This is a genomic window from Streptomyces seoulensis, assembly GCF_004328625.1.
GTDB lineage: Bacteria > Actinomycetota > Actinomycetes > Streptomycetales > Streptomycetaceae > Streptomyces > Streptomyces seoulensis.
Genome location: NZ_CP032229.1, coordinates 6238874 through 6294408 on the forward strand (window position 1 = coordinate 6238874; position 55535 = coordinate 6294408).

Annotated in this window: 55 protein-coding genes (2 of these 55 running past the window's edge); 28 read left to right on the forward strand and 27 right to left on the reverse strand. The window is 73.0% G+C overall.

The features are described 5' to 3' along the window. Positions 1–218 carry the 5' portion of an AfsR/SARP family transcriptional regulator gene (locus D0Z67_RS28550; RefSeq protein WP_107059504.1) on the reverse strand. 871 nt of this gene lie to the left of the window's left edge, so the window shows 218 of its 1089 coding nt (coding positions 1–218); the start codon lies at positions 216–218; its stop codon lies beyond the left edge, outside the window. A gap of 269 nt (positions 219–487) precedes the next feature. Between D0Z67_RS28550 and D0Z67_RS28555 the strand changes: the two genes are divergently transcribed. Then, positions 488–685, forward strand: coding sequence for a hypothetical protein (locus D0Z67_RS28555; protein WP_031179499.1), 198 nt, complete (start codon positions 488–490; stop codon positions 683–685). Between the two features lie 21 nt (positions 686–706). On the opposite strand, the gene D0Z67_RS28560 is transcribed toward D0Z67_RS28555, so the two are convergent. Beyond that, positions 707–1684, reverse strand: a complete 978-nt coding sequence (locus tag D0Z67_RS28560) for a DUF5996 family protein (RefSeq protein ID WP_031179500.1) — start codon at positions 1682–1684, stop codon at positions 707–709. A gap of 298 nt (positions 1685–1982) precedes the next feature. Between D0Z67_RS28560 and D0Z67_RS28565 the strand changes: the two genes are divergently transcribed. The 4 genes from D0Z67_RS28565 to D0Z67_RS28580 all read left to right on the forward strand — a co-directional run bounded on the left by D0Z67_RS28565 (position 1983) and on the right by D0Z67_RS28580 (position 6667). Next, positions 1983–3089, forward strand: a complete 1107-nt coding sequence (locus D0Z67_RS28565) for an LLM class flavin-dependent oxidoreductase (RefSeq protein WP_031179501.1) — start codon at positions 1983–1985, stop codon at positions 3087–3089. After that, a complete protein-coding gene (locus D0Z67_RS28570) occupies positions 3086–3691 on the forward strand; it encodes a CE1759 family FMN reductase (RefSeq protein ID WP_037774330.1) in 606 nt (201 codons plus the stop codon). The genes D0Z67_RS28565 and D0Z67_RS28570 overlap by 4 nt, the downstream gene beginning before the upstream one ends. Positions 3692–3867: 176 nt before the next feature. Continuing rightward, complete coding sequence (locus D0Z67_RS28575) at positions 3868–5727, forward strand: arabinofuranosidase catalytic domain-containing protein (RefSeq protein ID WP_051887471.1); 1860 nt, start codon at positions 3868–3870, stop codon at positions 5725–5727. A gap of 145 nt (positions 5728–5872) precedes the next feature. Then, positions 5873–6667: an SDR family NAD(P)-dependent oxidoreductase gene (locus D0Z67_RS28580; protein WP_031179504.1), complete on the forward strand. Its 795-nt coding sequence runs from the start codon at positions 5873–5875 to the stop codon at positions 6665–6667. Here the strand turns inward: D0Z67_RS28580 and D0Z67_RS28585 are convergent. Continuing rightward, complete coding sequence (locus D0Z67_RS28585; protein ID WP_031179505.1) at positions 6664–7197, reverse strand: GNAT family N-acetyltransferase; 534 nt, start codon at positions 7195–7197, stop codon at positions 6664–6666. The two genes, D0Z67_RS28580 and D0Z67_RS28585, sit on opposite strands and share 4 nt — an antisense overlap. Before the next feature lie 197 nt (positions 7198–7394). On the opposite strand from D0Z67_RS28585, the gene pgm reads away from it, so the two are divergent. Further along, a complete protein-coding gene (gene pgm / locus D0Z67_RS28590; RefSeq protein ID WP_031179506.1) occupies positions 7395–9035 on the forward strand; it encodes a phosphoglucomutase (alpha-D-glucose-1,6-bisphosphate-dependent) in 1641 nt (546 codons plus the stop codon). A gap of 22 nt (positions 9036–9057) precedes the next feature. On the opposite strand, the gene D0Z67_RS28595 is transcribed toward pgm, so the two are convergent. After that, positions 9058–9957 (reverse strand): SGNH/GDSL hydrolase family protein, encoded by a 900-nt coding sequence (locus D0Z67_RS28595; RefSeq protein WP_031179507.1) that lies wholly within the window; start codon positions 9955–9957, stop codon positions 9058–9060. 197 nt (positions 9958–10154) lie between these two features. Here D0Z67_RS28595 and D0Z67_RS28600 point away from each other — a divergent pair, with 197 nt between their 5' ends. The 3 genes from D0Z67_RS28600 (at position 10155) to D0Z67_RS28610 (ending at position 13848) form a co-directional block, all read left to right on the forward strand. After that, positions 10155–10811, forward strand: coding sequence for a maltokinase N-terminal cap-like domain-containing protein (locus D0Z67_RS28600; RefSeq protein WP_031179508.1), 657 nt, complete (start codon positions 10155–10157; stop codon positions 10809–10811). Between the two features lie 215 nt (positions 10812–11026). Continuing rightward, entirely contained in the window at positions 11027–12880 is a 1854-nt protein-coding gene (locus tag D0Z67_RS28605; RefSeq protein WP_031179509.1) for a M1 family aminopeptidase, read from the forward strand. Between the two features lie 116 nt (positions 12881–12996). After that, positions 12997–13848: a lysozyme gene (locus tag D0Z67_RS28610; protein WP_078873060.1), complete on the forward strand. Its 852-nt coding sequence runs from the start codon at positions 12997–12999 to the stop codon at positions 13846–13848. Between the two features lie 55 nt (positions 13849–13903). Here the strand turns inward: D0Z67_RS28610 and D0Z67_RS28615 are convergent, their stop codons facing one another. Beyond that, complete coding sequence (locus D0Z67_RS28615; protein ID WP_131589724.1) at positions 13904–14257, reverse strand: hypothetical protein; 354 nt, start codon at positions 14255–14257, stop codon at positions 13904–13906. 170 nt (positions 14258–14427) lie between these two features. On the opposite strand from D0Z67_RS28615, the gene D0Z67_RS28620 reads away from it, so the two are divergent. After that, a complete protein-coding gene (locus D0Z67_RS28620) occupies positions 14428–15027 on the forward strand; it encodes a hypothetical protein (protein WP_131589725.1) in 600 nt (199 codons plus the stop codon). Here D0Z67_RS28620 and D0Z67_RS28625 read toward each other — a convergent pair. Together D0Z67_RS28625 and D0Z67_RS28630 are read right to left on the reverse strand one after the other, a co-directional pair. After that, positions 15024–16202, reverse strand: coding sequence for an AI-2E family transporter (locus D0Z67_RS28625; RefSeq protein WP_382850542.1), 1179 nt, complete (start codon positions 16200–16202; stop codon positions 15024–15026). The genes D0Z67_RS28620 and D0Z67_RS28625 overlap by 4 nt on opposite strands. A 111-nt stretch (positions 16203–16313) precedes the next feature. Further along, positions 16314–17738 (reverse strand): carotenoid oxygenase family protein, encoded by a 1425-nt coding sequence (locus D0Z67_RS28630; protein ID WP_031179514.1) that lies wholly within the window; start codon positions 17736–17738, stop codon positions 16314–16316. Between the two features lie 212 nt (positions 17739–17950). Between D0Z67_RS28630 and D0Z67_RS28635 the strand changes: the two genes are divergently transcribed. The 7 genes from D0Z67_RS28635 (at position 17951) to hypE (ending at position 25951) form a co-directional block, all read left to right on the forward strand. Further along, positions 17951–19660 (forward strand): hydrogenase maturation protein, encoded by a 1710-nt coding sequence (locus tag D0Z67_RS28635; protein WP_031179515.1) that lies wholly within the window; start codon positions 17951–17953, stop codon positions 19658–19660. Next, the gene (locus tag D0Z67_RS28640; RefSeq protein ID WP_031179516.1) at positions 19657–20244 is read left to right on the forward strand and encodes a hydrogenase maturation protease; all 588 of its coding nucleotides are present in this window, start codon (positions 19657–19659) and stop codon (positions 20242–20244) included. The genes D0Z67_RS28635 and D0Z67_RS28640 overlap by 4 nt, the downstream gene beginning before the upstream one ends. A 59-nt stretch (positions 20245–20303) precedes the next feature. Continuing rightward, entirely contained in the window at positions 20304–21074 is a 771-nt protein-coding gene (gene hypB / locus D0Z67_RS28645) for a hydrogenase nickel incorporation protein HypB (protein ID WP_037774333.1), read from the forward strand. Beyond that, positions 21071–23449, forward strand: a complete 2379-nt coding sequence (gene hypF / locus D0Z67_RS28650) for a carbamoyltransferase HypF (protein ID WP_051887472.1) — start codon at positions 21071–21073, stop codon at positions 23447–23449. Before hypB ends, hypF begins: the two co-directional genes overlap by 4 nt. A gap of 3 nt (positions 23450–23452) precedes the next feature. Further along, positions 23453–23743, forward strand: a complete 291-nt coding sequence (locus D0Z67_RS28655) for a HypC/HybG/HupF family hydrogenase formation chaperone (protein ID WP_031179519.1) — start codon at positions 23453–23455, stop codon at positions 23741–23743. Next, a complete protein-coding gene (gene hypD / locus D0Z67_RS28660) occupies positions 23740–24885 on the forward strand; it encodes a hydrogenase formation protein HypD (protein WP_031179520.1) in 1146 nt (381 codons plus the stop codon). Before D0Z67_RS28655 ends, hypD begins: the two co-directional genes overlap by 4 nt. Positions 24886–24961: 76 nt before the next feature. Further along, on the forward strand, positions 24962–25951 hold the full coding sequence (hypE, locus tag D0Z67_RS28665; RefSeq protein ID WP_234312625.1) for a hydrogenase expression/formation protein HypE: 990 nt from the start codon (positions 24962–24964) through the stop codon (positions 25949–25951). A gap of 56 nt (positions 25952–26007) precedes the next feature. Here the strand turns inward: hypE and hypA are convergent, their stop codons facing one another. The 9 genes from hypA to D0Z67_RS28710 form a co-directional block, all read right to left on the reverse strand. After that, on the reverse strand, positions 26008–26355 hold the full coding sequence (hypA, locus tag D0Z67_RS28670; RefSeq protein WP_031179522.1) for a hydrogenase maturation nickel metallochaperone HypA: 348 nt from the start codon (positions 26353–26355) through the stop codon (positions 26008–26010). 7 nt (positions 26356–26362) lie between these two features. Beyond that, entirely contained in the window at positions 26363–26563 is a 201-nt protein-coding gene (locus D0Z67_RS28675; protein ID WP_031179523.1) for a hypothetical protein, read from the reverse strand. A 20-nt stretch (positions 26564–26583) separates the two neighbouring features. Continuing rightward, on the reverse strand, positions 26584–26790 hold the full coding sequence (locus D0Z67_RS28680) for a hypothetical protein (RefSeq protein WP_031179524.1): 207 nt from the start codon (positions 26788–26790) through the stop codon (positions 26584–26586). Between the two features lie 37 nt (positions 26791–26827). Beyond that, complete coding sequence (locus D0Z67_RS28685) at positions 26828–27412, reverse strand: DUF5947 family protein (RefSeq protein WP_031179525.1); 585 nt, start codon at positions 27410–27412, stop codon at positions 26828–26830. Then, positions 27409–27981: a NifU family protein gene (locus D0Z67_RS28690; RefSeq protein ID WP_031179526.1), complete on the reverse strand. Its 573-nt coding sequence runs from the start codon at positions 27979–27981 to the stop codon at positions 27409–27411. Before D0Z67_RS28690 ends, D0Z67_RS28685 begins: the two co-directional genes overlap by 4 nt. After that, positions 27974–29767 carry a nickel-dependent hydrogenase large subunit gene (locus D0Z67_RS28695; protein ID WP_031179527.1) on the reverse strand — a complete coding sequence of 598 codons (1794 nt, stop codon included), beginning with the start codon at positions 29765–29767 and terminating at the stop codon, positions 27974–27976. Before D0Z67_RS28695 ends, D0Z67_RS28690 begins: the two co-directional genes overlap by 8 nt. Before the next feature lie 72 nt (positions 29768–29839). Next, a complete protein-coding gene (locus D0Z67_RS28700) occupies positions 29840–30931 on the reverse strand; it encodes an NADH-quinone oxidoreductase subunit B family protein (protein WP_031179528.1) in 1092 nt (363 codons plus the stop codon). A gap of 85 nt (positions 30932–31016) precedes the next feature. Beyond that, positions 31017–32483: a hypothetical protein gene (locus tag D0Z67_RS28705; protein WP_031179529.1), complete on the reverse strand. Its 1467-nt coding sequence runs from the start codon at positions 32481–32483 to the stop codon at positions 31017–31019. Positions 32484–32611: 128 nt separating this feature from the next. Further along, positions 32612–33277: a DedA family protein gene (locus D0Z67_RS28710; RefSeq protein ID WP_031179530.1), complete on the reverse strand. Its 666-nt coding sequence runs from the start codon at positions 33275–33277 to the stop codon at positions 32612–32614. Positions 33278–33441: 164 nt separating this feature from the next. On the opposite strand from D0Z67_RS28710, the gene D0Z67_RS28715 reads away from it, so the two are divergent. Continuing rightward, complete coding sequence (locus D0Z67_RS28715; protein WP_031179531.1) at positions 33442–35001, forward strand: tetratricopeptide repeat protein; 1560 nt, start codon at positions 33442–33444, stop codon at positions 34999–35001. On the opposite strand, the gene D0Z67_RS28720 is transcribed toward D0Z67_RS28715, so the two are convergent. Continuing rightward, on the reverse strand, positions 34968–35996 hold the full coding sequence (locus tag D0Z67_RS28720; protein WP_051887473.1) for a LysR family transcriptional regulator: 1029 nt from the start codon (positions 35994–35996) through the stop codon (positions 34968–34970). The two genes, D0Z67_RS28715 and D0Z67_RS28720, sit on opposite strands and share 34 nt — an antisense overlap. 208 nt (positions 35997–36204) lie before the next feature. Between D0Z67_RS28720 and snpA (D0Z67_RS28725) the strand changes: the two genes are divergently transcribed. Both snpA (D0Z67_RS28725) and snpA (D0Z67_RS28730) read left to right on the forward strand, forming a co-directional pair. After that, positions 36205–36873: a snapalysin gene (gene snpA / locus D0Z67_RS28725; RefSeq protein ID WP_037774336.1), complete on the forward strand. Its 669-nt coding sequence runs from the start codon at positions 36205–36207 to the stop codon at positions 36871–36873. Between the two features lie 223 nt (positions 36874–37096). Then, a complete protein-coding gene (snpA, locus tag D0Z67_RS28730) occupies positions 37097–37768 on the forward strand; it encodes a snapalysin (RefSeq protein ID WP_031179534.1) in 672 nt (223 codons plus the stop codon). Positions 37769–37832: 64 nt separating this feature from the next. On the opposite strand, the gene D0Z67_RS28735 is transcribed toward snpA (D0Z67_RS28730), so the two are convergent. Then, on the reverse strand, positions 37833–38702 hold the full coding sequence (locus D0Z67_RS28735) for a DMT family transporter (protein WP_031179535.1): 870 nt from the start codon (positions 38700–38702) through the stop codon (positions 37833–37835). A gap of 198 nt (positions 38703–38900) precedes the next feature. Between D0Z67_RS28735 and D0Z67_RS28740 the strand changes: the two genes are divergently transcribed. Beyond that, positions 38901–39665 (forward strand): LamG domain-containing protein, encoded by a 765-nt coding sequence (locus tag D0Z67_RS28740; protein WP_107059505.1) that lies wholly within the window; start codon positions 38901–38903, stop codon positions 39663–39665. A gap of 96 nt (positions 39666–39761) precedes the next feature. Beyond that, entirely contained in the window at positions 39762–40892 is a 1131-nt protein-coding gene (locus D0Z67_RS28745) for a winged helix DNA-binding domain-containing protein (protein ID WP_031179537.1), read from the forward strand. Between the two features lie 95 nt (positions 40893–40987). On the opposite strand, the gene D0Z67_RS28750 is transcribed toward D0Z67_RS28745, so the two are convergent. The 8 genes from D0Z67_RS28750 to D0Z67_RS28785 form a co-directional block, all read right to left on the reverse strand. Continuing rightward, positions 40988–41683 (reverse strand): DUF4232 domain-containing protein, encoded by a 696-nt coding sequence (locus D0Z67_RS28750; RefSeq protein WP_031179538.1) that lies wholly within the window; start codon positions 41681–41683, stop codon positions 40988–40990. A 72-nt stretch (positions 41684–41755) separates the two neighbouring features. Continuing rightward, positions 41756–43234, reverse strand: a complete 1479-nt coding sequence (locus D0Z67_RS28755) for a glutamate-cysteine ligase family protein (protein ID WP_031179539.1) — start codon at positions 43232–43234, stop codon at positions 41756–41758. Positions 43235–43322: 88 nt separating this feature from the next. Further along, positions 43323–45395 (reverse strand): SpoIIE family protein phosphatase, encoded by a 2073-nt coding sequence (locus D0Z67_RS28760; protein ID WP_031179540.1) that lies wholly within the window; start codon positions 45393–45395, stop codon positions 43323–43325. A gap of 91 nt (positions 45396–45486) precedes the next feature. Beyond that, positions 45487–46308: a hypothetical protein gene (locus tag D0Z67_RS28765; RefSeq protein ID WP_031179541.1), complete on the reverse strand. Its 822-nt coding sequence runs from the start codon at positions 46306–46308 to the stop codon at positions 45487–45489. Beyond that, positions 46305–46853, reverse strand: coding sequence for a DUF488 domain-containing protein (locus tag D0Z67_RS28770; protein WP_031179542.1), 549 nt, complete (start codon positions 46851–46853; stop codon positions 46305–46307). Before D0Z67_RS28770 ends, D0Z67_RS28765 begins: the two co-directional genes overlap by 4 nt. Before the next feature lie 29 nt (positions 46854–46882). Further along, entirely contained in the window at positions 46883–47743 is an 861-nt protein-coding gene (locus tag D0Z67_RS28775; RefSeq protein ID WP_031179543.1) for a Rieske (2Fe-2S) protein, read from the reverse strand. Positions 47744–47896: 153 nt separating this feature from the next. Next, a complete protein-coding gene (locus D0Z67_RS28780; RefSeq protein ID WP_031179544.1) occupies positions 47897–48121 on the reverse strand; it encodes a hypothetical protein in 225 nt (74 codons plus the stop codon). Between the two features lie 62 nt (positions 48122–48183). Next, positions 48184–48426 carry a hypothetical protein gene (locus tag D0Z67_RS28785; RefSeq protein ID WP_031179545.1) on the reverse strand — a complete coding sequence of 81 codons (243 nt, stop codon included), beginning with the start codon at positions 48424–48426 and terminating at the stop codon, positions 48184–48186. Positions 48427–48820: 394 nt separating this feature from the next. On the opposite strand from D0Z67_RS28785, the gene D0Z67_RS28790 reads away from it, so the two are divergent. The 6 genes from D0Z67_RS28790 (at position 48821) to D0Z67_RS28815 (ending at position 54938) form a co-directional block, all read left to right on the forward strand. Then, positions 48821–49471: a fasciclin domain-containing protein gene (locus D0Z67_RS28790; RefSeq protein WP_244942375.1), complete on the forward strand. Its 651-nt coding sequence runs from the start codon at positions 48821–48823 to the stop codon at positions 49469–49471. A gap of 98 nt (positions 49472–49569) precedes the next feature. Beyond that, the gene (locus D0Z67_RS28795) at positions 49570–50826 is read left to right on the forward strand and encodes an NAD(P)/FAD-dependent oxidoreductase (RefSeq protein ID WP_031179547.1); all 1257 of its coding nucleotides are present in this window, start codon (positions 49570–49572) and stop codon (positions 50824–50826) included. Further along, entirely contained in the window at positions 50820–51551 is a 732-nt protein-coding gene (locus D0Z67_RS28800; RefSeq protein WP_031179581.1) for a DUF1365 domain-containing protein, read from the forward strand. Before D0Z67_RS28795 ends, D0Z67_RS28800 begins: the two co-directional genes overlap by 7 nt. Beyond that, on the forward strand, positions 51548–52828 hold the full coding sequence (locus D0Z67_RS28805) for an SAM-dependent methyltransferase (protein ID WP_031179548.1): 1281 nt from the start codon (positions 51548–51550) through the stop codon (positions 52826–52828). The genes D0Z67_RS28800 and D0Z67_RS28805 overlap by 4 nt, the downstream gene beginning before the upstream one ends. Then, complete coding sequence (locus D0Z67_RS28810; RefSeq protein WP_031179549.1) at positions 52825–54138, forward strand: SAM-dependent methyltransferase; 1314 nt, start codon at positions 52825–52827, stop codon at positions 54136–54138. The genes D0Z67_RS28805 and D0Z67_RS28810 overlap by 4 nt, the downstream gene beginning before the upstream one ends. Then, complete coding sequence (locus D0Z67_RS28815) at positions 54135–54938, forward strand: DUF1295 domain-containing protein (protein ID WP_031179550.1); 804 nt, start codon at positions 54135–54137, stop codon at positions 54936–54938. Before D0Z67_RS28810 ends, D0Z67_RS28815 begins: the two co-directional genes overlap by 4 nt. 65 nt (positions 54939–55003) lie before the next feature. Here D0Z67_RS28815 and D0Z67_RS28820 read toward each other — a convergent pair whose 3' ends face one another. After that, positions 55004–55535: the 3' portion of an anti-sigma factor gene (locus D0Z67_RS28820; RefSeq protein WP_031179551.1), read on the reverse strand. The gene runs 212 nt beyond the window's last position; only the last 532 of its 744 coding nucleotides appear in the window; its start codon lies beyond the right edge, outside the window; the stop codon is at positions 55004–55006.

Genomic DNA, 55535 nt, shown 5'->3' on the forward strand with positions numbered 1-55535 from the left:
AGCTCGCCGGAGACCACGGCACCGGGGTGCAGCAGGAGGGCTGCCAGCAGTGAGGTCGGTTTGGAGGGCTGGAGGACGACGGTCTCGTGACCGTCGGTGATGGCGAGCAGGCCGAGGACCTGGAAGCGGGGGCGGCCCGGATGCGCCGCGGTGGCCTGCTGATCAGGAAGGGCGCCATGGGGCGCGGGAAGTCCGGTCTTCACCACAGCCTTTCGCATCGCACGGTGAGTGATGCAGCAACTGCCTGGCATGACAGGGCACTTGTTCACACCTGGGGTGGAGGACGTGAACAAGTGATCTGCTGAGACGGGAACTTAGAAGCGAACCGGCCGGTCCGTCCAGTGGTTGGCGCGAAACACCTGATGACGAGCGGGGAACACGGAGGCTTTTGCGCCGAGCGGTGTTGGCGAGCGCCCTGCCAGGGCATACCCTCCCGGTGAAGTGGCGCGGCGCCCTCCCGAGGCGGCCGCGCAGGGGAGGAACAACCATGCCGTGGTGGGCGCTGATCCCGGTCGTCTCGATGATTACCGGACCGGTCGTGCTGTATGTCCTGAGCCGCCGCAAGCGTGACTCCGACGACCCCGATGCCGAGGCACGGTACGAGGAGCTGTCCCACAAGTACGACGAGCTGCTGGCGGAGAACCGGCGGCTCGAACCGCCGGCGGCCGGGGACCAGCGCGGCTGATCCCCGGCGCGCCCGGTCCGCTCAGCCCTGCCGCCCCACGTGCTCGGCGTGTTCGGACGGCTGGTGCTCACTCATGTACCAGCCGTCGACCCGCGGCCCGACCAGATCCGTCGGCCAGCCCGAGGTCCGCACGGCCGCCTCGTACACGGCGTCGCCGAACCTGACGATCGCCCCGTGCGGGTCCGGCAGCCGGCGCAGGTTCTGCCACGGCAGCAGCGCGAGACCCAGGTCCGGGTGCCAGTCGGCGCCCTCGACCCCCCAGGAACGGCCCTCCAGGCCGTCCGGCTGCGGCCAGATGTAGGCGTACATCCCGATGTCCAGCGGGCTGGTGCCGTCGCCGTGGGTGTTGTCGAAGGAGAACCCCACCGACACGTACTCGTGCAGCTGCGCGTTGCGCATGAACGGCGGCCCCTTCGGCCCGGGGTCCGTACGCTTCGGGCGCCAGCGGGTCGCCGACAGGTCGAACCCGCCCCACATCACACCGACGCGCGGCCGGTGCCCGAGGAACGGTGCCTGCCACGCCTCCAGGCCGCCCGCCGCGAGGTCGAACGCCTCCCACATCAGCCGCGCCGAGTGCGCGTCCCACACCCGCTCGGTCCGGTCGTCCTCGAAGTTCGGCGGGGCGGCGGGGATCTCGCAGATCAGCGCGCTGCGCGGGTGCGGGATGCCCAGCTTGGCCGCGGCCTCGCAGAACGCCGTGTAGAAGTCGGCGACCGAGGTCCGCCCCAGCGACAGCGTCCGCGAGGCGCCGTCGGCCTCGATCACCACGACACCGTCGAGCAGCCGGTAGTGCACCGCGAAGGTCACCCCGTTCCGCCGGAACACCGGTGTGCGCAGCCCGCGCGGGGACACCTCCAGCACGATGTTGCCCCAGCCGACCTCGAAGGGGTCGTCCAGCGAATACTTGCCCGCGACCTGAACCACCCGGTTCACGTACTCGATCATGGGGCCCAGTTCCGCGTGGTCCAGCACCGGCCACGCCTCGGGACGTTCGCTCACGGGAGCCTCCCGGTGGATCGATCCACATGTTCTCGACGGCCGTACGACGCCGGGTCCGCAGCGCCTGTACCGAGCGCCCGTATCGCCTGATTTCCGGCATGACAGTCGTACGACCGCACACCCACCGATTCTCCCACGGGCCCCGGAGCCCCGCCTCCTTCCCGCCCGTGCCGGATCGCACCCGGCGTGACACGATTGCGGGACACGAAGACGGGAAACCCCACCTCAGTACGCCGGTTCCACAAAGCGTCTGAAGGAGCCCAGCATGGCGTCGACCGAAACGACCGGCGCGGCCGGGATGCAGTTCGGCATCTTCACCGTCGGGGACGTGACCCCCGACCCCACCACGGGCCGTACCCCCACCGAGGCGGAGCGCATCCGGGCGACCGTGGCCGTCGCGCGCAAGGCGGAGGAGGTCGGGCTCGACGTCTTCGCCACCGGCGAGCACCACAACCCGCCCTTCGTGCCGTCCTCGCCGACCACCCTGCTCGCGTACATCGCCGCGCAGACCGAGCGGATCATCCTCTCCACCTCCACCACCCTGATCACCACCAACGACCCGGTGAAGATCGCCGAGGACTTCAGCGTGCTCCAGCACCTCTCCGGCGGCCGCACCGACGTCATGCTGGGCCGGGGCAACACCGGCCCGGTGTATCCCTGGTTCGGCCAGGACATCCGCCAGGCCATCCCGCTCACGGTGGAGAACTACGAACTGCTGCGCCGCCTCTGGCGTGAGGAGACCGTCGACTGGGAGGGCAAGTTCCGCAGCGCGCTCCAGGGCTTCACCCTCGCGCCGCGCCCGCTGGACGACGTACCGCCCTTCGTCTGGCACGCCTCCATCCGCACCCCCGAGATCGCCGAACTGGCCGCCTACTTCGGGGACGGCTTCTTCGCCAACCACATCTTCTGGCCGGCCTCCCACACCCGACAGCTCGTCAGCCTCTACCGGCGCCGGTTCGCGCACTACGGCCACGGCACCCCGGAACAGGCCATTGTCGGGCTCGGTGGCCAGGTGTTCATGCGGGCAAGCAGCCAGGACGCGGTGAAGGAGTTCCGGCCCTACTTCGACAACGCCCCGGTGTACGGGCACGGGCCCTCGCTGGAGGAGTTCACCCGGCAGACCCCGCTCACCGTGGGCTCACCGGCCGAGGTGATCGAGAAGACGCTGGGCTTCCGCGAGTACGTCGGGGACTACCAGCGCCAGCTCTTCCTCATCGACCACGCCGGGCTCCCGCTGAAGACCGTCCTGGAACAGCTCGACCTGCTCGGCGAGGAGGTCGTCCCGGTGCTGCGGCGGGAGTTCGCCAAGGACCGGCCCGCGGACACCCCGGCCGCCCCCACCCACGCCTCGCTGCTGCGCGCACGCGCGGACGCGACCGACGAAGGCGACGCGGAGGCGCGATGAAGATCACGATCATCACGGGCGGGCTGCGCGAGCCCTCCTCCACCCGGCTCCTCGCGGACCGGCTGGCGGCGGCGGTCACCCATGAACTCGAGGCGCAGGGAGAGCCGGTGGAGCTGTCCTTCGTCGAACTGCGCCCGCTGGCCCACCCCATCATGGACGCGATGCTCACCGGCTTCACCGGCGAGGCGCTGGACACCGCCTTCGAGACCATCGCCGGGGCGGACGGCGTCATCGCGGTGACTCCCGCCTTCAACGCGTCCTTCAGCGGCCTGTTCAAGTCGTTCTTCGACGTGCTCCCGGAGGAGACCCTCTCCGACATGCCCGTCCTCATCGCGGCCAGCGGCGGCACCGAGCGGCACTCCCTCGTCCTCGAACACGCGCTGCGCCCGATGTTCTCCTACCTCCACGCGATCGTCTCCCCGCGCCCCGTCTACGCCGCCACCAGCGACTTCGGTACCCAGGACGGCGCGGCCCTCGGCGCCCGCATCACGGCCGCCGCCGCCGACTTCACCCGCCTCCTCCGCGCCTGCGGCCCCCGCACCCGGGAAACCCAGGAGGACGCGGACCTGGCGACGATGCGGGGGCTGCTGGGCGGAAACTGAGCGCCGTCCGCGCAGCGGTCCCGGCCAAAGCAACAAATCACCACACAGGCAAAACCCTGGGCAAGTCTGAAGCAACAAATCTTGACGTGTTCGATCGCGCTTCGTACGTTCCCGAGCGGCCGTGAGGAGTCACCGACTCCGTCTCCCCACCACGCGGCCGGCCGAAGGAGCAGACGATGCGCGCATTCAGATCCGCCGTGTCACCAGGTCTTCGCGGGCGCCTCGGGGCCGTCCTGTCCGTACTCGCCCTGCTGCTCGGCGCCCTCGCCGGGCTGAGCGCGCCCGCCCAGGCCGCCGGGTCGGCGCCCTGCGACATCTACGCCGCCGCCGGCACCCCCTGCGTCGCCGCGCACAGCACGATCCGGGCGCTGTTCGCCGGCTACAACGGGCCGCTGTACCGGGTCACCCGCGCCTCGGACGGCGCCGCCACCGACATCGGCCTCCTGGCCACCGGCGGCTACGCGGACGCGGGCCGTCAGGACACCTTCTGCGGCGGTACCACCTGTCGCATGACGAAGATCTACGACCAGACCAGCCGCCACAACGACCTGAACCCCGGCCCGGCCGGCACCGCCGGGATGGGCGCCGACCGCGCCGCCGACGCGAGCGAACTGGCCGTCACCGCGGGCGGCCACAAGGTCTACGGCATCTGGATCTCACCCGGCGTCGGCTACCGCTCCAACGGCGCCGCCTCCGGCGTCGCGGTCAACGGCCAGCCCGAGGGCGTCTACATGGTGGCCAGCGGCACCCACGTCGGCTCCGCCTGCTGCTTCGACTACGGCAACGCCGAGCGCACCCCCGCCGACACCGGCAACGGCCACATGGACGCCGTCTCCATCGCCACCACCTGCTACTTCGCCCCCTGCACCGGTAACGGCCCCTGGGTCGAGGCCGACCTGGAGAACGGCATGTTCCAGGGCGACAACGGCTCCAACCTCGCCAACCGGGGCAACAGCAGCACCTACGTCACCGCCGTGCTGAAGAACGACGGCCAGACCCGGTACGCCCTCAAGGGCGGCAACTCCCAGACCGGCTCCCTGAGCACCTGGTGGGACGGCGCGCTGCCCTCGCGCGGCGGCTACCGGCCCATGCAGCAGGAGGGCGGGATCATCCTCGGCACCGGCGGGGACAACAGCAACTGGAACATGGGCACCTTCTTCGAGGGCGCCATGGTCTCCGGCTATCCCTCCGACGCCGCCGAGAACGCGGTGCAGGCCAACGTCGTCGCGGCCGGCTACTCCGGCCGGACCGACGTGCCCAACGGGCCCCAGGGCACCATCACCGGCCCCGGCGGCAAGTGCGTCGACGTCGCCGCCGACGACACCGGGGTCAACGGCGCCGCCGTACAGCTCTGGGACTGCCAGACCTACGCCGAGGACCAGCACTGGACCCACAACCCGGACACCTCCCTCGGCACCATCTCCCGCTGCCTCGACATCAACGGCAACGGCACGGCCAACGGCACCGAGGTCGAGCTGTGGGACTGCAACGGGGTCGGCGGGCAGAAGTGGGTCCAGCAGACCGACGGCTCGCTGCGCAACCCCCAGTCCGGCCGCTGCCTCGACGCCCCCAACGGCACCTCCACCAACGGCACCCGGCTGCGGATCTGGGACTGCAACGGCTCGGCCGCGCAGAAGTTCTCCGTCAACGGCGGAGCCCCCGTCGCCGCGCCCGGCGGCAAGTGTGTGGACGTCGCCGCCGACGACTCCGGGGTCAACGGCACGGCCGTACAGCTCTGGGACTGCCAGACCTGGTCCGTGGACCAGCACTGGTTCCACCGCTCCGACACCGCGCTCTCCACCCTCGGGCGCTGCCTGGACATCAACGGCAACGGCACGGCCAACGGCACCCAGGTGGAGCTGTGGGACTGCAACGGGGCCGGGGGCCAGAAGTGGGAGCAGCAGGCCGACGGCTCGCTGCGCAACCCCCAGTCCGGCCGCTGCCTGGACGCGCCGAACGGCACGACCGCCAACGGCACCCGGCTCCAGATCTGGGACTGCAACGGCGCCGCCGCGCAGAAGTTCAAGCTGAACTGACGGACCGGTACCGGGGCTTCCCGGCCGGATACGGGGAAGCGGCCGCGGGGGAGGGGTGAACACGCGGGTGGACGCCGCTTCTGCGTCCCCCGCGCCCCGCCCCCGCACACTGGGCGCACCCGTACCGGAAGGAAGCCCCCGCCCCATGCACATCGATCTGACCGGACGCACCGCCCTGGTCACCGGCTCCACACAGGGCATCGGCGCGGCCATCGCGCTGGGCCTCGCCCGCGCCGGTGCCCGCGTCGCCGTCAACGGCCGCGACAGGGAGCGTGTCTCCGCGAGCATCGCCGAGTTCGCCGAGCAGGCCCCGGACGCCGAGTTCGTCGCGGCCGCCGCCGACGTGTCCACCGAGGAGGGGGCCCGGCAACTGCTGCGCGAGCTGCCCGAGGTGGACATCCTCGTCAACAACCTCGGCATCTTCGGCACCGCCGACCCGCTGGAACTCACCGACGACGAGTGGCGCCGGTACTTCGAGATCAACGTCCTCGCGGCCGTCCGGCTGACCCGGCTCTACCTCCCCGGCATGACGGAGCGCGGCTGGGGCCGGGTGCTGTACATCGCGAGCGACTCGGCCATCGTCATCCCGGCCGAGATGATCCAGTACGGCATGTCCAAGACCGCCCTGCTCGCGGTGGGCCGTGGCTTCGCCAAGAAGGCCGCGGGCACCGGCGTCACCGTCAACTCCGTCATCGCCGGCCCCACCCACACCGCGGGCGTCGAGGACTTCGTCTACGAACTCGTCGACAAGAACCTCCCCTGGGACGAGGCCCAGCGGGTCTTCATGCGTGACTACCGCCCCCAGTCCCTCATCCAGCGCCTGATCGAGCCCGAGGAGATCGCCAACATGGTCGTCTACCTCAGCTCCCCCCAAGCCTCCGCCACCACCGGCGGCGCCCTCCGCGTCGACGGCGGCTACGTGGACGCCATCCTTCCCTAGGCACCCGGACGGCAGGCGTGCAGGCACCCGTCGAGGGGGAACTCCGGCGGCGCGGCGGGCAGCACCCCGGCCCGCTCGTAGCCGCTCTTGAGCGCCACCCGGCAGGACGCCGTGTTGTCCATCTCGTGCAGGAGCTCCAGCCGGGTAAGCCCCCGCCCGAAGGCCCACCCGGTCAACGCCGTCAGCGCGCGCGGGGCCACGCCCCGGCCCCGCGCCCGCGCGGCCGTCCAGTAACCGACCTCGGCCCGGCCGTCCCCCGAGAGGACGTCCTTGAGCGCGATGTGACCGAGCAACTCTCCTTCTTCCGCAGCGCAGTTGCGGGCGTCGGCCGCCACGACGGCGAACCCCAGCCGGTCGCCCGTCTCCCATCCCCGCGCCTGCCCGGCGATCCACGCGAGCGCGGCCGCCTCGTCGTCCACGGCCGCCCCCGTCCAGCGCCGCAGCGCCGCGTCGCCCCGCTGTACCCGCACCAGCTCCGCCGCGTCCGCCTCCCGCCACGGTCGCAGCAGCAGAGCATCCCCAGTGATCACGTTTCCCCCTCCGGCCCCTCGCGCCCCGCATGCTTGCACACCCGCCCCCTTGGGCAGATGAAACCGGACGTGGGCTACCCGTCGGTGGGGCGGGGTGGCTGGGTGCGTTCGCTCGTAGGGGGCCTGACGAGCCAAAATGGCTTCGAGCGTTCGAAGAGGCAGCGTTCTAGGAAGTACTGATGCGGAGGAGCGGACCCATGGCGCACGAGCGAGCCGGCCGTCCGGCCGGTCCCGAGGACCTTGTCGATGTGGCCCGCCTGGTCACGGCGTACTACGCCCTGCACCCGGACCTGGACGACCCCGCCCAGCGGGTCGCCTTCGGCACCTCGGGGCACCGGGGCTCGTCCCTGGCGGCCGCGTTCAACGAGGACCACATCGCCGCCACCAGCCAGGCGATCTGTGAACACCGCGCCGCGCAGGGCATCGACGGCCCGCTCTTCCTCGGCGCCGACACCCACGCCCTCTCCGAGCCCGCGAAGGTCACCGCGCTGGAGGTGTTCGCGGCCAACGGCGTCACCGTGCTCGTTGACAGCGAGGACGGCTACACCCCCACCCCGGCCGTCTCGCACGCCATCCTCGCCCACAACCGGGACCGTACGACCGGCCTCGCGGACGGCGTGGTCGTGACCCCCTCGCACAACCCGCCCGCCGACGGCGGCTTCAAGTACAACCCCCCGAGCGGCGGCCCGGCCCCCTCCGACGCCACCTCGTGGATCCAGGACCGCGCCAACCAGATCATCGCGGGCGGCCTGAAGGACGTACGCCGCGTCCCCTACGCCCGCGCGCTCGCCGCCGACACCACCGGCCGGTACGACTTCCTCGGCGCCTACGTCCGCGACCTGCCCAGCGTGCTGGACCTGGATGCGGTCCGGGACTCCGGCCTGCGCATCGGCGCCGACCCGCTCGGCGGCGCCTCCGTCGGCTACTGGGGCCGCATCGCCGACGAGCACGGCATCGACCTGACCGTGGTCAACCCGCACGCCGACCCCACCTGGCGCTTCATGACGCTGGACTGGGACGGCAAGATCCGCATGGACTGCTCCTCCCCGTACGCGATGGCCTCGCTCATCGAGCGGCGTGACCGGTTCGGCATCTCCACCGGCAACGACGCCGACGCCGACCGGCACGGCATCGTCACCCCGGACGCCGGGCTGATGAACCCCAACCACTACCTCGCCGTCGCCATCGACTACCTCTACCGCCACCGCGACCAGTGGCCGGAGTCGACGGGCATCGGCAAGACCCTGGTCTCCTCCACGATGATCGACCGGGTCGCCGGTGACCTGGGCCGCAGGCTCGTCGAGGTGCCGGTCGGCTTCAAGTGGTTCGTGGACGGCCTGCTCGGCGGGGACCTCGGCTTCGGCGGCGAGGAGTCGGCGGGCGCCTCCTTCCTGCGCCGGGACGGCTCGGTGTGGACCACCGACAAGGACGGCATCCTCCTCGCCCTCCTCGCCTCCGAGATCACCGCCGTCACCGGCCGCACCCCCTCCGAGCACTACGCCGGCCTCACCGAGCGGTTCGGCGAGCCCGCCTACGCCCGCATCGACGCCCCGGCGACCCGCGAACAGAAGGCGCTGCTCGGCAAGCTGTCCCCGGCCCAGGTCACCGCCGACACCCTGGCCGGCGAGGAGGTCACCGCCGTCCTCACCGAGGCGCCCGGCAACGGCGCCCCCATCGGCGGCATCAAGGTCACCACCGCCAACGCCTGGTTCGCCGCCCGCCCCTCGGGCACCGAGGACGTGTACAAGGTGTATGCCGAGTCGTTCCTCGGCCCGGACCACCTCGCGCGGGTGCAGGAGGAGGCCCAGGGCGTCGTCCTCGGGGCGCTCGGCGACTGAGCCCCGTACGGGGCGCGGCCGGTCAGTGCCGGCCGTGTCCCCGGTCCAGCCGCGCCAGCACCGCCCGCGCCATCGCCGCCTCGCCCTGCGCGTTGGGATGGGCGGGCGCGGCGGGGGAGGCCGGCCGGAGCGGCTCGATCCAGCGCGTGCCGGGCGCCTTGCACATGTCGTGCCCGACCGTGGGCCCGTAGGTGTCCACGTACTCCACCCGGTTCCAGGCCGCGACCAGGCGCAGCATCAGGTTGACCCGCTTGCCCGTGTCCCGCAGGTACGGGAAGTCGCCGCGCGCGAAGGGCACGTCGGGGAAGCAGCCGGAGCCGTCGTCGGGCAGCAGGTCCGGGTAGCCGACCAGCAGCACCCGGGCGTGCGGCGCCCGCGCGCGCACGGCCCGCAGCACCCGGTCGACCTTGGGCGCGGTACGGGCGGCGGCGGCCGTCAACTCGTCGTATCCGGCGGCCCGGTACGAGCGCTCGCAGGGGTTGCCCGCCGGGTCGGTGGCGCCGAGGCGGGCGCAGGTGGCGATGATCGAGCCGAAGCCGACGTCGTTGCCGCCGATCTGCACCGTGACCAGGTCGGTGCCCCGGTCCAGCGCGTCCAGCTGGGGACCGTTGCTCCCCTGCGCCCGCCACATCTCGGCGGTCGTCGCGCCGGAACAACTCACGTCCTTGAAGGTCTCCGCTCCCTTCCCGGCGGCCACCAGCGAGGGGTAATTCCGGTTCGAGCGGGCGCAGTTGGCGTCCACCTGGTCCGGTATCAGGGGCCCCGAGGTGTACGAGTCCCCGAGCGCCACGTACTCCGTGCCGTGGCCGTGGGGCTGCGCAGCCGCCGGGACCACCGAACCGGCGACCAGGGCGCAGCCGCCGAGCACCGCCCCCAGCGCCGCCCGCCGACGCCTTCTCGCCGTCTCTCCGCCACGCGCCATGAGTTCGTCCCCCTCGCTTCCGGCCCGGCGCTCCCCGCGCCCTCGACCGGCCTTGTATACCTCCGGGCCGGCCCCCACGACCAGAAGCCGGACCACGTCAACTGCCGCACCGCAGGTCACAGTTGTCCCGGTACCGGTGTGGAAGACTCCAGAGGTCTCCAGAGGTTCCGTCACCGTACGCAGAGGGGCACCGCTCGATGGCCGTCATCCACAAGACCACCCTCACCCCGACCAAGGTCGAACTCCTCACCTCCTGGCTCCCCACCCGCCCCTGGTACCGGGGCTCCGGCGCGCCCGAGCTGGAGCGGACCGGAGGCTTCCGGCTGGACGACCCGGCGGGCGAGGTCGGCATCGAGTTCATGGTGGTCACCGACCGCTCCACCCCCGAGCCCACCGCCTACCTGGCCCCGCTCACCTACCGGGGCGCGCCCCTCGCCGGGGCCGAGGACGCCCTGATCGGCACCACGGAACACGGCGTCCTGGGCAAGCGCTGGGTCTACGACGGCTGCCACGACCCGGTGCTGACCACCGAACTGCTCGCCCTGATCGGCGGCACCGCCCCGGCCGTGGCGCAGAGCGTCACCGACACCCCCGACCACGAGGTCACCCGCTCCCACACCGGCGAACCCCTCCCGTCGGCCCCGCACACCCCGGCCCCCGTCGACGACGCCGACGGCACCGGCCTGCCCGCGCCGCACGACACCGTGCTGCGCGTCCACCGCGTCCTGCGCCCGGTCCCCGGCACGGAGATGCCCGGCTGTCCCGAGGGCGCGGTCGGCCATGTCGCGACCGGCTGGCCCGGCCCGGACGGTACCCGGCTGCGCGCGGTCTTCATGGAGCTGCGCGCCGCCTGACCGCGCCCGGCCCCGGTGCCGCTCACCCGGCGGTGCCGGCGCCCCGGCCGACCATCTGGCATGCCCTGGTCAAATCTGTCACTCTTTCGGCAGCCACGCCCGCAGGGGCGTGGCGCAGTGCTCGCGCAGCCCCGCCCCACGGCCGCACCGGCGTACCCCGCCCGGCTCCGGCCACCGAGCAGGCCGGACCCCGGCCGCCGCCAAAGGAGTAGCGTGTGAGACCCACCCCCCACCGGGCGCTCGCCACCGGCGTGTTCACCGCCGCCGCCCTGATCGCCCTCTCCCTCCCCGCCACCGCCGCCCAGCCCGAGGCCACGGCCGCCGACGCGTGCACCCCGGCCCAGTCGGTCGTCAACGGCGGTTTCGAGAACGGCACTTCACCCTGGACCGAGTCCCCCTCGGGGCTCGTCACCAGCCGCAGCGGCCAGAGCGCCCACGGCGGCACCTCGTTCGCCTGGCTCGACGGCACCGGCCGTACCCGCACCGACACGCTCACCCAGAGCGTCACCGTGCCGGGCGGCTGCACCACCGCCACGCTCAGCTTCTATCTCCATGTCGACACCGCCGAGACCACCTCGTCCACGGCCTACGACAAGCTCACCGCCAAGGTCGGCGCAACCACGCTCGCCACGTACTCCAACCTCGACCGGGCCTCCGGCTACGTCCGCAAGACGATCGACGTCTCCTCCTACGCGGGCCAGACCGTGAACCTCGCCTTCACCGGCACCGAGGACTCCAGCCTCCAGACCAGCTTCGTCCTGGACGACATCGCGCTCGACACCTCGGGCACCACCACCCCGCCCCCGGCCGACTCGGTACGCACCCCGGCCGCGCCCGCCTACACCGTCAGCCTCAGCAGCGACAGCACGGGCACGGTGTGGAACGGCCACCAGAGCGCCACCTTCACCAACGCCTCGGCCACCGCGCTCAGCGAGGTCTACCTCCGGCTGTGGGACAACTACCACGGCACGTGCTCGGCGCCGCCCATCAAGGTCAGCAACGTCACCGGCGGCACGGCGGGCGACCTCTCCGTGGCCTGCACCGCGCTGAAGATCACGCTGCCGGCCCCGCTGGCCCAGGGCCAGAGCGCCACCATCGGCTTCGACCTCGGCATCACCGTGCCGGACGGCGCCGACCGGTTCGGCCACGACGGCGCCTTCAGCTTCATCGGCAACGCGCTGCCCGTCCTCGCGGTCCGCGACGGCGCCGGCTGGCACCTGGACCCGTACACCAACAACGGCGAGTCCTTCTACTCGCTGGCCGCCGACTTCAAGGTCGCCCTGGACCACCCCAGCGGCCTGCTGGTCCCGGCCACCGGCACCTCCACCGACACCCCCGGCAGCAGCGGCCGTACGGTGACGACCGCCACCGCCTCCAAGGTCCGTGACTTCGCCTGGGCGGCCGGTCCGTTCAGCAAGGTCTCCGGCACCTCGCCCGGCGGGGTCCCGGTCAACGTCTACTCCGTCTCCGGCATCAGCTCCGCCAACGCCCAGTCGATGCTCAGCACCGCCAAGAGCGCCGTCGACGCCCACGCGGGCCGCTTCGGGGCGTACCCCTACGGCGAGCTGGACGCGGTCCTCGACAACAACTTCTGGTTCGGCGGCATGGAGTACCCCGGCTTCGTCCTCGACCTGGTCAGCACCACCGCCCTCACCCACGAGATCGGCCACCAGTGGTGGTACGGCATCGTCGGCGACGACGAGTACAACACCCCCTGGCTGGACGAGTCCTTCACCGACTACGCCACCGACCTCGCCCAGGGCAAGACCGGCTCGGGCTGCTGGAGCAGCGTCTCCTGGGCCTCCAGCGCCGAGAAGATCACCAACTCGATGGCCTACTGGGACGCCCACTCCTCCCGGTACTCCACCGTCGTCTACGGCTACGGCAAGTGCGCCCTGCACGACCTGCGCCGCGTCCTCGGTGACACCGCGATGGCCAAGCTGCTGAAGGACTACGCCGCCGCCCACTGGTACGGCGTCTCCACCACCGCCGAGTTCAAGGCCGCCGCCCAGGCCGCCACCAGCACCGACCTCACCTCCTTCTGGACCCAGCACCGCATCGACGGCTGACCTGCGGCCACCGCCGGCCCGGCCGGGGCACCCCCCCGGCCGGGCCACCCGCATGGCCCAAGGAGCGCCTTCGCCCGGCGGTACCCCGCGTGCGGGACGGCCCGATGGCGGGTCAGATGGATGACGTGCGAAGCGACATACTCCTCCCCAGCGGCCGCAGCTCACGCCTTGGTCTCACCGGCGTCCTGACCGGCCTTCTCCTGTTCCTGTCGCCCCCCGCCGCCGTGCCCCACTCCGGCGGGCCGACCGCCCCGCGCGGCAGCGCCTACATGGGCGTGGGCGTACGCGCCCACGACGGAGGCGCGCCGCTTGCCGGTGAACGGTCCGCCGGCCTCCGGGTGACCCAGACCGAGGGCGTGGACGTCTCCAGCCACCAGGGCAACGTCGCCTGGTCCACCCTGTGGAGTGCGGGCACCAAGTGGGCCTACACCAAGGCGACCGAAGGCACGTACTACAAGAACCCCAGCTTCGGTCAGCAGTACAACGGCCCCTACAGCGCGGGCATGATCCGGGGCTCGTACCATTTCGCCACCCCCGACACCACCGGCGGCAAGGCCCAGGCCGACTACTTCGTCGACCACGGCGGCGGCTGGTCCAAGGACGGCAGGACCCTGCCCGGTGTCCTCGACATCGAGTGGAACCCCTACGGGGCGTCCTGCTACGGCAAGTCCAAGAGCGGCATGGTCAGCTGGATCAAGGACTTCCTCAACCGCTACAAGGCCCGTACCGGCCGCTCCGCCGTCATCTACACGGCCACCAACTGGTGGAAGGACTGCACCGGCAACTACTCCGGCTTCGCCTCCTCCCACCCGCTGTGGATCGCCCGCTACGCCTCCACCCCCGGCACCCTGCCGGCCGGCTGGTCCACGCACACCATGTGGCAGTACACCTCCTCCGGCAAGACCGTGGGCGACCACGACAAGTTCAACGGCTCCCTCTCCAGGGTGCGGGCCCTCGCCAACGGCTGACGCCCCGGCACCCCACCGTGCGCGGGACCCGGCCCACGGGCCGTCCCGCGCACCCTCATGCGACGACCACCCGCCAGGCCAGCGCCAGGCCGCCCGCGTACACCAGCGCGCCCAGCGGCAGCCCGCACCACGGCCAGAATCCGCGCCGCCGGGCCGCGACCGCGAGCGCCGTGCCCACCGCCCACACCAGGCCCGCCCACGGCAGCCCCCACATCAGCAGCAGCCCGCCGCCGGTGCAGCGCAGCGGGTCCGGGCGGTGGATGCCGCAGTCGTCGGTGGCGAAGATGGCGAGGCAGCACAGCAGCAGGTTCAGCAGCGCCCCGCCCGCAGCCAGCACGCCGACGACCACCACATAGGCGACCGGCCACGACCCCCGCTGCTGTGTCCCGACCGCTCCGTACCCGCTCATGACCCCACCCCTCGGCTCCCGCCGCTCTTTGGCACTCCCGACGCTACGGGCCGGCCGGCGCCGGGCACGTGAGCGCCGGTACTCAGCGCGGAGGGGCCCGCTACTCAGGACGGCGGCCTCTGAGTAGCCGCACTCAGGCGTACTTCCGCCCGGTCGGGCAGGCTGAGGGCATGACGACGCGATCACCGAAGACCCCGGCACCGCGGCCGTGGGCGGGACTGGCCGCGCTCGGCGTGACCGTCGCGTGCGCGGGGGCGGCGCTCTCCTGGTCCGGCGAGGAGGGCGGCAGACCCCGGGTGAACGACACCCGTGCGGGCGTCTCCTACGCCGTGCCCGAGGGCTGGCACCACGACCCGGCGGCGGACCGGCAGTTGCTCGGCGCCTTCTCCTCCCGGATCAGCCGCGCCTACGGCACCACCCCGGCCGAGGACGCCACCGTACTGACCGGCGCCGCCGGGCGGCCCGTGCCGGGTGCCGAACTGCGCCGGGCGGCCGAGGGCGCCGCCCGCTCCAACGCCGCGTTCTTCTTCCCCGACGCCGCCCCCACCCTCACCGAGTCCCGCCGCACCGAACTGGGCGGGTGCCCCGCGCACACCGTCGCCCTGGACGTCCCGCACCACGGCGGCACCGCCCGCCTGGAGCTGACCGTGGTCGCCGGCGACCACCCCGCCTTCCTCCTCGCCCTCGCCTCGGACGCCGCCGACACCCGCGTCCTCGCCGACGTGCACGCAGTGGAGGCCAGCGTGGCGCTGGGCAGCAGGGCGAGCTAGCTCGGGGGAGGAGCCCGGAGGGCGCCAAGTACCGCCCACACCACCGAGACGAACGGCACCGCCACCACCGCGCCGATCACCCCGGCCACGATGCTGCCCGCGATGACGGAGACCGCGACGACCAGGGGATGCAGGCGCACCGCCCAGCTCATCACCAGCGGATGCAGGACGTGCCCCTCCAACTGGCCGATGACCACGATGAGCACCAGCACCGCCGCGGCCGTCAGCGGGCCGCGCCCGGCCAGGGCCACGACCGTCGCCACGCCGAGCGCCACCGGCGAGCCCACCAGGGGCACGAACGCGGCGACGAACTCCAGCAGGGTCAGCGGCAGCGCCAGTGGCACCCGCAGGACGAACAGCACGATGCCGACCAGGATCGCGTTGGTCGCGGCGATGATGATGATGCCCCGTGTGTACCCGGCGAAGGTCCGCCAGGCCGCCCGCCCCGCCCGCTCCCACCTCGGCCGGGCCCCGCGCGGCAGCAGCCGGATACTCACCCAGCTCCACAGCTTCTCCCCGGAGTGGATGAAGAACACCGAGGCGAACAGCGCCAGCGCCCCGCCCGTGATCACCTCCACCACCCGGCCGAGCCCGGACACCGCGCTGCTGAACAGGCTGGCCCGGTGCCGGGAGAGATAGTCCGTCACCTCCTGCTGGAGCGCGGCCAGCCGCCCCGCGCTCAGCCGGAACGGCGGCTGCCGCAGCCACTCCTCGATCCGGTGCACCCCGCCCCGGAACTCCCCGCTCAGCCGCGTGGACTCGCCCGCCACCGCGTTGCCCACCAGCGCGAGCAGCCCCAGCACCAGCAGGATGCTGCCGATCAGCGCGACGGCCACGCTCAACGGCCGGGGCATGAACCGGTCCAGCAGATCGGCGAGCGGCCGCAGCACCGAGGTGACGACCAGCGCCAGGAACAGCGAGACGGCGATGAGCTGGAAGCGGCCCAGCACGCTGAAGATGCCCCAGACGACGATCCCCACCAGGATGAGCCGCCACGAGTAGGCCGCCGCGATCCGCAGCCACCCCACCGTCCGCTCGGCCATGGAGGTACGCGGGATCGACCGGGTCACCGACGGCAGCCGCACGGAGTACGCCGGACGGCTGCCCGGCACCGCGCCCCGCGCGCCCGGACCGGAACGCTCGCGTCCCGTCCGCCGCCCGTCACCAGCCACCACGCGCCCGCCTCGCCTCCGCACCCGCCGAGCTGACCGTCGGTCACCTCCGACGCTACGGGCAAACCGGACACCGGGTGACGTCCACTGGGCCGCGTGGACTACGTCCCCGGCCTACTCCTCGGTCGGCAGCCAGTTCCCGTGCAGGCCGAGTGGCACGCGGACCGGGATACGCACGCGGGCCACCGGACCGTTCTCCGGTTCCTCCGCCGGGAACACCAGGAGATGGGCGGTGTCGTCGGTGCGGTCGGTGGCGAAGGCCAGCCAGTGGCCCCGGTCGTCGCCCTCATGACCCGGCGAGGGCGCGAACGTCGGCTCGCCCACCGAGAGGTCGCCGCCGTGCCAGGTGCGGGACGGGGCGCCGGGCGCGCCGGTGTCGTACCAGCGCAGCGCGTCGAACTCGCCGGGCAGCAGGCCGGGGGAGCGCTCGCTGTCCCAGGCGACCGCCACCTGCCCGTGCCGGGCGCCGATCCGGCGGTCGTCGACGCGCGGGAACTCCACGCGGGCGTCGTCCAGCGTGGTGCGCCGCATCCGGCCGGTCGCCGGGTCCAGCACGGCCCGCACCAGGGAGCTGCGGTTCGGGCCGCCACCGGAGTCGCCGAGGGACAGCCGCGACCACTGCACGTACTCCAGCACCACCGTGCCGTCGGTCTCGTCGTGGGCGTTGACGGTGTGCCAGAGCCAGAAGGCGTCGTCCGACACCTCGCGGACCGGGGAGCCGTCGCGCGGGATGAGCAGCACGCGGGTGCCCGCGTCGGGGCGCCAGTCGATCAGGGAGCCGCCGGTCATCGCCGCGGAGAGGTCGAAGAAGACGGGGGCGAGGACCAGCACCAGATGGCGGGCGGTGAGCGCCATGTCGTGGATCATCATCGGCTCGTCGACCCCGTCGAGCGGCACCGGACCCCGGGTCACGGTCCCGTCCGGGCCGATCAGGGACCACGTCAGATACGGCGGCTCCAGCGCGTAGCAGAACACCGCCATCTCACCGGTGACCGGGTCGACCTTGGGGTGCGCGGTGATCCCGGCGGGCAGGGCGCCGCCGAAGGTCTCCCGGCCGGCCGTCTCCAGCTCCGGCGTCATCCGGAACGGGCAGCCCGCCTCGGCCAGCGCCAGCAGCCGGCCCGCATGCCGGACCACGTTGATGTCGGGCAGGTCCCGGAAGGTGTGGGCCAGCTCCGGGCCGACCTCCCGCTCGTCCGGGGTGATCATCGACTCGAGCCCGCCCCACAGCGCCCGGCCCGCCCGCTCCTCGGCGACCACGGCGGGGGTGCGCACGAACCGGTTGCGGTAGTGGGCCCGGCCGCCCTCGATCCACACGCCGTGCAGCATCCCGTCGCCGTCGATCGGATACAGGAAGGAGCCGATCGGGGTGAAGCGCGGATTGGGGCCGTTGCGCAGATAGACGCCGTCCAGGTCGGCGGGCAGCTCCCCCTCCACGACGAGGGAGACCTCGTCCACCTCCTCGGTGACGGGCGCGAACCGCCCCGACAGATGGGCGACACGCGCCGGATCGAAACGCCCGGTGGCGGAAGCGGTCATGGGACCTCCCCGGCGGAGAACGACGGGCCGACGTACCCCATCGTCACCCGGCCGGCCCACCCCCGCATCCGAACCCCGGACCGGTGCTCGAACGTACGCGTGCCACGAACAGCCCGGAATGCCCCGCTACGGGCGGAAGCGGCCGCGAGAGGGTGAGGAAACGTTCCGATGGTCCTACATGCCGTCCGGAACATGGACGAATATACGGTCTCATGGACATTTTGCTGGTCGCCAGCGCGTTCAACAGCCTCACCCAGCGCGCCTACGCCGAACTCTCGGACGCCGGCCACCGGGTGGACGTCGTCCTCGCCACGCACGGCCCCGACCCCGTCCGTGCCGCCGTACGCGAGAGACGCCCCGAGCTGATCGTCGCGCCCATGCTGAAGACCGCGCTCCCCGAGGACGTGTGGCGGGAGCACACCTGCCTGATCGTGCACCCCGGCCCGCCGGGGGACCGGGGCCCCTCCTCGCTGGACTGGGCCGTGGACGGGGAGGCCGGCCGGTGGGGCGTCACCGTCCTCCAGGCCGAGGCCGGCATGGACGCGGGCGCCGTCTGGGCCGACGAGCCCTTCGCCGTACCGGAGACCGGCAAGAGCGACCTGTACCGCAACGAGGCCGCCGACGCCGCCATGACCGCCCTGCACCGGGCCGTGCGCCGGTACGCCGACGGCGACCACAAGCCCCGCCCGCAGACCGGCGACTGGCCCGAGGCCGTCTGGCGCGACTACTACCGGCAGGACCGGCGCCGTATCGACTGGGAGCGCGACGACACCCGTACCGTCCTGCGCAAGCTGCGCGGCGCCGACTCCCAGCCGGGCGTGCTCGACGAACTCCACGGCCGCGAGGTCTTCCTGCACGGCGGCCACCCGGAGGACCAGCTCCGGGGCCGCCCCGGCGACCTCCTCGCCACCCGCGCCGGGGCCGTCTGCCGCGCCACCCGCGACGGCGCCGTATGGATTCCCGAACTGCGCCCCCGCAAGAACTCCGGCGACCCGGCGCCCTTCCGCCGCCCCGCCGCCACCGTCCTCGCCTCCTGGACCGCCCCGCACACCCCCGCGCTGCCCGAGATCCCGGCCCCGCTCGACCTCCCCGCCGGCCGGCGTACCTTCGCCGACGTCCGCTACCGCGAGCGGGGCGCCACCGGCTTCGTCGGCTTCTCCTTCCCCGGCGGCGCGATGAGCACCGACCAGTGCCGCAGGCTCCTGGCCGCCTACCAGTACGCCCTCGCCCGCCCCACCTCCGTGCTCGTCCTCGGCGGCGCCCGCGACTTCTTCTCCAACGGCATCCACCTCAACGTCATCGAGGGCGCCCCCGACCCCAGCGAGGAGTCCTGGCGCAACCTCAACGCCATGGACGACGTGGTGGAGGCCGTCCTGCGCACCACCGACCGGCTGGTGATCGCCGCACTCGCGGGCAACGCGGCCGCCGGAGGCACCATGCTCGCCCTCGCCGCCGACGAGGTGTGGTGCCGCACCGGCGCCGTCCTCAACCCGCACTACCGACGCATGGGCCTGTACGGCTCCGAGTTCTGGACCTACTCCCTGCCCCGCCGCACCGGCCCCGAGACCGCGCGCCGCCTCACCGCCGAGGCCCTGCCGGTCAGCGCCGCCCAGGGCGTCCGGCTCGGCCTGGTGGACCGTCTCCTCCCCGTCACACCCGGGGAGTTCGCGGGCACCGTCGAGAACCTGGCGGCCGAGGTCGCCGCCGCCCCCGGCCTGGCCGGCCGGATCGCCGCGAAGACCGAGGCCCGCCGCGCCGACGAGGCCCTACGCCCCCTCGCCGACCACCGGCGCGACGAACTCGCCCGGATGCACGCCATCTTCGCCGACCCCGCCGCCCCCTACCACGCCCTGCGCTCGGCCTTCGTCCGCAAGACCCCCGCCGCCGGCACCCGCCCCCTGCGCCTCGGCGAGGGCCGGTGAGCGCCCCCGAACCCCTGCTGGTGGCCGGCGTCGGCAACATCTTCCTCGGCGACGACGCCTTCGGACCCGAGGTCGTCCGCGCCCTCGAACAGCGCCCCCTGCCACCCGGCGCCCACGTACGGGACTTCGGCATCCGGGGCATGGACCTCGCCTACGCCCTGCTCGGCGGCTGCGCAACCGCCGTACTCGTCGACGCCGCGCCCCGGGGACAGCGCCCCGGAACCCTCTCCCTGGTCGAGGCCGAACCGCCGGACGGCACGGTCGTACCCGAGGCGCACGGCATGGACCCGGAGAAGGTGCTCGCCCTCGCCACCCACCTCGGCGACGAACCCCTGCCCCGCGTCCTCGTCCTCGCCTGCGAGCCCGCCGTGCTGCCCCGCCCGGACGAGGACATCGCCCCCGGCCTCAGCGAACCGGTGCGCGAGGCCGTCGCACGGGCCGTCGACGCGCTGCACACCCTGATCCCCGTCCTGCTGGCCGACCCGGCCGCGCCCCCGCCCCCGTTGGGCCGCCCGATGGAATCCGGCCCCCCGCACGCGGCTGCGCTGCCCGGCCCCGGGGCGGGCGGGCCCGAAGATCGGTGAGACCCCTGGGCCGTGCCCGGCACGGCCCAGGCCCCCGATCCTCCCGAGGAGCTGTGCCCATGTGCCGGTCCGACGTCAGGCAGGCCGTCCTGGCCAAGAACGACGATCTCGCCGCCCTACTGCGTGAGGACCTCGCCGAACGGGGCGTCACCGTGGTCAACCTGCTGTCGAGCCCCGGCAGCGGCAAGACCGAACTCCTCGGCCGCGTCCTGGCCCGCGCCGTCCAGCGCGGAGTCCCGGTGGCCGCGCTCACCGCCGACCTCGCCACCGAGAACGACGCCCAGCGCCTCGCCCGCTCCGGCGCCCCCGTCCAGCAGCTCCTCACCGACGGCCTGTGCCACCTGGAGGCCGGCCAGGTCCGCGACCGCGTCGACGGCTGGCTCCCGGCCGACACCGAGGTGCTGTTCGTGGAGAACGTCGGCAACCTCGTCTGCCCGGCCTCCTACGACCTCGGCGAGACCCTGCGGATCGCCCTGATGGCCGTCACCGAGGGCGAGGACAAGCCGCTGAAGTACCCCACCGCCTTCGGCTCCGCCCATCTGGTCGCCATCACCAAGACCGACCTCGCCGCCCCCGCCGGCTTCGACGAGGCCGCCTTCCGCGCCAACGTCCAGCGGGTCAACCCCGGCGTGGAGACGGTACGGACCTGCGCGCGCAGCGGCGACGGCGTCGACGCCCTGCTGGAGCGTGCCCTCGCCGTCCGCCACGCACCGCCCGCCCACCGCCCGCCGCTGGCCCCCGGACCGCACGGCCACGACCACGGCCACGGTGGTCACGGCGGTGGTGGTCACAGCCACTCCCACGACCCGGCCGCAGCCCCCCTCGCATGACGGCCCCCGCGACGGGCCGGGTGCGCCGCCGGCTCACCGTGCGGGGCACGGTGCAGGGGGTCGGCTTCCGGCCCCATGTGCACCGGCTCGCCGCCGAGTACGCCCTCGCCGGGTTCGTCGGCAACACCGCCGACGGTGTCCTCATCGAGGTCGAGGGCCCGCTGCCCGACGTGGAGCGGTTCTGCGAGGCGCTCGCCGAACGCCCGCCCCCGCTCGCCTCGGTCACCGGCATCGGCCACGAGGACCTCCCCGCCACCGGCACCGGCGCGACGTTCACCATCCAGGCCACCCGGCACACCACCGGCCGTACCCAGTTGCCGCCCGACACCGCCACCTGCGCCGACTGCCTGCGCGAACTCGCGGACCCCGCCGACCGCCGCCACCGGCACCCCTTCGTCACCTGCACCCACTGCGGCCCCCGCTTCACCATCGCCACCGCGATGCCCTACGACCGCGCGGCCACCACCATGGCCCGCTTCCCGATGTGCCCCGCCTGCGCCCGCGAGTACGGCGAACCGCTCGACCGGCGCTTCCACGCCCAGCCCGTCGCCTGCCCCGACTGCGGCCCCGGCCTGAGCCTCATCCCCGCCGAGGGCACCGGAGCCCGCCCGGCCCGCGACGCCGACGCCCTCGCCCGGGCACGGGCCCTGCTCGCCGACGGCCGGATCGTCGCCGTCAAGGGACTCGGCGGCTACCACCTGGCCTGCGACGCCACCGACCCGCGTGCCGTCGCCACCCTGCGCGCCCGCAAGGAACGCGGCCGCAAGGCGTTCGCGGTGATGTGCGCCGACCTCGCCACCGTCGAGAAGGTCGCCCATCCGACGGACGCCGAACGCGCCGCCCTCACCGGCCCGGAACGCCCCATCGTCCTGCTGCGCGCCCGCACCCCCGGCGACGGCCTCCGCCTCGCCGACGGGATCGCGCCCGGCAGCCCGCACCTCGGGGTCCTGCTGCCCTACACCCCCGTGCACACCCTGCTGTTCGGCCTGCCCGGCGACCCGCCCGGACCCCGCGTCCTCGTGATGACCAGCGGCAACCGCTCCGGCGAGCCCATCGTCACCGACGACGCCCAGGCACTGATCCGGCTCGCTGGACTGGCCGACGCCTGGCTCACCCACGACCGCGCCATCGCCGCCCCCTGCGACGACTCCCTGCTCCGGGTCCGCGCCGACGGCACCCCTCAACTCCTGCGCCGCTCACGGGGATACGCCCCCCGGCCGCTGACCCTCCCGGTGCCGGTGCGGCCCGCGCTCGCGGTCGGCGGGGACCTGAAGAACGCGCTCTGCCTCGGCGAGGACGACCAGGCGTGGTTCGGCCCGCACATCGGGGACATGGGCGACCTCGCCACCCTGGACGCCGCCCGCCGCGCCGAGGCCCACCTCACCGCCCTGACCGGCGTCACCCCGCGCCTGATCGTCGCCGACCGGCACCCCGGCTACCAGTCCACGGCCCACGCCCGCCGCCGCGCCGCCGAGACCGGGCTGCCCGTCCCGGCGCTGGTCCAGCACCACCACGCCCACATCGCCGCCGCCATGGCCGAACACGGCCTCGACGGCAGCACCCCCGTCATCGGCGTCGCCTTCGACGGCACCGGATACGGCGACGACGGCACCGTCTGGGGCGGCGAGATCCTGCTCGCCGACTACACCGCGTACCGCCGCTTCGCCCACCTCGTCCCCGCCCCGCTGCCCGGCGGGGACGCGGGCGTGGCCAACCCCTGCCGTCAGGCGCTGGCCCGGCTATGGGCGGCCGGTATCGACTGGGCCCCCGGACTGCCCAGCGTGGCCGCCACCACCGACACCGAACGCGCCGTGTTGCGCGGCCAGTTGACCCACGGCATCGCCTGCGTGCCGACCAGCAGCATGGGCCGTCTCTTCGACGCCGTGGCCTCCCTCACCGGCGCCTGCCACCGCGCGGGCCACGAGGCCGAGGCCGCGCTCGCCCTGGAGTCCCTGGCCCTGGAAGCGCGGGACGCGGACAGCGGGGAGTACGCCTTCGGCCTCGGCCCCGCAGCGCAGGCCGACCCCGCCCCGGTGCTGCGCGCCCTCCTCGCCGACCTGCGCCGGGGCGTGCCCGCGCCCGTGCTCGCCGCCCGCTTCCACCGGGGTGTCGCCGGAGCCGTGGCCGGACTGTGCCGACGGGCCCGTGAGGCCACCGGCCTGGCCACCGTGGCCCTGACCGGCGGGGTCTTCGCCAACACCCTGCTGGAGGAGGACAGCACCGCCCGGCTCACCGCCGACGGCTTCACCGTCCTGCGGCACGGCCGGGTACCGCCCAACGACGGCGGCCTCGCGCTCGGCCAGCTCATGGTCGCGGCCCATGTGCCGCTGATCCGCCGACCCGTCCATCAGTACACCCCAGACGAGACGGAGTGACCCATGTGTCTAGCTGTGCCCGGCAAGGTCGTCGCCATCGACGAAGGCACCGACCCGCTCACCGGGCTCGTCGACTTCGGCGGCGTCCAGAAGCAGGCGTGCCTGGAGTATCTGCCCGATGTGCGGGTGGGGGAGTACGTCATCGTGCACGTCGGCTTCGCCCTGCAGAAGCTGGACGAGGAGTCGGCCCGCGCCTCGCTGGAGTTGTTCGAACAACTCGGGCTGCTGGAGGAGGAGTTCGGGGACGCCTGGGAGCAGGCCGAGCGGCAGGGAAGCGGGAGTGAGAACCGGTGAAGTACATCGACGAGTTCAACGACCCCGCGCTGGCGCGCCGTCTGCTGGACGAGATCCGGGCCACCGTCACCCGGCCCTGGGCCCTGATGGAGGTGTGCGGCGGGCAGACCCACTCCATCATCCGGCACGGAATCGACCAACTCCTGCCCGACGAGGTCGAGTTGATCCACGGGCCCGGCTGTCCGGTGTGCGTCACCCCGCTCGACGTCATCGACAAGGCGCTCGCCGTGGCCGCCCGTCCCGACGTGATCTTCTGCTCCTTCGGCGACATGCTCCGGGTGCCCGGCACCGACCGCGACCTGTTCCGGGTCAAGGGCGAGGGCGGCGACGTACGCGTGGTGTACTCCCCGCTCGACGCGCTGGAACTGGCGCACAGACACCCGGAGAAGCAGGTGGTGTTCTTCGCCATCGGCTTCGAGACCACCGCACCCGCCAACGCCATGGCCGTCCACCAGGCCCGCAGGCTCGGCCTGGACAACTTCAGCCTGCTGGTCTCGCACGTCCGGGTCCCTCCGGCGATCGAGGCGATCATGACCGCCCCCGAGTGCCGGGTGCGGGGCTTCCTCGCCGCCGGGCACGTGTGCAGCGTGATGGGCACCGCCGAGTACCCCGAGCTGGCCGAGCGGTTCCGGGTGCCGATGGTGGTCACCGGGTTCGAGCCGCTGGACATCCTGGAGGGCATCCGCCGCGCCGTGCACCAGCTGGAGCGCGGCGAGCACCGGGTGGAGAACGCCTACCCCCGTGCCGTCCGCGAGGACGGCAACCCGGCCGCCCTGCGCATGCTCGAGGACGTCTTCGAGGTGGTCGACCGCAACTGGCGCGGCATCGGCCCCATCCCGGCCAGCGGCTGGCGCCTCGCCGAGGCGTACCGCGCCTACGACGCCGAGCACCGCTTCGACGTCACCGGCATCCGCACCGAGGAACCCGCCGTCTGCCGGGCCGGAGAGGTGCTCCAGGGCCTCATCAAGCCCACCGAGTGCGAGGCGTTCGGCACCGCCTGCACCCCGCGCACCCCGCTCGGCGCCACCATGGTCTCCAGCGAGGGCGCCTGCGCCGCCTACTACCTGTACCGCCGGATGGAAGACGGCATCGCGCCGCTCGGATCGCGCATCCCGCGTAAGGAGATGAACCCCGTTGGCTGACCTCACCGAGGCCCTCGCGACCGACCCCGCCAACTGGACCTGCCCCGCCCCCCTCCGCGACCAGGGCGTGGTCGTCATGGGCCACGGCGGAGGCGGCGCCCTGTCCGCCGAGCTGATCGACCAGGTCTTCGCCCCCGCCTACGGCAACCCCACCCTCGCCGGACTCGCCGACTCCGCCGTGCTCCAACTGGGCGGCGCCCGGCTGGCGTTCTCCACCGACTCCTACGTGGTCCGCCCGCTGTTCTTCCCCGGCGGCTGCCTCGGCGACCTCGCGGTCAACGGCACGGTGAACGACCTGGCGATGAGCGGAGCGAGGCCCGCCTACCTGTCCACGGCGTTCGTGCTGGAGGAGGGCGTCGAGATCGCCGTCGTCGACCGCGTCGCCCGCGCGCTCGGCGCCGCCGCCCGCGCCGCGGACGTCACCGTCGCCACCGGCGACACCAAGGTGGTCGAGTCCGGCCACGGCGACGGCGTCTACGTCACCACCGCCGGCGTCGGCCTCGTCCCCGACGGTGTCGACATCCGCCCCCAGCGCGCCCGGCCCGGCGACGCCGTCCTCGTCAGCGGGCCGATCGGGCTGCACGGGGTCGCGGTGATGAGCGTGCGGGAGGGGCTGGAGTTCGGCATCGAGATCGCCTCCGACACCGCGCCGCTCGCCGGTCTGGTCGCGGCCATGCTCGCCGTCACCAAGGACGTGCACGTCCTGCGCGACCCCACCCGGGGCGGCCTCGGTGCCTCCCTCAACGAGATCGCCCGCGCCTCCGGCACCGGCGTCCGGATCACCGAGCGGGCGGTGCCGGTGCCGGACGAGGTCGCGAACGCCTGCGGTTTCCTCGGGCTGGACCCGCTGTACGTGGCCAACGAGGGCCGGCTCGTCGCCTTCGTACCCCGCGGGCACGCCGACGCCGTGCTCGCCGCGATGCGCGCCCACCCCCAGGGCGCCGGGGCCGCGCTGATCGGGGAGTGCGTGGCCGAGCACCCCGGCATGGTCACCGTCGCCACCGGGCTCGGCGGCACCCGCGTACTGGACCTGCCGCTCGGTGAGCAGCTGCCCCGCATCTGCTGAGCACACGAACCGGCCCCGTCCACACCAGGGACGGGGCCGGTTCGCGCGTGCGGGGATCAGTGCACCGCCTCCACGGCGGTGATCTCCAACTCCCGTCCGCCGCGCAGGTCCTGGGACGGCTGGTCGCAGGCGGGGCACCAGAAGAACGGCGGCATGCCCACCGCGAACTCCGCCGCGCACCCGCCGCACCAGGCCACCGCCGTCACCTGCTCCACCACCAGCTCGGCCGAGGCGAGCGAGGTGCCGTCACGGGCCACCTCGAAGGCGAAGTGCAGCGCGTCCGGCACCACACCCGCCAGCTCGCCCACCCGTACGGTCACCGAGGTGACGTCCCCGGCGCCGTCCGCGCGGGCGATCTCCCCGGCCTGCTCCACGATCGCGGTCGCGATCGACAGCTCGTGCACCGGTGCCTCACGGGTACCGGCGGAGCGCGCGGCGGCCGCCGGTCATCCGGTAGATCTTGATCTCCCGGACCATGCCGGGGACCTCCTTCACGAGCAGCAGCAGCGTCAGACCGACGAGCACGGCGGCCTGGGCGACGAGCACCCGCCGCCCCGTCCACAGGGTCCGCTCCGTCTCCTCGACGGCCCGCGCGGCTTTCTGGATCTTCATGGCGCTCACTTCCTGCCCTCTCATCCCGGTGGAATGTTCGGCATGACGTCGAGGATGGCGTTGTGCCGCTTTGTACGGACACCCGTGGAGCGGCGCGCGTCGGCGGTGCCGTCCTCGTGATGGCCCGCCTGCTCCTGGTAGGGGCCCTTGTTGCCCTCGTGCAGACCCGGCACGTGCGTCGGCGTGTCCGGCTTCACCTGGGGACGGCCCACTCTGATCCTGCCCATGATCGTCTCCTCTCCGGGCTTCACAACCCTCTGGGCTTCACGAACGCTCGGTGAGCTCCGCGAAGAACCGTGCGGCGGCCGGCCACACCCGGCCGCCGCCGGACAGCCCCTGCCACTCCGCGCGGACCAGGGCGACCATCCGGAAGCAGTCGTCGACGGGCACGATCCAGTGCTCCTCCTGGCCGCGCACCGTGTTGACCAGCAGCGCCTCCACGTCGGGTACCACGGAGGCGAGCGGCGGACACGCGGCGGCCAGACCCTGCCAGGCACCGGAGTCCACCTCCCACCGCATGGCCCCGGCCGGGCTCGGCCCCTGCGCGGTCACCGTGCCGTCGGCGCGCGGCACGAAGAACACCAGCCCCACCGGCACGCCCAGCGCCGCCGTGTCGACCGGCGCCAGCCGCACCCGGCGCCGGGGCACCAGCCGGTACCGGCCGCCGCCCGCGCCCTGTCCGGCGAAGAGCACCGAGCAGGGACCGCAGACACAGCGGATCTCGTCGGCCGCCGTCTCGAACAGATGCGCGTGCTCCTCGGCCACCGGCGCGGCACACAGCTCGCACGTCTCGGGCCGCCCGGCCCCGGCCGGACCGGAACGGATCAGCCGGGCCAGCGCCCCGCTCACCGCGTCTCCTGCGGACGCTCCGCCCGGCGCGTGGTCAGCGTGGCGAGCGGCACGAACGCGGGCGGCCTGGCCCGCTCGGCCGTGACCGCCTCCACCGCGCCCAGCTCCGGGGCCGCGGCCAGTACGGTCGCCCGCACCACCTCGGTGACGTCCCCGCCACCCCCGCCGCACCCCGACCCGCAGCCACCGCCGCCGGAGTCGACCCGCACCCGGGCCACCCCGTCCTCGACGCCCAGCCACTGTAGGTCCCCGCCGCGCTCACGCACCGCCGGGCGCAGCCGCTCCACCGCGCGCTCGGCCCGCCGCTCCGGCGGCTCGGGGTGCAGGGAGTGCAGCACCAGCAGATGCGCCAGCAGCTCGTCGCCGGCCGCCCGGTCCAGCAGGGCGGCGTCCGCGCCGTCGAGCATCCGGGCCAGCGCCTCCCCGTACACCTCGGTGAGCAGGCCCACCGACTCCAGGGCCTCGGCGGACAGTTGGCCGCTGCCGGACTCCAGCCGCTCCAGCAGTTCGTCCAGCCGGGCGAGCCGGGCCTCCACCGCCGGGTCGGCGAGCCGGGCGCCGTCAGCCATGGCTGGCGCCGTAGGTGGGGGAGTGCACGACGTCCAGCGTCTTGCCCTTGCCCATGTACATGTGGACACCGCAGGGCAGACAGGGGTCGAAGCTGCGCACGGTACGCATGATGTCGACGCCCTTGAAGTCGTCCGGCCCGTTCTCCTCGAAGATGGGCTGGCCCTGGACGGCGTCCTCGTACGGGCCGGGGGTGCCGTAGATGTCGCGGGGGCTCGCGTTCCACGGGGTCGGCGGGTACGGGTGGTAGTTGGCGATCTTCTTGTCCTTGATCACCAGATGGTGCGAGAGGACCCCGCGCACGGCCTCGTGGAAGCCGCAGCCGATCGCCTCGTCCGGGACCTCGAAGTCCTGGAACACCTTGGTCTCGCCCGCCCGCACCAGCTCCATGGACTCCTCCAGGAACTGCAGCGCCATCGCGGCCGCGTACGCCACGAAGTACGGCCGGGCCCGGTCGCGTTCGAGGGTGTTGCTCCACTTCGGGATGGACCACTCCAGGGTGGTCTCCGGGAGCGACTCGCCCTTGGGCAGCTGGATGCGCACCTTGCCGTCGACGGCCTTGACGTACCGGGTGTCGACCAGGCCGTTCAGCGCGGTGGACCACAGGCGGGCGAGCGGGCCGCCGCCGGTGTCCAGGGCGAGGTGCTTGTCCGTCTCCTGGTGGTACCAGCGCGGGCTCATCACCCAGCTGTAGTTGCCGTCGAACTCGCGCTTCTGCGGCACCGGGACCGTGGTCTGGTTCCACGGGTGCCGCATGTCGACCGGGTTGCCGAGCGGGTCGTGGGTGACGAACGGCTGCTCGTTGACCCAGTCGTCGTAGTACGAACTCCCCAGCATGATGCGCATGTTGAGGTTGATGTCGATCAGGTTGTTGGTGACCAGCTTGCCGTCGACGATGACGCCCGGCGTCACGTACATCGCCTTGCCCCACTCGTTCATCGAGGCGTAGCGGTAGTCCACGACGGCGGGGTCCTGCCAGGCGCCCCAGCAGCCCAGCAGGATGCGGCGGCGCCCGACCTCCTCGTAGCCCGGCAGGGCCTCGTAGAAGAAGTCGAAGACGTCGTCGTTCATCGCCACCGCCTTCTTGATGAAGTCGATGATGTGCATCAGCCGGCTGAGGTAGTCGGTGAAGACGCTCGGCTGCGGCATGGTGCCGACCCCGCCCGGATACAGCGTGGAGGGGTGCACATGCCGCCCCTCCATCAGGCAGAACATCTCCCGCGTGACCCGGCTGACCCGGAGGGCCTCCTTGTAGACCTCGCCCTCGAAGGGGTTGAACGCCTTCATGATGTCGGCGATGGTCCTGAAGCCGTGGATCTCCCCACGCGGGGCGTCGGTGCGCTCGGCGCGGGCCAGCAGCGTCGGGTTGGTCGCCTTGACCATGGCCTCGCAGAAGTCCACGAACACCAGGTTGTCCTGGAAGATCGTGTGGTCGAACATGTACTCGGCCGCCTCGCCGAGGTTGGTGATGTGCTCGGCCATCGGCGGCGGCTTGATCCCGTACGCCATCTGCTGGGCGTAGTTGGAGCAGGTGGTGTGGTTGTCCCCGCAGATACCGCAGATGCGCGAGGTGATGAACCCGGCGTCGCGCGGGTCCTTGCCCTTCATGAACACCGAGTAGCCGCGGAACAGCGACGAGGTGCTGTGGCACTCCGCGACCTCGCGGTTGGCGAAGTCGATCTTCGTGTAGATGCCCAGGTTGCCGATGATCCTGGTGATCGGGTCCCAGGACATGTCCACGAGCTGTGCGGGTTTGCGCCCCGTGGGCCGGGATTCGGTGGTCGTCATCTGCGGTACTGCCCCTCGCTGTCGGGGTGGTGCGGGTGGGGGTGGGGGTGTGCTGCGGTGGCCGTACCGGTGTCAGGGGCGCCAGTACGGGTCGTAACCGCTGGTGAGCTTGCTCTTCCTGTGCCGCCACTTGGGCTCGTGGTTGACCATCTCGTTGGTCACGCCGCGCAGCCGGCGCACGACCGCCCCGTACGGCTTGATGACCAGGGAGGACAGGGCGCCGCCGGGGGGCTCGTCCATGAACGGCATGAACGCGTCCGGGAAGCCGGGCATGGTGCAGCCGATGCAGATGCCGCCGACGTTCGGGCAGCCGCCGATGCCGGCCATCCACCCGCGCTTGGGCACGTTGCAGTTGACCACCGGACCCCAGCAGCCGGTCTTCACCAGGCACTTGGGGGAGTTGTAGTCGAGGCCGAAGTCGCCCTGCTCGTAGTACGAACCCCGGTCGCAGCCCTCGTGGACGGTCTTGCCGAACAGCCACTGCGGCCGCAGCATGTGGTCCAGCGGGGGCGGCGGCGCGTCACCGGCGGCGTGCTGGAGCACCCAGACCAGGGTCTCCATGAAGTTCTCCGGCTGGATCGGACAGCCCGGGACGTTGACGATGGGCAGTCCGGCCGTCGACTTGTAGTCCCAGCCCAGGTAGTCCCCGAGGCCCATGGAACCGGTCGGGTTGCCGGCCATGCCGTGGATGCCGCCGTAGGTCGCGCAGGTGCCGGCCGCGACCACCGCCCACGCCTTCGGGGCGAGCTGGTCGATCCACCAGTTGATGGTCTGCGGCTGCCCGGTCGCCGGGTCGTTGCCGAACGAGGTCCAGAAGCCGTCGCCCTCGATGATGTCCTGGTTGGGCACCGAGCCCTCGATGACGAGGATGAACGGGGTGTCCAGCTCGCCGCGCGCCGCCGCCCGGTAGGGGGCGAGGAAGTCCTCGCCGCCCAGGCTCGGCGAGAGCACCTTGTTGACCAGGTTGACCTTGGGCAGGCCGGGGATCAGGCCGAGCACCACGTCCTCGATGGAGGGCTGCATGGCCGCCGTCAGGGAGACGGTGTCGCCGTCGCAGCTCATCCCCTCCGAGATCCAGAGGATGGTGATCTCGTCCATCCCCTCGTGTTCCTCGGATCGTCCGATGCGTTCACGCGCCGCGGTGGTGTGGCTCTCGGTGGTCATGTCGCCTGCCTTCGCTGCGGTCGGTCGGCCGCTGGGGAGTGGGTGTCGCCGTCAGGGGCGTCCGGGCTCGGGTCCGGCGGGGGCTTCAGGGTCGGGGCTCGGCGCCGTCCCCGAGGGGCTTGAGTTCGTCGGGCCGGAAGTAGTGGAAACGGCCGTACCAGCCGTGCAGTTCGGCCGCCGGATCGTCGTCGACGGTCACCGCCAGGTGCATGCTGCCGTCCACGTCGTGGAAGACCGCGGCCACCTCGGCGGTGCGTCCGACCAGGAACATGTCCTGGGCGTCCGCCCCGCGCAGCCTGGGGTTGAGCCGCACCCGGCTGCCGGTGCCGAGCGGGACGCCGTCCACGGTCACGGTGTCCGTCGTCGGGGACAGCCCGGCGTCGCCGCCCTCCTGCCACCACGCGGGCCGCGCCTCGGGCGCTTCCCGCGCCTCCTGGGCCGGGGCCAGCGAGCGGATCGCGCCGTGCAGGTTGGCGAATACCTCGGGCGGCATCGTGTCGACCCGGTCGAGGATGCGGGCGGCGCGCGGGTCGGTGGCCCGCGCCTCCGCCTTCTCCTCGTCGGTCAGCAGCATCGTGCGCAGCGTCAGGATCTCGTCGATCTCCGCCGCGTCGTGCAGATCGCCCGGACTCTCCGGCGCCACCTGCGGATGATCCGGCAGGATGATCGGCGCGGAGAGCAGTACGGGCCCGGTGGCGCCGTCCGCGCTCCGGCCGGCCGGTCCGCCCAGCACGGGGAAGGTGAAGGCGCTGCGGCAGCCGCGCGCCCGGTCCCGCAGCGCGGCCGGCGGGTCGGTCTGCGACACGAACTCCAGCCCCTCGCCACCCAGCAGGGTGTGCGCCGCGAGCAGCGCCTGCCGCAGCGCCTCGGCGCGCGGGGCACGGGCATCCGGCGCCTCGCCCGCGTTCTCGGTGCGTACGCACAGCCGGAACAGACCGTCCGCGAGCTGTTCGGCCGCGACCGTGGTGTGCGCCCGTACGTGCTCGCGGCGGCGCACCACCCGCCCGGCACCCAGCTCCTCGGTGTCGACGGCCGGCGGCGCGGAGACCTCGGCGGTGCACGGACCGCGCAGCAGCTCCGCGAGCGGCCACGCCAGGTCCACCTCGTACGGGACCGCCTCGTCGAAGCTCAGCTGGACGGTGCCGTCGTCCCCGCGCAGCGACTCCACGGGCCGGTACCGGCCCTCGTCCAGCGCCTCGATCTGCTTGCGCTGGAGCTGGAGGTAGCGCACGCGCAGCCGCAGCACCGTGTCCGGAGCCGCCCGCAGAAGGCACTCGGTGCGCTGGTACCAGGAGTCCGCCGAACCGGAGATGCCCTCGGCGACCGGGCCGTCCGCCTCCACCCAGGTACGGGGGAGCAGCACCCCGAACTGCCAGCGGACCCGGTTCTTCGCCGAGGAACGCCGGTAGGGGTAGAGCAGATAGCCCTCGTACAGCACGGCGTCCGCGACCGCGCCCACCCGGGCGAACGGATCGGCGGACAGCCCCTCGGGGATGTCCCGGCCGGGCGCGGCGGCACACGCGGTGCCGACCTCGCCTCCCGTGTCAGCCATGCCGCCTCCTCGCCGCCGGTGCATGGGGCCATGTCTCCCACCGTCGTCCACCACCGTCACACCGCACACCCGGCCTCGCCCCTTAGGCGGACCCCGGTTGAGCCGGGCGGGTGACGCGCGAGGGCCGCTCAGTCGCCGGTGTCGCCGGTGCCGCCCGGGTCCTGCTCGCTCCGACGGCGCCGGGAGCGGACCACCTCCACCAGGAGCGGCAGCAGGGAGACCGCGACGACCAGCGCGATCAGCGGGAGGAGATAGTCGTCGACGTGGTCGACCGAAGCGCCCAGTGCCCACCCGGCCAGGACCAGGCTCTGGGACCACAGGACCCCGCCGACCGTCTGCCAGATGGTGAAGACGCGCACCGGCACCCCGAGCGCCCCGGCCGCCGGATGCAGCACGGAGCGCAGCATCGGCACGAACCGGCCGATCACCAGCGCCTTGCGGTAGCCGTACCGGGCGAGCAGGCGTTCCGCCCGCGCCACGCCCTCCTTGACCCGGCGGCTGGAGGTGCGGGTCAGCAGCGCCCGGCCGCCGTGCCGCCCGATGAGGAAACCCACCTGGGCCCCCGCCACCGAGCCCACGGCCGCGCACAGCATCACCTGCCACAGCACCAGCCGGGGCGGCTGCCCGCCGTGCTGGACCGCGCAGAGCACCCCGGCCGGGAACAGCAGTGTGTCGCCCGGCAGGAAGAAGCCGACGACCAGCAGCCCGGACTCGGCGAACGTCACCGCCAGCACACCCAGGGCGCCGAAGGCGGCCAGCAGGGACGCGCTGTCCGTGGGGTTGACGGCGTTCACCCGCCCATCGCCTCCCGGCCCGCCGATCGGTCGTCCGGCATCCAGTCTCACGTGAACCGCGCTCACGCGCCCGCGCATCGTCCGGCACGCACACCCTCTGTCGTGCACTGGACACCCGCCGTAGACTCGACTGGAGCGCGGGGCGGTTGACAGGGGGAGCCGACATGCCGGAAGCGCCGTACGGCCCGCATCAGGGGTTCACCGTTCCGCCGATGCCGTCCGGGCCACCGCCCGCGCCGCCGAACGCGTTGCGCGCGGCCGCCGTGGCCGTGCTCAACCTGAGCGGCCTCGGCCTCGGCTACGCCCTGCTCCGAAGACGGGGCCCGCTGGCCCTGTGTCTGGCGGCCACCGTCGTCCTGCTCGTCGTCGCCCTGCCCGCCGACGCCGACGGCCTGCCCACCGGTGTACTGGTCGGCTACCTCGTCGTCCTGCTGCTCGCCGCCGCCCACGGCGCCCGCCTGGGACTGCGCACCCCGCTGTCCCTCCAAGCCCCCCTCGCCCTGCTGCTGGGCCTGGTGCTGCTCGCCGTACCGGCCGGAGGCGCGCTCTGGTACGACGGTGCGCGCGCGGAGGCCGAACAGCGGGCGCTGCTCGGCCGGCTGGAGAAGGCCGACGATCTGGTGGCGGTGGCCGGACAACACACCTTCGCCGCCTCCCGCGCCGACTACCGCTCGGCCCTCGCCGCCTACCGCGACCTCGCGGTGGACCACCCCGGCTCCCGCGCCGCCGACCGCGTCCCCGCCCGGATGCGCGCCTACTACGCGAGCGTCGGCGCCGCGTACGGCCGTGGCGAGTACTGCGGGGCCGTCGAACCCCTCCGCTTCCTCCGTACGGTGCCGCGCACCATGCCCGCCGACCGACTCGGCACGCTCACCCACTGGCCCGACGACCGGCTGGCCACCTCGCTCTACGAGTGCGGCAAGGCCGACCTCGGCGACGGCGGGGAGGCGTGGACCGACCGGTTCCGCGAACTGCTCGCGGACTTCCCCGGCTCACCGGCCGCCGCCAAGGTGGTGCCGGCCGTCGACGCGACCGTCCGGAGCGCGCAGCAGGGGGTCGGCGGGAAGGCACCCTGCACCGCCGTGGACCGGCTGCACACCCTGGAGACCCGGCTCACCGACCTCGCCGCCTCGGCCGGGAACGCCGCCACCGACCTCACGGCGGCCGCCGCCCGTGCCGGGAAGGGCGGGGACGCGGGCGTCTACGAGTGCGGGGTGGACCAGTACAAGGACGGCGACTTCGCGGCCGCCCGGAAGAGCATGCAGAGCTACGTCTCCGACACCAAGAACGGCGGCAAGCGGGACCGGGCCCGGAAGATCGCCATAGCCGCCGAGGTCGCCCAGACCCTCCCGGCCGCCGGGAAGAAGCTGCCCACCACCGCCTCCGGCGGGAGCATCTCCGTCACGGTGAAGAACGACAGCCCTCACGACATCACCGTCCTCTACACCGGCCCGGTCACCGGCAGCTTCACCCTGAAGGCGTGCGGCGGCTGCACGGCGTACTCCCTGACCGAGACCCTCAGACCGGGGTTCAAGCCGTGTTCCGACAGCGGACGGAACTATCCGCAGCGAACAATCCAACTGCCCACCGGCACCACGTACTTCGTGCACCAGCCGCAGGGCACCGGAGCCGGCGCGCCCGCCTCCGACACCGCGAAGATCAGGCCGGGCTATGTGTACACCGAGTGTGCCTACACCACGCGGACGTTCGGGTCCGGCATCTGAGCGGGTCTCGGCTCCGGGCCCGGCACGGTCCGGGTGACGGTGCCGCACAGGGCGGGGTCGCACGGCTCCGGGCCGCGCTCCAGCCAGTCCCGGTAGGCGGGGGCCTGGTGGGCCACCTCCCAGTAGGCGTCGGCCAGTTCCTCGAAACCCCGGTCGAGGTCGGTCTCGGTACGGGCCGCGAGCAGCAGCCGCACCCCGATCGGGTCGCCGTGCAGCGGGCGGATGGCCAGGTCGGAGCGGGGGTGCGCGGTGGGCTGGCTGACGGTGACCACCTCGCCGGTGGCGGCCAGCGAGTAGGCGGTGAGGTAGTCGCCGTGCAGCAGGTCCGGCTCGATCCCGGCCTCGCGCAGCACCCGGCAGATCGCGTCCCACTCGCCGTCCACCGTGGAGTCGACCATCCACCGGTCCTCGGCCAGCTCGGTGAGCCGCACCTCGCTGCGGGCCGCCGCCGGATGGTCGGCCGCCAGCGAGACGAACTGCGGTTCGCGCTCCACCAGCACCCGTAGCCGCAGCCCCGGCGGTACCCGCAGCGGACTGCCCTCCACCTCGTGCACGAAGGCCAGCTCCAGCGCGCCGTCGGCGACCTGGCGCAGCAGCGCGTTGGCGGATGCGTCCATCTGGAGCGAGGGCTCGGCCGCCGGGACACGGGAGCGCAGCCGCCGCAGCCAGCCCGGCAGGGCCCGGCTGGCGGTGGCGCCGATCCGCAGCCGGGGGCCGGCCGAGGCGCGGGCGGCGGCCGCGCGGGCCTCGGTGACCAGGGCGTCGAGTTCCCCGACCAGCGGGCGGGCTCGGCTGAGCACCAGCCGGCCCAGCGGGGTGACGCGGCAGCCGGTGTGGCCGCGGGTGAACAGCGGGCCGCCCAGCGCCTTCTCGATCCGGCGCAGCTGGGTGCTCAACGAGGGCTGGGCCAGGCCGAGTTCGCGCGCCGCCTGATGCAGGCTGCCCGCATCGGCGATGGCGCACAGAACCCGGAAGTGCCTCACCTCTAGCTCCATGACGGGAGCCTAGGGCGGGTTTGCATGCTCACGCCAGACGCATAAATCACCCCGCACCGCCACGAGTTGCCGGGGATAGCCCGGTGCTATCGCAACTTGCCATTAGCCGAAGCCTGTTGATCTATCCAAGACTCGGATGCAGCCGGTCGTTCACCCCCACTCGAACGGCAGGCCACCCCCACACGCATCGAAAAGAGGAGCACCCCACATGTCGTCCTCCCGTATGCCCGCGAAGACCACCAGAATGATCGTCGCCCTCGGCCTCGGCGTGGCCGCCGCCACGTTCGGCGCCGCCGCCCCGGCGTCCGCCCAGCCCGCCCTGCTCGCCGCGCACGCCGGATACGCCGGCTCGGCCCAGGAGGCGTCGAACAACCAGGCGTTCTTCGACGCGGTCATGAAGTCGGTCGCCGAGAAGCGCGCCGACAACCCGGGCCTGAAGTCGGTCACCATCACCTACAACCCGTCGGCCGCGCCGACCTTCAGCTCCCAGATATCGAGCGCCGCCTCGATCTGGAACAGCTCGGTCTCCAACGTGAAGCTGTCCGCCACCTCCGGCACCGGCGACTTCTCCTACCGCGAGGGCAACGACTCGCGCGGCTCGTACGCCTCCACCGACGGCCACGGCAGCGGCTACGTCTTCCTCGACTACGCCCAGAACCAGGAGTACGACTCGGTCCGCGTCGTCACCCACGAGACCGGCCACGTGCTCGGTCTGCCGGACCACTACGAGGGTCCGTGCAGCGAGCTGATGTCCGGCGGCGGCCCCGGCCCGTCCTGCACCAACTCCAGCCCGGACGCCAACGAGCGCGCCCAGGTCGACCAGCTCTGGGCCAACGGCTTCGCCAAGGCGCTGGCCAAGGTCAACCAGGCCCGCTGACCCCCGAGCACGCCCCGTACTAGCCCCCGACCGCGGACCGTCGCCCCCACGCGACGCTCCGCGGTCCGTCGCGTTCCCGGGCCGGCACGCGGCGGAGCCGATAGCTCGCCGCTATCCCAACTTGCCATCATCCGGACGTCCTTGACCTGCCCGAGACTCAAGGGCAACCGGCCGTTCACCCCCATACGGACGGCCCTCCCCACGTACGAAACGAGGACCCCACATGACGTCGTCCCGTACGTCCTCCAAGACCGTCAGATCCCTCCTCGCCCTCGGTCTCGGCGTGGCCGCCGCCGCGTTCGGCGCCGCCGCCCCCGCCTCCGCCCAGCCCGAGCCCGTCGCCGCCCCGCACGCCGGGTACACCGGCTCGGCCAGGGAGGCCGCCGACAGCAAGGCGTTCTTCGACGCGGTGCTGAAGTCGGTCGCCGAGCAGCGGGCCGAGAACCCGAGCCTCAAGGCCGTCACCGTCTACTACAACGCCAGCCAGGCGCCGAGCTTCCGCTCGCAGATATCGAGCTCCACGTCCATCTGGAACAGCTCGGTCTCCAACGTCAAGCTCGCCTCGACCACCGGCACCGGCAACTTCTCCTACCGCGAGGGCAACGACTCGCGCGGCTCGTACGCCTCCACCGACGGCCACGGCCGGGGCTACGTCTTCCTCGACTACGCGCAGAACCAGCAGTACGACTCGGTCCGGGTCACCGCGCACGAGACCGGCCACGTGCTGGGCCTGCCCGACCACTACAGCGGCCCGTGCAGCGAGCTGATGTCCGGCGGCGGCCCCGGCACCTCCTGCACCAACCGCTACCCGAACGCGACCGAGCGCTCCCGCGTCAACCAGCTGTGGGCCAACGGGCTCGCCAAGGCGCTGGCCAAGGTGAACCAGGACCGCTGAGGGTCCCCCTGAAACGTGCGGGCCGTCGTCCACCCGGTGGACGGCGGCCCGTCCGCGTACGGGCTCAGTCGTCCGAGCCGGGCGGCGGGCGCTCGATGAGGTTCTGCACGGCCCGGCTAAGCACCAGCACCCCGCCGACGATGAACAGTGCCCCGAGCGCCTCCGGCACCAGCCACCAGCCGGTGCGGATGCGCTCATGGAAGAGGAAGATCCCCAGGGCGAGGCTGACCACCGCGTCCCCGATGGTCAGCGCCGGCTGGGCGGCGGCCAGCGGACCCGCCTGGAGGGCGTTCTCCAGCAGCAGCACCGCGGCCGTACCGGCCAGCGCGAACCCGTACGTCTGCCAGGCGGTGATGAACGCGAGGAACCCGTCGTCCGCGAAGGCGCCCGTGGCCGACTTCAGCAGAGCGGCCGTCAGCGCGTTGGCGATCGCGGAGCCCGAGGCCAGCAGGGCGGCGCGGCCGGCGGCCGGACGCTCGTGCCGGGACAGCAGCGTGACCACCACGACCGCGCCCACGCACAGCACCAGCGCCGGGACCCAGCGGGTCAGCGGCGCCTGGTCGCCCGCCCCGTGCGGTGCGGCCGCCGCGAGCAGTACGGCCAGGCCCGCCACCACCGCGCCGACCCCCCACCAGCCGTAGCGGGGGAGGTGCCGGTGCAGCAGCGGGCCCACGATCAGCAGCGCGAACGGCAGCTCCAGGATGAACAGCGGCTGCACCAGCGCCAGCGGGCCGTTGACCAGCGCCAGGCTCTGGAACACCGCGGCGCCGATCACCCCGGCCATGCCCAGCACCCACGCCGGGCGGCGCACCAGCTCCGCCAGCAGCTTCAAGCCGCCGTGTTCGCTGGTGGAGGCCGCCTTGCGCTGGAACGCCGTACCCATGGCGTTGCTCGCGGCACCCGCGACGGCGAAGGCCGCGGCCAGTTCGATCACTGATGTCTCCCGCCTGCGTAAAGCCTATGAAAAGCCTACGAAAGCCCTGCCCGGCCCGCCGCCGGACCGCCGCCGCGCACACCCGTCCGCGCCGGATACCGGCCGAAGCTGCGGCCCGTATTCACTCGTTCGGGTTCTTTCTGTGCGGATGTCCGGGTCTGGGGGCATGGCGCGTCGCTGGACGGAGAAGAAACGGGCATGCACGAACCGAATCCGGGCAGCCCCCTCCCCGGTCCGCGGTCCGCCGCCGCTTCCGACGTGGTGTTCACCGCCGACTTCACGTCCGAACGGCAGTGGGTGGCGGGCCGCTCCTGGGCCTATCCCAACGGCGGCCCGGTCAATCCGGGCGACGACAAACTCGACTATCTGGTGACCGACCCCGCCTACAGCCGCTCGGGCGTCTTCCGGGCCAGACGCAGACCGGACGGCCGGTGGAACACCGGCCTGCTCACCACCGAGGGCAGCGCGGACGGCTTCGAGGTCCGTACCGGCGACATCCTGGAGGCGCGCGTCCGGCTCCCCCGGGAGATCGGCGCCTGGCCCGCCATCTGGACCTGGCGGGACGGCGGTCAGGAGGTCGACGTCTTCGAGTACCACCCCGACAACCCCGACCTGCTGGAGTTCACCAACCACGTACGCGGCAGCAACCGCTACTTCCGCGACGACATGATCAGCCCCGGCGCCTGGGTCGACCTGCGCACCGAGTTCGGCTCCCGCTCGGTCGTCTGGTGGGCCAACGGCAGACGGGTCTTCGCCGACCAGCGCGGGACCGGCCGCAACTGGCACGCCTACCTCATCGTCAACCTCTCCGTGTGCGGCGGGCGCTACCACCCACCGCCCCGCCGCGAGACGACAGAAATGTCCTACCAGGTCAGCAGACTCGTCGTCCGCCGCCCGAACACCACCGGCCTCACCACGGCCCAGACTCAGGACGCCACCGCCGAGGAAGGAGCCGAGAGGTAGCGGACCCGCGTCCGCGGGGGTGGTCCGACTCGTTCCTCGCGCAGATGCGGACTGGGAAGTCAGTCCCGGCAGGGGCGGGGCGTATTCTGCGCCGTTATGATCACCGCGCGTGAACTCAACCGGGCTTCACTCAGCCGCCAGTTGCTGCTGGAGCGCGAGCGACTGACCGTCCCCGACGCGATCCGGCGCGTGGTCGCGCTGCAGGCGCAGCATCCGGCCTCGCCCTACCTGGCGCTCTGGAACCGGGTCACGGATTTCGCTCCGGCCGAACTCGACGCCGCCTTCATCGGGCGTGCGGTGGTCAAGGCGACCCTGATGCGGATCACCCTGCACGCCGTGCATGCCGAGGACTATCCGGTCCTGCGCACGGCGATGCAGCCCACTCTGTACGCCTCCCGGCTCGGTTTCCGCTTCGCCGAGGCGGGGCTGACCCCGGCGGACGCCGACGAACTGGTGCCGGAACTGCTGGCCTTCGCCCGCCGGCCGCGGACATCGGCCGAGATGCAGGCGTGGGTCGAGGAGCGGCTCGGTGCCGAGAGGAAGGACGGGGCGTGGTGGGGACTGAAGGCGTATGCGCCGCTGCACCACGCCCCGACGGGCGGGCCGTGGTCATTCGGTTTCCGGCCGTCCTTCGTCGCGGCCGGGACCGGGCCCGTCCCCGAGGGGCGAGCGGTGGACTCACATGCGTTGCGAACCCTGATTCTCCGCTACCTGGCAGGCTTCGGGCCCGCGTCGGTGGCGGACGTGGCGCAGTTCGCCATGGTGCGGCGGGGGCCCGTTCGCGAGGCCCTGCGTGCTCTGGACGGCGCTGTCGAACAGTTCCAAGGCCCGGACGGCGGCACGCTGTTCGACCTTCCGGCCGGCCCCCGTCCGCCGGAGGACACTCCCGCACCACCTCGGCTCATGGCGATGTGGGACAGCATCCTGCTGGCCTACGCCGACCGCAGCCGGGTGATACCCCCCGCCTACCGCCCCCTGGTGATCCGCAGGAACGGAGACGTACTGCCCACCCTGCTCGTGGACGGCTACGTCGCCGGTGTCTGGCGCCCAGTGGACGGAGGTATCGCAGCCACGGCCTTCCACCCCCTGCCACCCGCCGCCTGGGACGGACTCGCCGCAGAAGCCCATTCCCTGCGCGCGCTCCTCGACGACCGCGACGTGAAGGTCTACAGCCGTCACCACCACTGGTGGGCGAAGCTTCCCGAGGCCGAGGTGCGGACACTGTGACCAGCTGAGCTGACGCGCGAACTTCAGCGGCCCCGCGCAGGCGGGGATGGTCCGGGGTGCGGCCGGGGCGGTGGCCCGGCCGGGGCCCTGGCGCGTCAGGAGCGCGTGTCCGCCTGCTGCATCGAGGCGACCGCCTGCGCGACCGTCGCGCTGTACAGACCCAGCTTCGGCTTGAGAACCTTCGCGCCGGAGCCGAGCGGGAAGTTCCGGGTCTCGGCGTTGGGCATGTGGTCGCCGTCGGCCAGCACGTTCATCTCGTCGATGCCGGGCGCGGTGCCGGTGGTGGCGCCGCTCGGGTCGAGGTCGATCACGGCGTAGGCGGTACGGCCCGCGCGGAGCGCGTAGGCGGGCGGGCCGCCGAGGCCGCCGGGGACCAGCGGCTTGATGTTGTGGCTCTGGTCGGCCGAGGCGGAGGAGCCGAGGTCGACGGCGGGGTAGTAGCTCAGGCCACAGGCGCTCGCACCGGCGTTGCGCACCTCGATCACCCGCTGGGTCGCGGCGCGCCGGGTCACCCGCACGGTCACCTGGCCGCCCGCGCAGGGGTGGGTGTAGGCGTAGCTGTCGGTGTCCTTCGCCCCACCGGACTTGGTGCCGGCCTGCTTGGCGGTGACACTCTTCGAGACGGTCGAGCCGCCGGACTTCAGCGCGGTCATGGCGGCACCCTCGTCCTTTGAGCCGGAGCCGGAGCCGGAGCCGGAGCCGGAGCCGGAGCCGGAGCCGCAGGCGGTCAGGGCGACGGCGAGGACAGCTGTGCCGGCGGCGAGCGCGGTGGAGCGGTGGAGCGTACGCATGGGAATTCCCCCGTGAGGTTGGTGCGTGCCGTCGTACTGACGCCCGACTCCGGTCCGCCTCTCCCGCCCCCCTCAGTCCACCGGCCAGGTGTGCACCGGGGCGTTCAGGTGCATGTAGTCGATGTAGAGCTCCGTCATCCGGCGCAGCGCCTCGTGGCGGCCGGTGCGTGTGGTCTCTTCCAGTCTGTGCACCATCTCCTTCTGCCACACCGCGCCGTTGCGGGCCGTGACGCACCGCTGCTCGATGATGCCGAGCAGCGGCTCCCGCCAGGCCGCGTCCATGCCGGAGAGCTCCAGACCCCGGTGCGCCAGCGGCAGCAGCCGCCGCAGGACCAGTTCCGGGACCGGCACCTCGCCCATGCCGGGCCAGTACAGCAGCGCCTCGATGCCGTGCCGGGCGGCGGTGTGCAGGTTCTCCTCCGCCGCCGAGAACGACATCCGCGACCACACCGGCCGGTCCTCCTCCACCAGGGCCCGCGTCAGCCCGTAGTAGAAGGCGCCGTTGGCGAGGGTGTCCGCGACCGTCGGGCCCGCCGGCAGCACCCGGTTCTCCACCCGGACGTGCGGCCGGCCGTCCGCGACCGCGTACACCGGGCGGTTCCAGCGGTAGATCGTGCCGTTGTGCAGGGTCAGCTCGGCCAGCTCCGGGATGTCGCCGCGGTCCAGCGTCTCCGCCGGGTCCTGCTCGTCGCACAGCGGCAGCAGGGCCGGGAAGTAGCGCAGGTTCTCCTCGAACAGGTCGAAGACGCTGGTGATCCACCGCTCCCCGAACCAGACCCTGGGCCGTACCCCCTGCACCTTGATCTCCTCGGGCCGGGTGTCCGTCGCCTGCTCGAACAACGGGATTCGGGTCTCGTGCCACAGCTCCTTGCCGAACAGGAACGGCGAGTTCGCCGCCAGCGCCACCTGCACCCCCGCGATGGCCTGCGCCGCGTTCCAGTAGCCCGCGAAGTCCTCCGGGGAGACCTGGAGATGGAACTGGGTGCTGGTGCAGGCCGCCTCCGGGGTGATCGTGTCCGCGTAGGTGCGCAGCCGGTCCACGCCGTCCACCTCGATGCGCAGATCCTCGCCCCGGGCCGCGAACACCTGGTCGTTGAGCAGCCGGTAGCGCGGGTTCTCCGACAGCGCGGCCACCCCGATGTCGGCCTGGCGCAGCGTGGGCAGGATGCCGACCGTCACCAGCCGCGCCCCGACCGTACGGGCCCGGTCCTCGGCGTGGTTGAGCGCCGCCCGGATCTCGCCCTCCCAGGCGTCCGGGCCGCCCGCCGTCAGCCGGCGCGGGGGCACGTTGATCTCCAGGTTGAACCGGCCCAGCTCGGTCGACCAGGACGGGTCCGCGATGGCCTCCAGCACGTCGTTGTTGCGCATCGCGGGCTCGGCGTCGGCGTCCACGAGGTTCAGCTCGATCTCCAGCCCGACCCGCGGCCGGTCGCTGTCGAACCGCGACTCGCGCAGCATCTGGGCGAACGCGTCGAGGCACTTCTGCATCTTGAAGCGGTACCGGCGGCGGTCCTCGCGGGTGAAGACGAGCGCCGGGACGTCCCGTCCCATCGGCCCTCCCTGCCCTCCTGGATTCCGTCCTCCCACACCTGTGCACTCCAGCGTCGCACCACCCACCGGACCCCACCACGCGGCGGCGCTACGGATGGTCCACCACCCGTGCGAGCAGCAGGGCCACGTCGTCGTGGTCGTCGGCATGGCGCAGGCCGTGCACCAGCCGGTCGCAGACCGCCTCCAGCGAGGCGCCGGGTTCGCCCAGCAGGGACAGCAGTGTGTCCAGCCGGTCGTCGATGGCGTGCTGCCGTGTCTCCACCAGCCCGTCGGTGTACAGCACCAGCAGATCGCCCGGCTCCATCGGGACGGTGACCGCCTCGAACGGCACCCCGCCCACCCCGAGCGGCGCGGCGGTCGGCAGGTCCAGGAACACCGGGGGCCGGCCAGGCCGGGCCAGGGCGGGCGGCACATGCCCGGCGTTGGCGACCGTGCAGCTGTTGGTGGCCGGGTCGTACACCGCGTACAGACAGGTGACGATGTAGTGCTCCAGGTCGCAGGTGATCTTGTCCAGGTGGCGCAGCACCGCCTCCGGGGCCAGGTCCAGGTCGGCGTAGGCGCAGGTCGCGGTGCGCAGCCGGCCCATGGTGGCGGCCGCGTCGATGCCGTTGCCCATCACGTCGCCGACCACCAGGGCCGTGCGGTCGCCGTCCAGCGGGATCACGTCGTACCAGTCGCCGCCCACCTCGCTGGTGGCCTGCGCTGGCTCGTAACGGGAGGCCACCTCCAGGCCGGTGTGGCGGGGGGAGTGGTCGGGCAGCAGGCTGCGCTGGAGGGTGAGCGCGGTGTTGCGCACGCTCTGGAACCAGCGCGCGTTGTCGATCGCCACCCCGGCCCGGCCCGCTATCTCGGCCGCCAGCACCACGTCGTCCTCGTCGAACGGCAGCGGGTTGCGGGTCCGCTTCAGGTCCAGCGCGCCCAGCACCTCTCCGTGCGCGATCAGCGGCACCGCCAGGTACGAGTGCACGCCCGCCTCCGCCAGCAGCGCCTCGCCGTCCGCGTCCCGGGCGATCCGCGGCAGGTCGGCGGGCTGCACATGCGGGATCAGCACCGGACGCCCGGTGTGCACGCACAGCGTCACCAGCCGGTCCCCGTCATAGGCGGCCAGGTCGCCCGGCGGGTCGGCGGCGCGCGTCGCCACGGTCGGATGCGCCGCCTTCAGGGCGAGCGCCCGGAACAGCTCGGGCCCGTGGTCCGGGCTGCTCATCCGGCGGCAGGCCAGCGCCGAGTCCAGGACGTCCACCGCGACCACGTCCGCCAGCACCGGCGCCGCCACCTCGGCCAGCTCGCGCGCCGTGCGCTCCACCTCCAGGGTGGTGCCGATCCGCGCGGAGGCGTCCGCGATGACCGCCAGCCGTCTGCGCGCCCGGTCCGCCTCCCCGGCCGCCTGGTGCCGCTCCGTCACGTCCACGACGGAGACGGCCGCCCCCAGCACCCGGCCGCTCGCGTCCTCCAACCGGTAGAACGACAGCGACCAGGCATGCTGCCGTCCGGGATCGTTGCGGGGCTGCCCCACGTGGTACTGGTCCAGCAGCGGGGTGCCGGTGGTGAGGACCTGGCGCAGTGCCGACTCCACGGTCTCGATGTCCGTCAGCGGCAGCGTCTCGCGCAGACTCCGGCCCACGTGCTCGGCGGCCGGCATGCCGTCGATCCGCTCCAGTGCCGGGTTGACCAGCAGGAACTTCAGGTCGGGGTCGAGCAGGGCGAGCCCGATGGGGGACTGGTAGATCAGCCGCTCGCACAGCGCGAGGTCGGTCTCCACGCGCTGGAGCAGGTTCCGGTCCGCGGCGATGCCGAGCGCGTACACCTCCCCCTCGTCGTCGAGCAACCGCATGGTGCGGAACTCGGTCAGCCGGCTGGAGCCGTCCTTGCGCCGCACCGGGAAGGCGCCCGCCCAGCCCTGGCCGGTGGCCAGCACCTCGCTGAACAGCCGTACCGCCGACTCCATCCGGCCCGGTGACACCAGCAGTCGGCCGGCTTCCGCGCCGAGTGCCTCCTCGGAGGTGTAGCCGAAGAGATCCTCCGCCTGCGGGGTCCAGAAGACGATGCGCCCGCGGGTGTCCAGGACCACCGCGGCCACGCTCAGCAGATCCAGCAGCCCCGTCGGCCGGGGGTCCCCGGCGTCGTGCTCCTCGTCCGACTGGTAGGAGTCCACTGCCATCCCGCCACCTCCACCCAACCGGTACGGGCGTCGCCCGACAGCTCGGGACCGTTACCCCTCCATGCTGCCCCCGCCGCCCGCTCCCGCCCACTCAGCCGCCGTCCTCGCGCCCCTCCGGCTCCTCGTCGTCGTGGGACGGCACCCAGTGGTGCTCGGTGAACCAGCGGCCGAACAGCGCGCCCCCGTACACCACGAACCCCACGCCGATCAGCCAGGACGACACGACCAGCACGGTGCCGACCGCCCCGTAGCTCAGCGCGTTGGTCACGATCAGCGGGGTGAAGACCAGGGTGGAGAAGGCGCGCAGCCCCACCAGCCCGAGCAGACTGGCGAGAGCGCCCGGCAGCAGAACACGCCAGCGGACCTGGCCGCCCAGCAGGAACCACGGCCCCCACCAGAAGAAGAGGACCGTGGTCAGCGTGGTGAGGAAGACCCGGGAGAATCCGTGCATCGTGGTGCCCGTCTGCACCTCCTGGTACAGGTACGCCATCAGCACCAGCAGCCAGGTCGCCTGCCGCCACACCCGGTGCCAGCGCCCGGCGGGCAGCCCCCAGATGCGCTCGAACCCGTTCTGCACGCTCCCGCCGAAGGACACCCCGAACACCGCGAGCATCAGGATGCTCCACGCGCTGGTGGTGCCGATGACCTCGCGCGGCGGGCTGAAGACCTCGTTGAGCACCTTCGCGGAGCGGCCCGACAGCCCCATGCCGTCCGACAGCCAGGACGGGAAGCCGCCGCGCACCAGTGGGTCGGCGGCGGCGACGACGATCAGCAGCGGGGCCAGGGTCACCAGCGCGAGGGTGGCGAAGCCCATGGCCCGGTGCAGCAGTTCCAGCTCCTGGCCGCGCCGGATCAGCTTGCGAAGGGCGAGCCACTCCCAGGCGCGCTCCAGCCGGCCTCCGCGCCGGCTCACGGTTCCTCCCCGGCGGGACCCGTGGGCGGCGGGTAGGTGAGACGCCCGTCCTCGACGCGCGCGTTCTCGTTCAGCGACGCCGGCTTCGTGCTCGTCGCCGACATGATGTGGTCCACGTCCGCGCCCGCCGTGAGCAGCGCGTCGGTGATGAGCCTGCGGTGGCAGCGCCAGGGCACCGCCTCGCTGCACATGATGGCGGGCCGGCCGTGCTCGGCCAGCTCCAGCAGTTCGCCGAGGCCCTCCTGGAACTCGTCCGTGGCCATGTGGTCGGCGTAGTCCCGGAACGCCTTGACCCGCCAGACGCCGTTGGGACTCGGCACGTCCTTGGGCGTGTGCCGCCGCCCGCCCAGCTGCGGAATCCAGCGGTACTCGATGTCGGGCGGCAGCGCCTCCTCGATGGCCTGCCGGTTCCACTGCGGGAACTTCCGCGAGGAGGGGAACGAGCGCACATCGACCAGATGGGTGATGCCGTTGTTCCGCAGCATCGTCACCAGCTCGTCGAAGTCACGCGTGGAGTGCCCCACCGTGCGGATACGGTTCGTCATCCCGGCGCCGCCTCACCCGACCGGCCGGTTCAGGCGTTCGCGGCCCGCACCAGCACCCGCTCCTGGGAGATCTTCACGTCCCAGTCCGGCTGCGGCACCGTCGCCGGACCCCGCGTCACCTCGCCGTCGGAGAGCCGGAACGCGCTGCCGTGCCAGGGGCAGTGCAGGCAGCCGTCCGCGTCCACCGTGCCCTCGTCCAGCGGGCCGCCGGCGTGCGTGCAGGTGGCCGAGAGGGCGTTCACCGTGCTGCCGTGCCGCACCAGCACCACCGGGACACCGGCCGCGTCGACCCGCAGCGGCTTGTCCTCCTCCAGCGCGGTCAGCGCCGCCACGTCCGTCCACTTGCCGTTCGGCTCCTCGAACGCCGTGTGATTGACGCCGATGCCGTTCACGTACGACAGGTGGCCGCCCAGGTAGGCCGAGGCGCCGGTCAGTCCGAGGCCCACCCCGCTCAGCACCACACCGGCGCGCCGGCGGCCGGCCAGCCGGGCCACCCAGGACGCGGTTTGGAGCACGGTCGCCGCACTGTTGAGCATCCCGTGGACCAGGCCGACCCGCTGCGGGCCGCCGATGGTGTCCGCCCAGTCGGAGGCGCCGCTCGCGGCCGTCGGCACCACGGCGAGCAGACCGAAGCCGACGAGTTTGCGGGCCGCCACGGCGCCGCGCTCGCCCGCCGTCAGGTCCAGCACCGTGGCCATGCCCCAGGCGCCGATGGGCACATCTGTCAGCACCGGGTGCAGCGCGTGGCCCAGCCAGGTGCCGGAGAGCGCGTTCTTGACGGCGGTCGGCTGCGTCACCTTGTTCACCAGCTTGGCCGCCGGACCGGTGAGGGCGTCGAGCGAGGTGCGGCCCTCGATGTCCCGGATGACGTGCTCGATCTGCTTGGGCATGACACTCGCTCCTCATAGCGTTCGGACCTGGCGGGCCGGTGTCCGTCACGGTGCTCCGGCTCGCGCTCTCATCTGGGCCAGGCTGTCCTTGCCCGAGCATCCCGGGCCGCCGGTACGGCAGTTCGCCGCCGGTGGCTGGCCGGGTTCCCCTCTTCAGCGGGGCCACTCCCGCGGGCCCGCGCCCCGCCATTCGATCCACCCCGCGCCGACCACGTCCGTCTCCTCGATCGACGCCAGGACCTCGGGGCCGGCCCGGCGCAGGAACTCCACGACGTCCAGCACGGTGTAGGCCATGCCGACGAACCGGTCCCCGATACGCACCCGCCTGCCGCCGTCCGGGGCGGGCGGGTAGATCACGACGGGGATGTCCGCAGCCATGTCCCGAGCGTGGCCCAGGACCGCGGTCCCCGCATGCCGGAGTGCTCCGTGACGGGGGGGGGCTACTCGACCGCGGGGTCCTCGTGGCTGTGCCGTACCGCTTCCTGGACCGACCGCTCCAGCGCGCCGCGGTCCTCACCGGTCTCCGCCGACCGGTCGGCGATGGCCGCGCACACGGCGTCGTACGCCGTGCGCCAGCGGCGCCGCTGGGCGTCGTACTCGCTCCCGGTGAGACCGGCCAGCTTGGCCCGCTCCACCTCGGCGGACCGTTCCAGGGCGATGAGGCTGTCGGGAATCTCTGCCACGTGGGGATCGTAAGCGCGGCGGCCTGGGGGCGCCTCCCGGGTCCCGGAGGCGGGGTCTGGGGACGGGCGGCGATAGATCCGGTGCCGGAGGGCCGGCGGATTGGTTTCGATCTTTCTTTCACCTGATCGGGGGAGTGACCAATCCGCTTCGGCGGCAGGTCCGGATTCCCTGTGTGAGGGATGAAGAGCGGTACCAACGGTCGCCGGCCGCCCCGGCGCGCTTCGCACTGGGCGCGCCGCGCGGACCGCTCTTCGGAGGAGTCGGGGCGCCGACTGCCACGAGCCGCCCCGACTCCACCGGCGCCGCCCGCCTCCCCTCCGCCCCGGCTCAGTTTCACCCGTGACGACCATCGGCGCGGCATCCGTCGCGCCCCCATCAGGAGATGACGTACAGATGATGACCACCACCCGCACCCGCCGTGCCGCCGTCACCCTCGCCGCCGCCGCGGTGCTGCCCCTCGCGCTGAGCGCCTGCTCCTCCAGCGACTCCAAGGACAGCGGGAAGTCCGACTCCTCCGCGGCCGCCTCCTCGCCCATGGCGAGTCAGAGCATGGGTGCCGGCTCCATGGACCAGCCGTTCGGCCCGGCGTGTTCCTCGGTGCCGAAGAACGGTGCGGGTTCCTTCGACGGCATGTCCAAGGACCCGGTGGCCACCGCCGCCTCCAACAACCCGGCCCTGTCCACGCTGGTCGCGGCCGTGAAGAAGGCCGGTCTGGTCGACACGCTCAACAACGCCCAGAACATCACGGTGTTCGCGCCGACCAACGACGCCTTCAACAAGATCCCGAAGGCCACCCTGGACAAGGTGCTCAACGACAAGGCCCAGCTCACCAAGATCCTGACCTACCACGTCGTCGGCAAGAAGCTGGCGCCGAAGGACCTGGAGAACGGCTCCTTCGACACCCTGGAGAAGTCGAAGGTCATGACCTCCGGCTCGGGCGAGTCGTACACCGTGAACGACTCCGCCAAGGTCGTCTGCGGCAACGTCAAGACCTCCAACGCCAACGTGTACATCATCGACACCGTCCTGATGCCCAAGAGCTGACCCCACCCCGGCAGCGCCCGCCCGCTCCGGGTCCCCGGAGCGGGCGGGCGCGCAGCCCTTTCCACCCCTGACGCCCACTTTCTCGAAGGGAAAGCACGATGCGCCGAACCGCCGTCGTGGGCAGCGGAGTCGCCGGACTCACCGCCGCCCATGTGCTGCGCCGGGCCCACCACGTCACCCTGTACGAGGCGGACGACCGCCTCGGCGGCCACGCCCACACGCACGACCTCATAGCCCCGGACGGCCGCATCCACCGGGTCGACTCCGGATTCATCGTGCACAACCGGCGCACCTACCCGAACCTGCTCCGCCTCTTCCGTGAACTCGGCGTCGCCACGCAGGAGTCGGAGATGAGCATGTCGGTGCGGTGCGAGGGCTGCGGCCTGGAGTACGCCGGCGCGCGCGGCGCCCGCGGCCTGCTCGCCCAGCCCCGCAACCTGCTGCGCGGCTCCTACCTGCGCATGCTCGCCGAGGTGACCGCCTTCCACCGGGCCGCCCGCGCCCTGCTGGAGCACGGCGGCCACTCCACGATGACCCTGGGCGAGTTCATGGACCGGTCGGGCTTCTCCCCGTACTTCCGGGCCCACTTCATGACCCCGCTGGTCTCCTGCGTCTGGTCCTGCGACGCCGAGACCGCGCAGCACTACCCGGCCGCCTATCTCTTCCGGTTCCTCGACCACCACGGGATGCTCTCCGTCACCGGCTCACCCGTGTGGCGCACCGTGACCGGCGGCTCACGCAGCTATGTCGACCGGGTCGCCGCCGAGGTGCAGGACGTCCGCACCAGCACCCCGGTCCGCACCGTGCTGCGCCACGCCGACGGGGTCGACATCACCACGCGGGACGGCGTCACCGAGTCCTACGACCACGTCGTCGTCGCCGTCCACCCCGACCAGGCGCTCCGGCTGCTCGGTGACGCCTCCGCCGAGGAGAAGGAGGTGCTGGGCGCCTTCCGCTACTCCCGGAACACCACCCTGCTGCACACCGACGCCGCCCTGCTGCCCCGGGCCGCCGGCGCCCGCGCCTCCTGGAACTACCTCATGCCGAGTTGTTCGGCGGGCTCGGACCGGGTACGCGTCACCTACGACATGAACAGGCTCCAGCGTCTCGACGCCTCCCAGCGCTACCTCGTCACCCTCGGCGGCGAGGACCGCGTCGATCCCTCGCGCGTCCTCGCCCGGATGCGCTACGAACACCCCGTCTACACCCCCGAGTCGGTCGCGGCCCAGCAGCGGCTGCCCGCACTCGCCACCTCCGTCACCGCGTTCGCCGGCGCCTACCACGGCTGGGGGTTCCACGAGGACGGCTGCCGCAGCGGGGTCGCGGCCGCGAAGGCGCTGGGGGTGACCTGGTGAGCACGGCCGCCCTGTATCCGTGCGTGGTCCGGCACACCCGCCGGGCCCCCGTCCACCACGCCCTGCGCCACCGCACCTACATGTGGCTCGTCGACACCGACCACATACCCGAACTGCCGCTGCCGCTGCGCCCGTTGGCCCGCTTCCGGGCCCGCGACCACTTCACCGGCCGTGCCCCCTCGATCCGGGCCGCGCTCGACGGTTTCCTCGCCGAGCACGGCATCGACCTCGAAGGGGGCCGCGTCATGATGCTCACGCACGCGCGGGTCCTCGGTCACGTCTTCAACCCCCTCACCCTGTACTGGTGCCACGACCCCGACGGCCGGCCCCGCTGCGTGGTGGCCGAGGTGCACAACACCTACGGCGGCCGCCACGCCTACCTGCTGCACACCGACCCGGCCGGCAGGGCGGACGTGGACAAGGAGTTCTACGTCTCGCCGTTCTATCCGGTGGACGGCCGCTACCACATGCGGCTCCCGCTGCCCGGCGACCGCCTCCAGCTCTCCCTGCGCCTGGACCGCCCCGGCAGCCCGCCCTTCACCGCGACCGTCCACGGCACCCGCCGCCCCGCCACGACGGGCGCGCTGCTGCGGCTCTCCCTGCGTCACCCCTGGTCGACCCTCGCGGTGTCGGCCGCCATCCGTTTCCACGGCATCCGCCTTTTCCTCAGGGGCCTGCCGGTGCAGCCGCGCCAGGTCCGCCACGACCCGGAGAACGCCACATGACCACAGCCCACCCCCGCCCCACGACCAGGACCGCCGCGGCGGCGGTCCCGGCCCCGGTGGACGCCGGCCGCTGGCCCGACGTGGCCGCCGTGCCCAAGGCGTCCCGGCCGGTGCGTACCGTCGCCGCCGCCGTCGTACGGCACGCCCTGGGCCGGCTGCCGCTGTGGGTACGGTTCCCCGACGGCACCATCCTGGGCCAGGGCGGACCGCTCATAGAGGTGCGGGACCCGGACGCCTTCCACGCCCGCATCGGCACCACGGGCCTGATCGGCTTCGGCGAGTCGTACATGGCGGGGGAGTGGGACGCCCCCGACCTGGTCGGCGCGCTCACCGTGCTCGCCTCCCACGCCGCCGAACTCGTCCCCGCCCCGCTGCAACGGCTGCGCCGCCTGTGGGCGCTGCGCCAGCCCGCCGCCCAACGGAACACCGCGACCGGCGCCCGCGACAACATCAGCCGCCACTACGACCTGTCCAACGACCTCTTCGCGCTCTTCCTGGACGACACCCTCACCTACTCCTCCGCCGTCTTCCGCGGCTTCCCCGCCGAGCACGCCCTGCTTCCCGCCGCCCAGCACCGCAAGATCGACCGGCTGCTGGACCTCGCGGAGGTGGGCGAGGGCACCCGGCTGCTGGAGATCGGCACCGGCTGGGGCGAACTCGCGCTGCGCGCCGCCGCCCGGGGCGCCCACGTCACCTCGCTGACCCTCTCCCGCGAACAGCGCGACCTCGCCCGGCGCCGCGTCGCCGAGGCCGGCCTCGCCGACCGGGTCGCCATCGAACTGTGCGACTACCGCGAGGCCGAGGGCACCTACGACGCCATCGTCAGCGTGGAGATGATCGAGGCGGTCGGCGCCGAGTTCTGGCCCGTGTACTTCCGCACCCTCGACGAGCGCCTCGCCCCCGGCGGCCGCGTCGCCCTCCAGGCCATCACGATGCCGCACGACCGGATGCTCGCCTCCCGGGACACCCACACCTGGATCCAGAAGTACATCTTCCCCGGCGGCCTGCTGCCCTCCGTCGAGGCCGTCGACCAGACCGTGCGGGAGCACACCGGCCTCGCCGTCACCCGGCGCGACGCCTTCGGCGCGCACTACGCCGAGACCCTCAGGCTGTGGCGCGAACGGTTCGCCGAGCGCGCCGAGGAGGTCGACGACCTCGGCTTCGACCACGTCTTCCGCCGCCTGTGGACCTTCTACCTCGCCTACTCCGAGGCCGGGTTCCGCTCCGGCTACCTCGATGTCCAGCAGTACCTGCTCACCAAGGAGCCCACTCGATGACCGACCTCCGCACCCCCGTCCGCACCGGCGCCGCGCACCGGCTGGCCGCGCTCGTCGAAGACGCGCTCGGGGTCCCGCTGCCGGTCCGGCTGCGCGCGTGGGACGGCAGCGAGACCGGCCCGTCGGGCACCCCCGTCGTCGTACTGCGCTCCCGCCGGGCGCTGCGCCGGCTGCTCTGGCAGCCCGGTGAACTCGGCCTCGCCCAGGCGTACATCACCGGCGAGCTGGACGTGGAGGGCGACCTCGCCGAGGGGCTGCGCACCGTCTGGGCCGCCGGCCGCGAACGCGGCGCCCACGCACCGCGCCTGACCCTGGCCGACCGGGCCCGCGCGGTCGGGGAGGCCGCACGGCTCGGCGCGATCGGCCCCCGCCCGCCGGTGCCCGCCTCCCAGGCCCGGCTGCGCGGCGGCCGGCACACCAAGGCCCGCGACCGGGCCGCGATCAGCCACCACTACGACCTCTCCAACGACTTCTACCGCCTCCTCCTCGACGACACCATGGCCTACTCCTGCGGCTACTGGACCGCCGAGGCCGGCGAGAACGCCGATCCCGCCGACGCCCAGCGGGCCAAGCTCGAGCTGATCTGCCGCAAGCTCGGCCTCACCGCCGGCTCCCGGCTGCTGGACATCGGCTGCGGCTGGGGCTCGCTCACGCTGTACGCCGCCGAACAGCACAAGGTCGAGGTCACCGCCGTCACCTTGGCCCGCGAGCAGGCCGCGCACGTCCGTGAGCAGGTCCGTGAACGCGGCCTGGAGGACCGGGTGGAGGTGGTCTGCCAGGACTACCGCGACATCAGCGGCTCCGGCTACGACGCGGTGTCCACCATCGAGATGGGCGAGCACGTCGGCGACGACGAGTACCCCGCCTTCGCCGCCGCCCTGCACCGCATGGTCCGCCCCGGCGGCCGGGTGATGGTCCAGCAGATGTCCCGGGGCGCCAACGCGCCCGGCGGCGGCGCGTTCATCGAGGCGTACATCGCGCCCGACATGCACATGCGGCCCCTCGGCGACACCGTCAACCTCCTGGAGGCGGCCGGTCTGGAGGTGCGGTCCACGGAGTCGATGCGCGAGCACTACGTACGCACCGTCGCCGCCTGGCACGAGACCCTGGAGCGCCGCTGGGACGACGTCGTCGCCCTGGTCGGCACCGAGACCGCCCGCGTGTGGCGGCTGTACCTGGTCGGCGGGGCGCTCGCCTTCGAGGAGGGCCGGATGGGCGTCGACCAGATCCTCTCCGTGCGCAGGGACGGCGCGGGCGGCAGCGGGCTGGACCTCTCCGAGGCCGCCGACTGGTACCGGGACCTGGTGTGAGCGGCTTCGCCTGGGGCGCCTTCGCCGCCAACCTCGGCTGGGCGGCGCTCACCGCGCTCGGCGTCATGGTGATCACCTTCGCCGTCGCCGTGCGCAAGGGCATGCACCGGATCGTGGACATCGCCTGGGGCGCCGCGTTCGCCGCGGTCGCCCTGGCCACGTTCGGCGCGTCGGCGGGCGAGGGAGACCTCGCCCGCCGGGCCCTCGTCACCGCCCTCACCGTCGTCTGGGGTCTCCGGCTCGCCGTCCACATCGGGCGGCGCGGCCGGGGCCACGGCGAGGACCCGCGCTACGAGGACATGCTCGGCAAGGCGTCCGGCAACCGGAACCTGTACGCCTTCCGCATGATCTACCTGCTCCAGGGCGCCCTGGTCTGGCTGGTCTCGCTGCCGGTCCAGGCCGCCCAGTACGCGGGCGGACCCGTCTCGGTGCTCGCCTGGCTGGGGACGGCCCTGTGGGCGGTCGGCATCTTCTTCGAGGCCGTCGGCGACGCCCAGAAGGCCCGCTTCAAGGCGGACCCGGCCAACAAGGGCCGCATCATGGACCGGGGCCTGTGGCGCTACACCCGGCACCCCAACTACTTCGGCGACTTCTGCGTCTGGTGGGGCCTGTTCCTCATCGCCTGCGACGGCGGAGCCGCACCCGCCCTCGTCTCCTTCGTCTCGCCGCTGGTGATGAGCTATCTGCTGATCAACGGCAGCGGCAAGCGGCTGCTGGAGCGCCGGATGTCCGGCCGCCCCGGCTGGGCGGAGTACGCCTCCCGCACCAGCGGCTTCTTCCCGCTGCCCCCGCGCGGCTGACGCCGGACCACGAAAGGAGGGGAGCCCCGGACCACCGGGGCTCCCCTCCTCTCGTGTCACTCCGCCTACGACGGCATGCTCAGCACCGTCACAGGGGCGCTGGTCGGCCTGGCCGAGCCGCCCGCCGGCTCCACCGTCACCCCGACCCCCGAGGCACCGTCCACCGTGCCCTTCATCAGCACCGACTGGCTCGCGCGTGCCGGGTCCATCAGGCCGGCGTCGCGCATCGTGCCGCCGTCGTCGAACCAGAGCTGGTACACCTTGCCCTTGGGCGGCTCGGGCATCCTCGACGACACGAACACCGCCCGGTCCCGCTGAGCGGAGACCACCACCGTGCCGGTACCGCCCGCCACTCTCACCGTGCGGGACTTGGCGTCCGGCGCGGCCAGCACCCCGGCCAGGTCGGACGCCTGTCGCTCGGCCTGCGCCGCCCGCTGCTGGGCGTCCTGCGCGCGCTCCCACTGCCACGCCGCCGTACCGCCGAACACGGCGGCCGCCGCGACGCACGCGGCCAGCGCCCAGCGGGCCGGGGCCGTGCCCCTGCTGCGGCGCACCCGCTCCACCGGGGTGGTGCCGGGCGTCAGCTGGCGCACCGAG

What these genes read in the sequence shown, in the direction of transcription:
- hypB (WP_037774333.1), top strand. Translation starts at nt 20,304, where the DNA reads ATGTGCCGGTCCGACGTCAGGCAGGCCGTCCTGGCCAAGAACGACGAT.
- D0Z67_RS28770 (WP_031179542.1), bottom strand. Translation starts at nt 46,853, where the DNA reads ATGACGAACCGTATCCGCACGGTGGGGCACTCCACGCGTGACTTCGAC.
- D0Z67_RS28715 (WP_031179531.1), top strand. Translation starts at nt 33,442, where the DNA reads ATGCCGGAAGCGCCGTACGGCCCGCATCAGGGGTTCACCGTTCCGCCG.
- hypE (WP_234312625.1), top strand. Translation starts at nt 24,962, where the DNA reads ATGGGCCACGGCGGAGGCGGCGCCCTGTCCGCCGAGCTGATCGACCAG.
- D0Z67_RS28610 (WP_078873060.1), top strand. Translation starts at nt 12,997, where the DNA reads ATGGATGACGTGCGAAGCGACATACTCCTCCCCAGCGGCCGCAGCTCA.
- D0Z67_RS28750 (WP_031179538.1), bottom strand. Translation starts at nt 41,683, where the DNA reads ATGCGTACGCTCCACCGCTCCACCGCGCTCGCCGCCGGCACAGCTGTC.
- D0Z67_RS28570 (WP_037774330.1), top strand. Translation starts at nt 3,086, where the DNA reads ATGAAGATCACGATCATCACGGGCGGGCTGCGCGAGCCCTCCTCCACC.
- D0Z67_RS28805 (WP_031179548.1), top strand. Translation starts at nt 51,548, where the DNA reads ATGACCACAGCCCACCCCCGCCCCACGACCAGGACCGCCGCGGCGGCG.
- D0Z67_RS28630 (WP_031179514.1), bottom strand. Translation starts at nt 17,738, where the DNA reads ATGACCGCTTCCGCCACCGGGCGTTTCGATCCGGCGCGTGTCGCCCAT.
- D0Z67_RS28565 (WP_031179501.1), top strand. Translation starts at nt 1,983, where the DNA reads ATGCAGTTCGGCATCTTCACCGTCGGGGACGTGACCCCCGACCCCACC.
- D0Z67_RS28760 (WP_031179540.1), bottom strand. Translation starts at nt 45,395, where the DNA reads ATGGCAGTGGACTCCTACCAGTCGGACGAGGAGCACGACGCCGGGGAC.
- D0Z67_RS28810 (WP_031179549.1), top strand. Translation starts at nt 52,825, where the DNA reads ATGACCGACCTCCGCACCCCCGTCCGCACCGGCGCCGCGCACCGGCTG.
- D0Z67_RS28755 (WP_031179539.1), bottom strand. Translation starts at nt 43,234, where the DNA reads ATGGGACGGGACGTCCCGGCGCTCGTCTTCACCCGCGAGGACCGCCGC.
- snpA (WP_031179534.1), top strand. Translation starts at nt 37,097, where the DNA reads ATGACGTCGTCCCGTACGTCCTCCAAGACCGTCAGATCCCTCCTCGCC.
- D0Z67_RS28635 (WP_031179515.1), top strand. Translation starts at nt 17,951, where the DNA reads ATGGACATTTTGCTGGTCGCCAGCGCGTTCAACAGCCTCACCCAGCGC.
- D0Z67_RS28680 (WP_031179524.1), bottom strand. Translation starts at nt 26,790, where the DNA reads ATGGGCAGGATCAGAGTGGGCCGTCCCCAGGTGAAGCCGGACACGCCG.
- D0Z67_RS28575 (WP_051887471.1), top strand. Translation starts at nt 3,868, where the DNA reads ATGCGCGCATTCAGATCCGCCGTGTCACCAGGTCTTCGCGGGCGCCTC.
- D0Z67_RS28600 (WP_031179508.1), top strand. Translation starts at nt 10,155, where the DNA reads ATGGCCGTCATCCACAAGACCACCCTCACCCCGACCAAGGTCGAACTC.
- D0Z67_RS28595 (WP_031179507.1), bottom strand. Translation starts at nt 9,957, where the DNA reads ATGGCGCGTGGCGGAGAGACGGCGAGAAGGCGTCGGCGGGCGGCGCTG.
- D0Z67_RS28580 (WP_031179504.1), top strand. Translation starts at nt 5,873, where the DNA reads ATGCACATCGATCTGACCGGACGCACCGCCCTGGTCACCGGCTCCACA.
- D0Z67_RS28555 (WP_031179499.1), top strand. Translation starts at nt 488, where the DNA reads ATGCCGTGGTGGGCGCTGATCCCGGTCGTCTCGATGATTACCGGACCG.
- D0Z67_RS28740 (WP_107059505.1), top strand. Translation starts at nt 38,901, where the DNA reads ATGCACGAACCGAATCCGGGCAGCCCCCTCCCCGGTCCGCGGTCCGCC.
- D0Z67_RS28700 (WP_031179528.1), bottom strand. Translation starts at nt 30,931, where the DNA reads ATGACCACCGAGAGCCACACCACCGCGGCGCGTGAACGCATCGGACGA.
- D0Z67_RS28675 (WP_031179523.1), bottom strand. Translation starts at nt 26,563, where the DNA reads ATGAAGATCCAGAAAGCCGCGCGGGCCGTCGAGGAGACGGAGCGGACC.
- hypF (WP_051887472.1), top strand. Translation starts at nt 21,071, where the DNA reads ATGACGGCCCCCGCGACGGGCCGGGTGCGCCGCCGGCTCACCGTGCGG.
- D0Z67_RS28690 (WP_031179526.1), bottom strand. Translation starts at nt 27,981, where the DNA reads ATGGCTGACGGCGCCCGGCTCGCCGACCCGGCGGTGGAGGCCCGGCTC.
- D0Z67_RS28620 (WP_131589725.1), top strand. Translation starts at nt 14,428, where the DNA reads ATGACGACGCGATCACCGAAGACCCCGGCACCGCGGCCGTGGGCGGGA.
- D0Z67_RS28775 (WP_031179543.1), bottom strand. Translation starts at nt 47,743, where the DNA reads ATGCCCAAGCAGATCGAGCACGTCATCCGGGACATCGAGGGCCGCACC.
- D0Z67_RS28695 (WP_031179527.1), bottom strand. Translation starts at nt 29,767, where the DNA reads ATGACGACCACCGAATCCCGGCCCACGGGGCGCAAACCCGCACAGCTC.
- D0Z67_RS28615 (WP_131589724.1), bottom strand. Translation starts at nt 14,257, where the DNA reads ATGAGCGGGTACGGAGCGGTCGGGACACAGCAGCGGGGGTCGTGGCCG.
- D0Z67_RS28705 (WP_031179529.1), bottom strand. Translation starts at nt 32,483, where the DNA reads ATGGCTGACACGGGAGGCGAGGTCGGCACCGCGTGTGCCGCCGCGCCC.
- D0Z67_RS28780 (WP_031179544.1), bottom strand. Translation starts at nt 48,121, where the DNA reads ATGGCTGCGGACATCCCCGTCGTGATCTACCCGCCCGCCCCGGACGGC.
- pgm (WP_031179506.1), top strand. Translation starts at nt 7,395, where the DNA reads ATGGCGCACGAGCGAGCCGGCCGTCCGGCCGGTCCCGAGGACCTTGTC.
- D0Z67_RS28655 (WP_031179519.1), top strand. Translation starts at nt 23,453, where the DNA reads ATGTGTCTAGCTGTGCCCGGCAAGGTCGTCGCCATCGACGAAGGCACC.
- D0Z67_RS28795 (WP_031179547.1), top strand. Translation starts at nt 49,570, where the DNA reads ATGCGCCGAACCGCCGTCGTGGGCAGCGGAGTCGCCGGACTCACCGCC.
- snpA (WP_037774336.1), top strand. Translation starts at nt 36,205, where the DNA reads ATGTCGTCCTCCCGTATGCCCGCGAAGACCACCAGAATGATCGTCGCC.
- D0Z67_RS28745 (WP_031179537.1), top strand. Translation starts at nt 39,762, where the DNA reads ATGATCACCGCGCGTGAACTCAACCGGGCTTCACTCAGCCGCCAGTTG.
- D0Z67_RS28720 (WP_051887473.1), bottom strand. Translation starts at nt 35,996, where the DNA reads ATGGAGCTAGAGGTGAGGCACTTCCGGGTTCTGTGCGCCATCGCCGAT.
- D0Z67_RS28790 (WP_244942375.1), top strand. Translation starts at nt 48,821, where the DNA reads ATGATGACCACCACCCGCACCCGCCGTGCCGCCGTCACCCTCGCCGCC.